General features: G+C 63.8%; 55 protein-coding genes. 25 read left to right on the forward strand and 30 right to left on the reverse strand.

Annotated elements, in window-relative coordinates:
* Both ACRCSW_RS07465 and ACRCSW_RS07470 read right to left on the reverse strand, forming a co-directional pair.
* Positions 1 to 1,261 (reverse strand): nitrite/sulfite reductase (locus ACRCSW_RS07465; protein WP_438703881.1); only part of this gene is annotated, 1,261 nt, incomplete at its 3' end.
* Between the two features lie 8 nt (positions 1,262 to 1,269).
* Positions 1,270 to 1,575, reverse strand: coding sequence for a DUF2849 domain-containing protein (locus ACRCSW_RS07470; protein WP_438703882.1), 306 nt, complete (start codon positions 1,573 to 1,575; stop codon positions 1,270 to 1,272).
* A 142-nt stretch (positions 1,576 to 1,717) separates the two neighbouring features.
* Between ACRCSW_RS07470 and ACRCSW_RS07475 the strand changes: the two genes are divergently transcribed.
* Positions 1,718 to 2,179 carry an Lrp/AsnC family transcriptional regulator gene (locus ACRCSW_RS07475; protein ID WP_438703884.1) on the forward strand — a complete coding sequence of 154 codons (462 nt, stop codon included), beginning with the start codon at positions 1,718 to 1,720 and terminating at the stop codon, positions 2,177 to 2,179.
* A gap of 122 nt (positions 2,180 to 2,301) precedes the next feature.
* On the opposite strand, the gene ACRCSW_RS07480 is transcribed toward ACRCSW_RS07475, so the two are convergent.
* The 8 genes from ACRCSW_RS07480 to ssb form a co-directional block, all read right to left on the reverse strand.
* The gene (locus tag ACRCSW_RS07480; RefSeq protein WP_438703885.1) at positions 2,302 to 3,477 is read right to left on the reverse strand and encodes a cytochrome P450; all 1,176 of its coding nucleotides are present in this window, start codon (positions 3,475 to 3,477) and stop codon (positions 2,302 to 2,304) included.
* Positions 3,477 to 4,394 carry a DMT family transporter gene (locus ACRCSW_RS07485; protein WP_438703886.1) on the reverse strand — a complete coding sequence of 306 codons (918 nt, stop codon included), beginning with the start codon at positions 4,392 to 4,394 and terminating at the stop codon, positions 3,477 to 3,479. The genes ACRCSW_RS07480 and ACRCSW_RS07485 overlap by 1 nt, the downstream gene beginning before the upstream one ends.
* Before the next feature lie 60 nt (positions 4,395 to 4,454).
* On the reverse strand, positions 4,455 to 5,198 hold the full coding sequence (gene tpiA / locus ACRCSW_RS07490; protein ID WP_438703888.1) for a triose-phosphate isomerase: 744 nt from the start codon (positions 5,196 to 5,198) through the stop codon (positions 4,455 to 4,457).
* A 110-nt stretch (positions 5,199 to 5,308) separates the two neighbouring features.
* Positions 5,309 to 5,668, reverse strand: coding sequence for a HesB/IscA family protein (locus ACRCSW_RS07495; protein ID WP_438703889.1), 360 nt, complete (start codon positions 5,666 to 5,668; stop codon positions 5,309 to 5,311).
* 24 nt (positions 5,669 to 5,692) lie between these two features.
* The gene (locus ACRCSW_RS07500; RefSeq protein WP_438703891.1) at positions 5,693 to 6,418 is read right to left on the reverse strand and encodes a DUF3307 domain-containing protein; all 726 of its coding nucleotides are present in this window, start codon (positions 6,416 to 6,418) and stop codon (positions 5,693 to 5,695) included.
* Positions 6,411 to 6,968 carry a hypothetical protein gene (locus ACRCSW_RS07505; RefSeq protein ID WP_438703893.1) on the reverse strand — a complete coding sequence of 186 codons (558 nt, stop codon included), beginning with the start codon at positions 6,966 to 6,968 and terminating at the stop codon, positions 6,411 to 6,413. Before ACRCSW_RS07505 ends, ACRCSW_RS07500 begins: the two co-directional genes overlap by 8 nt.
* A gap of 157 nt (positions 6,969 to 7,125) precedes the next feature.
* Entirely contained in the window at positions 7,126 to 7,479 is a 354-nt protein-coding gene (locus ACRCSW_RS07510; RefSeq protein ID WP_438703894.1) for an SUF system Fe-S cluster assembly protein, read from the reverse strand.
* 82 nt (positions 7,480 to 7,561) lie between these two features.
* Positions 7,562 to 8,074, reverse strand: a complete 513-nt coding sequence (gene ssb, locus ACRCSW_RS07515; RefSeq protein WP_438703896.1) for a single-stranded DNA-binding protein — start codon at positions 8,072 to 8,074, stop codon at positions 7,562 to 7,564.
* A 215-nt stretch (positions 8,075 to 8,289) separates the two neighbouring features.
* Between ssb and ACRCSW_RS07520 the strand changes: the two genes are divergently transcribed.
* Positions 8,290 to 8,904 (forward strand): lytic transglycosylase domain-containing protein, encoded by a 615-nt coding sequence (locus tag ACRCSW_RS07520; protein WP_438703898.1) that lies wholly within the window; start codon positions 8,290 to 8,292, stop codon positions 8,902 to 8,904.
* Positions 8,905 to 9,130: 226 nt separating this feature from the next.
* On the opposite strand, the gene ACRCSW_RS07525 is transcribed toward ACRCSW_RS07520, so the two are convergent.
* The 6 genes from ACRCSW_RS07525 to miaA form a co-directional block, all read right to left on the reverse strand.
* On the reverse strand, positions 9,131 to 11,230 hold the full coding sequence (locus ACRCSW_RS07525; RefSeq protein ID WP_438703900.1) for a dipeptide ABC transporter ATP-binding protein: 2,100 nt from the start codon (positions 11,228 to 11,230) through the stop codon (positions 9,131 to 9,133).
* A gap of 4 nt (positions 11,231 to 11,234) precedes the next feature.
* Positions 11,235 to 12,641 carry an ABC transporter permease gene (locus ACRCSW_RS07530; RefSeq protein WP_438703901.1) on the reverse strand — a complete coding sequence of 469 codons (1,407 nt, stop codon included), beginning with the start codon at positions 12,639 to 12,641 and terminating at the stop codon, positions 11,235 to 11,237.
* A 12-nt stretch (positions 12,642 to 12,653) separates the two neighbouring features.
* A complete protein-coding gene (locus ACRCSW_RS07535) occupies positions 12,654 to 13,742 on the reverse strand; it encodes an ABC transporter permease (protein ID WP_438703903.1) in 1,089 nt (362 codons plus the stop codon).
* A gap of 117 nt (positions 13,743 to 13,859) precedes the next feature.
* Positions 13,860 to 15,494, reverse strand: coding sequence for an ABC transporter substrate-binding protein (locus ACRCSW_RS07540; RefSeq protein ID WP_438703904.1), 1,635 nt, complete (start codon positions 15,492 to 15,494; stop codon positions 13,860 to 13,862).
* A 226-nt stretch (positions 15,495 to 15,720) separates the two neighbouring features.
* Entirely contained in the window at positions 15,721 to 16,521 is an 801-nt protein-coding gene (locus ACRCSW_RS07545) for a helix-turn-helix domain-containing protein (RefSeq protein ID WP_438703906.1), read from the reverse strand.
* A gap of 175 nt (positions 16,522 to 16,696) precedes the next feature.
* Complete coding sequence (gene miaA / locus ACRCSW_RS07550; RefSeq protein WP_438703907.1) at positions 16,697 to 17,563, reverse strand: tRNA (adenosine(37)-N6)-dimethylallyltransferase MiaA; 867 nt, start codon at positions 17,561 to 17,563, stop codon at positions 16,697 to 16,699.
* 92 nt (positions 17,564 to 17,655) lie between these two features.
* Here miaA and pyrH point away from each other — a divergent pair, with 92 nt between their 5' ends.
* The 13 genes from pyrH (at position 17,656) to ACRCSW_RS07615 (ending at position 31,327) form a co-directional block, all read left to right on the forward strand.
* Entirely contained in the window at positions 17,656 to 18,399 is a 744-nt protein-coding gene (gene pyrH / locus ACRCSW_RS07555; RefSeq protein ID WP_438703909.1) for a UMP kinase, read from the forward strand.
* A gap of 291 nt (positions 18,400 to 18,690) precedes the next feature.
* Entirely contained in the window at positions 18,691 to 19,254 is a 564-nt protein-coding gene (gene frr / locus ACRCSW_RS07560; RefSeq protein ID WP_438703911.1) for a ribosome recycling factor, read from the forward strand.
* A gap of 40 nt (positions 19,255 to 19,294) precedes the next feature.
* Positions 19,295 to 20,011: a polyprenyl diphosphate synthase gene (uppS, locus tag ACRCSW_RS07565; RefSeq protein WP_438703912.1), complete on the forward strand. Its 717-nt coding sequence runs from the start codon at positions 19,295 to 19,297 to the stop codon at positions 20,009 to 20,011.
* On the forward strand, positions 20,008 to 20,817 hold the full coding sequence (locus ACRCSW_RS07570; protein WP_438703913.1) for a phosphatidate cytidylyltransferase: 810 nt from the start codon (positions 20,008 to 20,010) through the stop codon (positions 20,815 to 20,817). Before uppS ends, ACRCSW_RS07570 begins: the two co-directional genes overlap by 4 nt.
* A 3-nt stretch (positions 20,818 to 20,820) precedes the next feature.
* A complete protein-coding gene (gene dxr, locus ACRCSW_RS07575; RefSeq protein WP_438703915.1) occupies positions 20,821 to 22,005 on the forward strand; it encodes a 1-deoxy-D-xylulose-5-phosphate reductoisomerase in 1,185 nt (394 codons plus the stop codon).
* Complete coding sequence (rseP, locus tag ACRCSW_RS07580; RefSeq protein ID WP_438703916.1) at positions 22,006 to 23,337, forward strand: RIP metalloprotease RseP; 1,332 nt, start codon at positions 22,006 to 22,008, stop codon at positions 23,335 to 23,337.
* A 165-nt stretch (positions 23,338 to 23,502) separates the two neighbouring features.
* Positions 23,503 to 25,833 (forward strand): outer membrane protein assembly factor BamA, encoded by a 2,331-nt coding sequence (gene bamA / locus ACRCSW_RS07585; protein ID WP_438703968.1) that lies wholly within the window; start codon positions 23,503 to 23,505, stop codon positions 25,831 to 25,833.
* Position 25,834: 1 nt separating this feature from the next.
* Positions 25,835 to 26,395 (forward strand): OmpH family outer membrane protein, encoded by a 561-nt coding sequence (locus tag ACRCSW_RS07590; protein WP_438703917.1) that lies wholly within the window; start codon positions 25,835 to 25,837, stop codon positions 26,393 to 26,395.
* Between the two features lie 99 nt (positions 26,396 to 26,494).
* The gene (gene fabZ, locus ACRCSW_RS07595; protein ID WP_438703918.1) at positions 26,495 to 26,944 is read left to right on the forward strand and encodes a 3-hydroxyacyl-ACP dehydratase FabZ; all 450 of its coding nucleotides are present in this window, start codon (positions 26,495 to 26,497) and stop codon (positions 26,942 to 26,944) included.
* Positions 26,941 to 27,747, forward strand: a complete 807-nt coding sequence (gene lpxA / locus ACRCSW_RS07600) for an acyl-ACP--UDP-N-acetylglucosamine O-acyltransferase (RefSeq protein WP_438703920.1) — start codon at positions 26,941 to 26,943, stop codon at positions 27,745 to 27,747. Before fabZ ends, lpxA begins: the two co-directional genes overlap by 4 nt.
* Positions 27,744 to 28,550, forward strand: coding sequence for an LpxI family protein (locus tag ACRCSW_RS07605; protein ID WP_438703922.1), 807 nt, complete (start codon positions 27,744 to 27,746; stop codon positions 28,548 to 28,550). Before lpxA ends, ACRCSW_RS07605 begins: the two co-directional genes overlap by 4 nt.
* Before the next feature lie 61 nt (positions 28,551 to 28,611).
* On the forward strand, positions 28,612 to 29,769 hold the full coding sequence (gene lpxB, locus ACRCSW_RS07610) for a lipid-A-disaccharide synthase (RefSeq protein WP_438703924.1): 1,158 nt from the start codon (positions 28,612 to 28,614) through the stop codon (positions 29,767 to 29,769).
* A gap of 121 nt (positions 29,770 to 29,890) precedes the next feature.
* Positions 29,891 to 31,327, forward strand: a complete 1,437-nt coding sequence (locus tag ACRCSW_RS07615; protein WP_438703926.1) for a peroxidase family protein — start codon at positions 29,891 to 29,893, stop codon at positions 31,325 to 31,327.
* A gap of 51 nt (positions 31,328 to 31,378) precedes the next feature.
* Here ACRCSW_RS07615 and ACRCSW_RS07620 read toward each other — a convergent pair whose 3' ends face one another.
* Both ACRCSW_RS07620 and mnmA read right to left on the reverse strand, forming a co-directional pair.
* Positions 31,379 to 31,876, reverse strand: a complete 498-nt coding sequence (locus tag ACRCSW_RS07620; RefSeq protein ID WP_438703928.1) for a DUF2059 domain-containing protein — start codon at positions 31,874 to 31,876, stop codon at positions 31,379 to 31,381.
* The gene (mnmA, locus tag ACRCSW_RS07625) at positions 31,873 to 33,018 is read right to left on the reverse strand and encodes a tRNA 2-thiouridine(34) synthase MnmA (protein WP_438703929.1); all 1,146 of its coding nucleotides are present in this window, start codon (positions 33,016 to 33,018) and stop codon (positions 31,873 to 31,875) included. Before mnmA ends, ACRCSW_RS07620 begins: the two co-directional genes overlap by 4 nt.
* Before the next feature lie 123 nt (positions 33,019 to 33,141).
* Here mnmA and sciP point away from each other — a divergent pair, with 123 nt between their 5' ends.
* The 5 genes from sciP to ACRCSW_RS07650 all read left to right on the forward strand — a co-directional run bounded on the left by sciP (position 33,142) and on the right by ACRCSW_RS07650 (position 38,743).
* Positions 33,142 to 33,420 (forward strand): CtrA inhibitor SciP, encoded by a 279-nt coding sequence (gene sciP / locus ACRCSW_RS07630; RefSeq protein WP_438703969.1) that lies wholly within the window; start codon positions 33,142 to 33,144, stop codon positions 33,418 to 33,420.
* 92 nt (positions 33,421 to 33,512) lie between these two features.
* A complete protein-coding gene (gene ctrA / locus ACRCSW_RS07635; protein WP_438703931.1) occupies positions 33,513 to 34,220 on the forward strand; it encodes a response regulator transcription factor CtrA in 708 nt (235 codons plus the stop codon).
* Between the two features lie 60 nt (positions 34,221 to 34,280).
* On the forward strand, positions 34,281 to 36,398 hold the full coding sequence (gene ligA / locus ACRCSW_RS07640) for an NAD-dependent DNA ligase LigA (RefSeq protein WP_438703933.1): 2,118 nt from the start codon (positions 34,281 to 34,283) through the stop codon (positions 36,396 to 36,398).
* Complete coding sequence (gene recG, locus ACRCSW_RS07645) at positions 36,395 to 38,479, forward strand: ATP-dependent DNA helicase RecG (RefSeq protein ID WP_438703935.1); 2,085 nt, start codon at positions 36,395 to 36,397, stop codon at positions 38,477 to 38,479. The genes ligA and recG overlap by 4 nt, the downstream gene beginning before the upstream one ends.
* Positions 38,480 to 38,620: 141 nt before the next feature.
* Positions 38,621 to 38,743 (forward strand): hypothetical protein, encoded by a 123-nt coding sequence (locus ACRCSW_RS07650; RefSeq protein ID WP_438703937.1) that lies wholly within the window; start codon positions 38,621 to 38,623, stop codon positions 38,741 to 38,743.
* Between the two features lie 121 nt (positions 38,744 to 38,864).
* Here ACRCSW_RS07650 and ACRCSW_RS07655 read toward each other — a convergent pair whose 3' ends face one another.
* On the reverse strand, positions 38,865 to 39,308 hold the full coding sequence (locus ACRCSW_RS07655) for an iron-sulfur cluster assembly scaffold protein (RefSeq protein WP_438703939.1): 444 nt from the start codon (positions 39,306 to 39,308) through the stop codon (positions 38,865 to 38,867).
* 61 nt (positions 39,309 to 39,369) lie between these two features.
* On the opposite strand from ACRCSW_RS07655, the gene hisI reads away from it, so the two are divergent.
* Positions 39,370 to 39,723 carry a phosphoribosyl-AMP cyclohydrolase gene (hisI, locus tag ACRCSW_RS07660; RefSeq protein ID WP_438703941.1) on the forward strand — a complete coding sequence of 118 codons (354 nt, stop codon included), beginning with the start codon at positions 39,370 to 39,372 and terminating at the stop codon, positions 39,721 to 39,723.
* Between the two features lie 54 nt (positions 39,724 to 39,777).
* Here the strand turns inward: hisI and gluQRS are convergent, their stop codons facing one another.
* The 6 genes from gluQRS to gyrA form a co-directional block, all read right to left on the reverse strand.
* Positions 39,778 to 40,626, reverse strand: coding sequence for a tRNA glutamyl-Q(34) synthetase GluQRS (gene gluQRS / locus ACRCSW_RS07665; RefSeq protein WP_438703942.1), 849 nt, complete (start codon positions 40,624 to 40,626; stop codon positions 39,778 to 39,780).
* Positions 40,614 to 41,945, reverse strand: a complete 1,332-nt coding sequence (gene trmFO / locus ACRCSW_RS07670) for a methylenetetrahydrofolate--tRNA-(uracil(54)-C(5))-methyltransferase (FADH(2)-oxidizing) TrmFO (RefSeq protein ID WP_438703944.1) — start codon at positions 41,943 to 41,945, stop codon at positions 40,614 to 40,616. Before trmFO ends, gluQRS begins: the two co-directional genes overlap by 13 nt.
* Positions 41,946 to 42,012: 67 nt before the next feature.
* Positions 42,013 to 42,390, reverse strand: coding sequence for a DoxX family protein (locus tag ACRCSW_RS07675; RefSeq protein ID WP_438703946.1), 378 nt, complete (start codon positions 42,388 to 42,390; stop codon positions 42,013 to 42,015).
* 105 nt (positions 42,391 to 42,495) lie between these two features.
* A complete protein-coding gene (locus ACRCSW_RS07680; RefSeq protein WP_438703948.1) occupies positions 42,496 to 42,804 on the reverse strand; it encodes a hypothetical protein in 309 nt (102 codons plus the stop codon).
* Entirely contained in the window at positions 42,785 to 42,994 is a 210-nt protein-coding gene (locus ACRCSW_RS07685) for a hypothetical protein (RefSeq protein ID WP_438703949.1), read from the reverse strand. Before ACRCSW_RS07685 ends, ACRCSW_RS07680 begins: the two co-directional genes overlap by 20 nt.
* Positions 42,991 to 45,708 carry a DNA gyrase subunit A gene (gyrA, locus tag ACRCSW_RS07690; protein ID WP_438703950.1) on the reverse strand — a complete coding sequence of 906 codons (2,718 nt, stop codon included), beginning with the start codon at positions 45,706 to 45,708 and terminating at the stop codon, positions 42,991 to 42,993. The genes ACRCSW_RS07685 and gyrA overlap by 4 nt, the downstream gene beginning before the upstream one ends.
* Positions 45,709 to 45,895: 187 nt before the next feature.
* Between gyrA and ACRCSW_RS07695 the strand changes: the two genes are divergently transcribed.
* Positions 45,896 to 46,165, forward strand: a complete 270-nt coding sequence (locus tag ACRCSW_RS07695) for an aspartate-semialdehyde dehydrogenase (RefSeq protein WP_438703952.1) — start codon at positions 45,896 to 45,898, stop codon at positions 46,163 to 46,165.
* 32 nt (positions 46,166 to 46,197) lie between these two features.
* Here ACRCSW_RS07695 and ACRCSW_RS07700 read toward each other — a convergent pair whose 3' ends face one another.
* The gene (locus ACRCSW_RS07700; protein ID WP_438703954.1) at positions 46,198 to 47,226 is read right to left on the reverse strand and encodes an ornithine cyclodeaminase; all 1,029 of its coding nucleotides are present in this window, start codon (positions 47,224 to 47,226) and stop codon (positions 46,198 to 46,200) included.
* Positions 47,223 to 48,146 (reverse strand): arginase, encoded by a 924-nt coding sequence (gene rocF / locus ACRCSW_RS07705; protein ID WP_438703955.1) that lies wholly within the window; start codon positions 48,144 to 48,146, stop codon positions 47,223 to 47,225. Before rocF ends, ACRCSW_RS07700 begins: the two co-directional genes overlap by 4 nt.
* 175 nt (positions 48,147 to 48,321) lie before the next feature.
* On the opposite strand from rocF, the gene ACRCSW_RS07710 reads away from it, so the two are divergent.
* From ACRCSW_RS07710 to ACRCSW_RS07720, 3 genes are all read left to right on the forward strand, one after another.
* On the forward strand, positions 48,322 to 50,292 hold the full coding sequence (locus tag ACRCSW_RS07710; protein WP_438703971.1) for a heme lyase CcmF/NrfE family subunit: 1,971 nt from the start codon (positions 48,322 to 48,324) through the stop codon (positions 50,290 to 50,292).
* Positions 50,289 to 50,765, forward strand: coding sequence for a cytochrome c-type biogenesis protein (locus tag ACRCSW_RS07715; RefSeq protein ID WP_438703957.1), 477 nt, complete (start codon positions 50,289 to 50,291; stop codon positions 50,763 to 50,765). Before ACRCSW_RS07710 ends, ACRCSW_RS07715 begins: the two co-directional genes overlap by 4 nt.
* 67 nt (positions 50,766 to 50,832) lie before the next feature.
* A complete protein-coding gene (locus tag ACRCSW_RS07720; RefSeq protein ID WP_438703958.1) occupies positions 50,833 to 51,603 on the forward strand; it encodes an enoyl-CoA hydratase-related protein in 771 nt (256 codons plus the stop codon).
* A gap of 45 nt (positions 51,604 to 51,648) precedes the next feature.
* Here ACRCSW_RS07720 and ilvN read toward each other — a convergent pair whose 3' ends face one another.
* From ilvN to ACRCSW_RS07735, 3 genes are all read right to left on the reverse strand, one after another.
* Entirely contained in the window at positions 51,649 to 52,209 is a 561-nt protein-coding gene (ilvN, locus tag ACRCSW_RS07725; protein WP_438703959.1) for an acetolactate synthase small subunit, read from the reverse strand.
* A gap of 69 nt (positions 52,210 to 52,278) precedes the next feature.
* A complete protein-coding gene (locus ACRCSW_RS07730) occupies positions 52,279 to 54,033 on the reverse strand; it encodes an acetolactate synthase 3 large subunit (RefSeq protein WP_438703961.1) in 1,755 nt (584 codons plus the stop codon).
* A gap of 273 nt (positions 54,034 to 54,306) precedes the next feature.
* Positions 54,307 to 55,251: a sodium:calcium antiporter gene (locus ACRCSW_RS07735; protein WP_438703963.1), complete on the reverse strand. Its 945-nt coding sequence runs from the start codon at positions 55,249 to 55,251 to the stop codon at positions 54,307 to 54,309.
* Positions 55,252 to 55,316 lie beyond the last annotated feature (65 nt).

Below are 55,316 nucleotides of genomic sequence, written 5' to 3' on the forward strand. Positions count from 1 at the left end.
GGGCGCAGTAGTCCATGCCGGGGCAGGCGATGATGTCGGAGAGGAGCCCGACGTTTGCTGTGCCTAGCCCGGCCTTTTGCAGGGCGGCGTGCAGCACTGGCAGGTCGGACTTGTGGACATGCGGCAGGATGACGTTCTGTTCGTGGCTGATCCTCAGGTCGGAATGTCCATATCTTTCAGCAAGATCAGCCATCAACCTCATCTGATCGGAAGTCGCGTCGCCGGGCGTTGCGCCGTGGGCCTTGAGGCTGACCGTCACGATCGCGTATTGGGCATTCCGGTGCGCGGTGAGGTTCGTGTCGGCCCATGCGCGGAAGACCGGGTCGGCCTTGTAGAAGGCGTCGTAGGCGTCGGTCGGCGCGTTCCGGAAGGCGGGGGGTGCGAAGGCTTCGGCGATTTCGGCCAGAAGCTTCTGGTCGTTCCCACCGAAAAGGGGGCGAAGCTCGGCGAAGCGGGCCTCGATCATCCGGGTGATTTCCTCGGCCCCGGTCTCGTGCACGGTGATCTTGATCCGCGCCTTGTACTTGTTATCGCGCCGGCCGAGCGTGTTGTAGACGCTGAGGATGGCCTCGACGTAAGGCAGGAGGTCGGCTTCGGGCAGGAATTGGCGCACGGTGACGCCGATCATCGGGGTCCGGCCGAGGCCGCCGCCGACCATGACCTCGAAACCGGGCTCACCTTTGTCGTTGCGGTGCATGCGAAGGCCGATGTCATGGGCTTTCGTCACCGCGCGGTCGTTCGGGCTGCCGGTGATGGCGATCTTGAACTTGCGGGGAAGGAACTGGAATTCCGGGTGGTCGGTGGACCACTGGCGGAGAAGTTCTGCGTAGGGGCGGGGGTCGGCGATCTCGTCAGCGGCAGCACCGGCGAAATGGTCGGCGGTGACGTTCCGGACGCAGTTGCCGGAGGTCTGGATCGCGTGCATCTCCACGTCCGCGAGAGCGCCAAGGATCGCGGGTACGTCCGGCAGTTTCGGCCAGTTGAACTGGATGTTCTGGCGGGTGGTGAAGTGGCCGTAGCCCTTGTCCCAGGTGTCGGCGATCATCGCCAGCTGCCGCATCTGGCGGGGGGAGACGGTGCCGTAGGGAATGGCGATCCGCAGCATGTAGGCGTGAAGCTGCAGGTAAAGGCCGTTCATCAGGCGGAGGGGACGGAATTCGTCTTCCGTCAGGCTGCCGTCAAGGCGGCGTTCGACCTGCTGGCTGAACTGCGCGACGCGGGCGCGGACAAAGGCTTCGTCGAAGTCGGAGTAGGAATACATCGCCCGCCTCAGTTCGCCAGGTCGGCTTGTTTGCCATGGTTGTAGTTCGACGGGCCGCGGGTGCGGAATTCCTCACGGAAGTGCGTAGGTTCCGGCCCGTTCGGCCCGGGTTTTGCATCGGCCAGATAGGCGCCCACGACGAAGAGCTTCTGTGCGGCGGCATGGAGAAGCCGCATTTGGGCATGAGCCTCATCCTCGATGAGCTCGGCCTCATGGTGAAACTGCGACCAGCGGTCGTCGGCGGTGAGGTAGACCACGTCCCCCTCACGCAGGAGGTTGGCGGTGACGATCTTGGGGGTGAAACGGCGGTTCATGATCTGCCCTCGGGTCGCGGGATAGCTGTCCGAATATAGGAGATTTTCCCATGTTTGGGCCAGATGGGCTTGCAGATAAGGACGTTTGTTCTGATACTGGACGGTGGTGGAACGTGGTTCCGGGAATTGGCGGAGGATGCGAATGGCGGCCCAACTGGACGATCTGGACCGGAAAATCCTGTCGGAGCTGCAGTCGGATGCTGAGCAGTCGCTGGACGAGATCGCGCGGAAAGTGGGTTCGTCGAAGACGCCGGTGTGGAACCGGATCCGGCGGATGCGGGAGCAGGGGGTGATCACCCGGACGACGGCGATCCTCGATGCCGAGGCGCTGGGGCTGGAGGCGTGCTTCTTCGTTCTGATCCGCACGTCGGAGCATGAGGCGGAATGGCAGCGCAAGTTTCTGAAGGCGCTGAGGGAGCGGCCCGAGGTGCTGGAGGCGCACCGGCTGGCGGGGGATATCGACTATATCCTGAAGGTCAGGGTGAAGAATGCGCGGGCTTATGACACGTTCTATCAGGCGCTGATTTCCGAGGTGCGTATCTACAATGTGACCGCACTTCTGAGCATGGAAGAGATCAAGTCGACCACTGTTCTGCCGTTGTGACCGGCGGTTTTCAAATTGAGCGCTGACGCGCGAAGACTCTTTGTCTCGCCTCTGCGCGTGAAGAACGCGCAGAGGCTCGGGCGGCCTCCGGCGGGGATACTTGGGCAAATGTGAAAGGCCCGTCAGGTCGTTACTTGCAGGGCGCCGAGGCCATGGAAGTGGAAGACGTCGGCATACTCCGGGGCCTGGGAGAGCTTGAGGTCGGGGCAGCGGCGGAAGAGGATGGGCAGGGCGATCTGCAGTTCCAGGCGGGCGAGGGGAGCGCCGACGCAGAAGTGGAGCCCCGCGCCGAAGGTGGCCGTCGGCTTGACCGGGCGGGCGGGGTTGAACCGGGCGGGGTCCTCCCAGACGCCGGGATCGCGGTTCGCCATGGCGAGGAGGAGCCCGACCTGATCGCCACGGTGGAAGGTGTGACCCATCACCTCGACGTCCTCATAGGCCCAGCGGGTGAACATGTGGAGCGCGGGGTCGTAGCGGAGGATTTCCTCGACAGTCGCCTCCGCTGCCTCCGGGTCCAGGGCCGAAAGGGGTGTGTGCGTCTCCAGGAGCGCCTTCACCCCGTTGCCGATCGTATGCACCGTGGCCTCGTGTCCGGCGTTCAGGAGGAGGATGCAGGTCGAGATCAGCTCATCGGTCGAGAGTTTCTCGCCCTCCATCTCGGCGGCGATCAGCTGCGAGATCAGGTCATCGGCGGGCCGTGCGCGGCGGTCGTTGACGTAGGCACGCAGGAAGGCCACGAAAGCCTCGGTCGCGGCGACGGCGCGGGTTTCCATCTCGCGGGTGCGGCCGGCCATGTACATGCCCACCATGGCATTCGACCAGCTGAGGAGGTCGGGGGCCATCTCTTCCGGTACGCCCAGAAGCCGGGCGATGATCCGGACGGGCAGGGGCTGGGCGAAGGCTTTCAGAAGGTCAAATTCGCCTGCGGGGAAGGCTGCGACAAGCTCTTCCGCCAGCGCCTCGATATCAGGCTGCAGCCCGGCGATCCGGCGCGAGGTGAAGGCGCGCAGCACCAGATTGCGGAGCCGGGTGTGGCGGGGAGGCTCCAGTTCCAGCATCGAATGCGCCTCGACCGCGTAGAAGGGCGCAAGATGCGGCGGGATCGGCAGGGGTTCGACCGGTTCGCGACCAAAGCGCCGGTCACGGAAGATCGCATTCACGGCGGCAGCGTTGCCGGTGCAGACAAGGCCATAGTCCTGCCAGCGAAAGAAGGGACCGGCCTCGCGGGCACGTTCGTAGAACGGGTAGGGGTTCTGCACGAACTCCGGCTCTTTCGGGGATTGCTGAAGCTCTTGCATCAGACCCGTTGCTTCCCGATCAGACCTTGGGCGACGAGTGCTCCGATGACGACGATGGCGGCGCCCAGGGTCTGCCACCAGTTCCAGGGGCCGCCGATCAGGAACACCATCAGCATGACATAGAACGGCACCGCATTCATGTGCATCGACGCCGCCCCGATCCCGATCCGGCCGACCGAGACGATCCAGAGCAGTTGGGAAACCGCCATCGATCCGATCCCGAAGATCGCCAGGCCCCCCAACTCTGGCAGGCCGATGGCCGACCACGCGGGCCAGGCGCCGCGCAAAAGCCCGTCAGCGATAGCGGCAAGGGTTGCGATCAGGGCGCAGCCCGCCACCGTAATGGCGCTCCGCCCAAGCGGGGTGAGCGCGGGCAGGGCGCGCACGGTTTCGCGTGAGCCCCACGTGTAGCAGAGGACCGACGCAAGTGCTGCGAGGACACCAAAACCGAAGTCGAGCTCACCCTCGGCGCCCCTTACGGCGATCAGGCCGCCCGCGACGGACAGGACCAGGCCAACGGCGAGGGCTTTGGTGAACGGTCGTTTGTCGGCAACGCATTCCAGAAGAATGCCCGCGACCGGCATGACCGCGGTGACGATCGCCACTGTGACCGGATCGTTGAGCTGCAGTGCGATGACGACGAAGAATGAGGCCATGCCCAGTGCGACAAAGCCGACCCAGGCGCCCGTCAACCAGTCGGCGCCAAGGACCGCCCGTTTGCCATCGACCATCCACCAGATCGGCACCAGCACCAGCGCCGCCAGAAGCGCGCGGGCGGCGGTGAGCGCGATGGGCGGCATATGCGGAATGATGAGGTCGGCAGCCGGAAGACCCGCCGCCCAGACGACCATCGAGGCAAGGCAGATCAGGTTTGCGGCGACGAGGGATCGGCGGGCCGTTGGTTCAAGGGCGGTCATGCGGGATGCATAGCCCGCGGGCTGTCTGCGGGCTGGCCCGTCAGCGACCAGCTTTGGTCGTCAGGCGGCTGAAAGCGCCTCGACGATGGCGCCGAAATCGGCGGCCTTGAGGCTAGCACCCCCGACGAGCGCCCCGTCTACGTGCGGGACAGCGAAGATCTCTGCCGCGTTCGAGGGTTTGACCGAGCCGCCATAAAGGATGCGCACGCCTTCCGCCTGGTCACCGATAAGGCCGCGGAGGCGACCGCGCAGGAAGCTGTGCACTTCGGCGATCTCGGAGAGCGTAGGTGTCCGGCCAGTGCCGATCGCCCAGACGGGTTCGTAAGCGATGACCAGATTGGCCGCTGTTGCCCCACCAGGGACCGAACCATCAAGCTGGGTGCCGATCACAGCAAGCGTCTTGCCGGAGTCACGCTCGGACTCCGTCTCGCCGATGCAGACGATGGCGATCAGCCCGGCATCCACCACCGCTTCGGCCTTTGCGCGGACCAGGGCATCGGTCTCGCCATGATCGGTGCGGCGTTCGGAATGGCCCAGAATCACGTGGGTTGCGCCCGCGTCCGTCAGCATGGCGGCAGAGATATCGCCGGTATGGGCGCCCTGGGGCTTTGGGTGGCAGTCCTGCGCGCCGACCTTGAGCGCAGTGCCCTTCGCGGCGGTGGCCATCTGGGCAATCAGCGTGGCAGGCGGGCAGAGGAGCATCTCGCAGACCGGATCAGGGTGGGCGGCAAGAAGCGCCGTTACCTCGACCAGCGAGGCGGCGGTGCCATTCATTTTCCAGTTTCCGGCGGCGAGTTTCTTCATGCTGCTGTCCCCCTTGCAGTCGGCACACGCCTAACGCGATTGAGCCGAAAGGAAAAGACTACAGATCGGGAACAATCTGTCGGCGCTTGGGGCCAGGTCTTGCTTTGCGATCAGGCGGCGGGTGCGTCGCGGAACTTGATCGATTCCCCGCAGCCGCAGGCTTCGGCCACATTCGGGTTGCGGAACTTGAACCCGGCTTCGAGAAGCCCGGTCTCATAGTCGATCTCGGTTCCGATCAGGAACATCTGGGCCATGGGGGCGATCATCACCCGGGCGCCGTCCTGTTCAACAACCTCGTCCAAGGGGTTGACAGAGCTGACATATTCCATCGTGTATTCCATGCCCGCACAGCCGCCCTTCTTGACGCCGATGCGAAGACCGCTTGATCCCTGACGCTCCATCAGCCGGGCGATCTGGCTGGTGGCGGCGGGGGTAAGGGTGACGGCGGCTTTGCCGGGAATGCCGAACATGGGTTTGCTCCTCTGGCCTTTAATCTAAGGTGTTGCAGGCAGAATTCCAAGCGGGGGAAGTGCTGCAAGCAGAGCAAGGCAGCAATAGCCGGTCAGCAAGGCCCAGCCGAACGACGCGAGCGTGCCGATTATGACGTATTCCGAGAACGCCCGGTCGTCTTTCAGGGCGCCGAAACGCAGGATCGACTTGGCGGCTATCAGGAAGCCCACGCCGCCAGTTTGCCCCAGAAGGACAAGGGCGAAGATGAGCCCGCGTTCCAGAAGGCCGATGAGGCGACCCGCGCCAGGAAGGCTTTCAGCACGGATGTCGGGGAGCAGCTTTTCCGCGAAGGGCTCCATCAGCAGGCCGATGGCAAAGCCGCCTGCGCGGGTGGCAAGGATTGCTCCGCTGGCAAGGGCCATCAGGCCGGGCAGGGGGGCGATATCGGCCCAGACGCCTTCGGTCCAGATCGTCGGCCGCGAGATTGCGAGGGCGGCCAGCACCGCGAGATGTGCGGCCTGATCAAGAAGGAAGGGTCCAACCCCGCGCGGCGCCCGCGCCTTCAGGGCATCGGTGGCGACGTGCAGTGCCGTCAGCCAGACGAGGCCCAGGTCAACACCTCCGGTCGCGATGATGGCTGTGACGAGGACGACCGCACCGTGAAGCCCAAGGCCTGCAGGGGTGCGCTTGTTCGCGACCATCCAGTTGGTTTGAAAGACAAAATCGGCAAGCACATGAGCGAAGAGCAGGGCGGCGAGGGTTTCAATCATCTGGATCGCCTTTGTGTCCGAAGTGATCAAGGAAGTCATTTGCCGCGCCGTTTATCTGGTCGAATCCGGCAGCTTGCAGGCGAGCGGCGACGGCCTGTCTGCTGATGCCAAGGCGTTCCGCCATTATCGATTGAGTTGGAGCGCCTTCAGGGGCCAGGGCCATCGCGATCACTTCAGCCTGCTCTGGGGACCAGGTTGCGGTCTGCCGGTCGATCATGGCAATCAAACGAAGGTGCAGCTTGTCGGTACCTTCGCCAGCGAGCACCAGGCGGCGGGGCGGTCTCAGGTCGTCCAGCGCGCGACCGGATGCGATGAAGGCGCTGCCACTGGCGGTCCCGAGGCTTTTCTCGTTTTCGACATATGCCGAGCCAAGGCCCAGCGCGATGCGGCTTTCAAGCCCGCCCCTGGCCCTTAGTTCAGACACGAAGAGCAGCGTGGTGGTCAGGCCAAGACCCGGATTTTGAAGATAGATCTGCCAACCATCCCCGCGATATCTGGTAAAGCGGGTCAAAGGATTGATGCGGTTTGCAGTGTGGGAGATGAGGTCCATCGCCGCCTCGACCGCCGCTGGTTCGGCGTCGGTCGAGCCGATCAGGTCTCCGGTCAGGACGGCGGCTTGGGGCTCCATAAGCAAGTCATACAGCTTGCTATCTTGAAATGCAACCGTATTGGCTTGCTTCTAGAAAATGCAAACTTCTGGGCTTGCCCTACATGAACCCCAGTTCCAGCCGGGCCTCGTCGGACATCATGTCCATGCCCCAGGGCGGATCGAAGGTCATCTGGACGTCGACATGCTTGACACCCGGCAAAGGTTCGACCGCATTGGCGACCCAGCCGGGCATTTCGCCGGCCACCGGGCAGCCCGGAGCGGTCAGCGTCATCGTGATGTCGACCTCGTTCTCTTCCCCGATCTCGATCGTGTAGACGAGGCCGAGGTCGTAGATGTTCACCGGAATTTCAGGATCATACACCGTCCGGCAGGCCTCGACGATCTGCGGATACAGCGGATGATCGGTGCTGGAGGGCTTGATGAGCGGCTTGCCCTCGATCTGGTCGTGCATCTTTCCTACCCGGCGCCAAAGTTTGTTGACCAATTATATAGGGATTATACCCGTCAAGGTCCAGTGGCGCGGGAGGCAGGTGTCAGAACGGGATCTCGTCATCCATGTCGGACCGGCTGCCGCCGCCACCCGACCCGCCGCCCGATCCGCCACGACCGCCCTGCGAGCCGCCGCCCGATTGCCCGCCCTCATCATAGCCGCCGCGGTCGTCATACCCGCCGCCACCGCCGCCCGAGCCGCCGTCGCGACCGCCAAGCAGCGTCAGTTCGCCCCGGAACTGCCGCAGCACGATCTCGGTCGTGTAGCGATCCGCGCCGGACTGGTCCTGCCATTTCCGGGTTTCAAGCTGCCCCTCGATATAGACGGTCGAGCCCTTGCGCAGGTACTGCTCGGCGATCTTGCCAAGCGCCTCGTTGAAGATCGCGACCGAATGCCATTCGGTACGCTCCTTACGCTCACCCGTCTGCTTGTCGCGCCAGGTTTCCGATGTGGCGATGCGAAGGTTCACGACCTTGCCGCCATTCGGAAAGCTCCGCACCTCCGGGTCGCGGCCGAGGTTGCCCACGATGATGACCTTGTTGACCGACCCCGCCATGCGATTCTCCTTATGGTGTCCGTGTCAGCTTCGACGCGGATGGTTAACAAACCTATACAGTGCCTGCGAGCCGCTGCAACTCGGCTTGCAGGCAAAGCTCTGCCGGGTCTTGGCAAGGTGAGGAAAGCCCATAAAATCCCGACTGGAAAACCGGGACAAACCGGCTATAGTCTCGCCGGTCGCACCGTAAGGTGTTTTGGGGGACAGGTGCAGGATTGTCGAACAAGCTCGTCCGTCTGGCCACCGTTGTTGTTGTGCTGACTGCGCTGCCGATCGGGGCGCTGGCAGAGGGTCTGAACATTTCGGGTTCGTCCAAATCGCGCAAGGCGATCTTTGAATCCCAGGCGGCCCTCATCGACAAGAAGCTGGCGAAGCAATACAGCGGTTCGGTCAAGCACACGCCCAACTATAAGAAAAACAAGGAAGAAGTCGCAAGCACCGAGGGCATCCCGGCCTATCGCGGGAGCTACAAGGGCCAGTACCTTGAGGTCGCCAAAGCCGCAGCGCGGAAGCATGGTGTGCCGGAAGACCTGTTCCTGCGACTGGTCCAGCAGGAGAGCGGTTGGAATGCAACTGCGGTCTCGCATAAGGGTGCCACGGGTCTTGCGCAGCTGATGCCGGGAACCGCCCAGAAGCTCGGGGTCGATATCGACAATCCGGAAGAAAATCTGGAGGGCGGCGCGCGGTATCTGCGGATGATGTTCGACAAGTTCGGAACCTGGGAGCTTGCGCTGGCCGCCTACAACGCCGGGCCGGGTGCTGTGGAACAGCATGACGGCGTGCCGCCCTATGCCGAGACCGAGGGTTATGTGAAGGCCATCCTGGGTTAGCGCCGACGATACGACCGCCTTCGGGGAAAGAAGTCCCAAGATTGCGAAACGAGGACGGCCGGAGGGTTAACCTTCGGAGCTTCTGCTGATTCCCGGTCCCTGGCTTCGGTCTGGAAGGCGTCTTGAAGCCGTTTTGCTTATGTATATACCCGCTGTATATACTGGCGCCATTAACCAAGGCCGCGAAGAAAGAGCCCTCCGTCCGACTATTTCTGCCGGACTCCACCTATTCGGCGGCGATCTTGATCACCGGCTCCATCTTCGAAAGCACCTCGACCGAGAGATGGCACTTGATCTGGTGACCCTCGGCCAGTACCTGCACCGGCGGCACTTCACGGTCGCAAAGGCCGTTGGGGACCTGCGACTTCCAGCGGCAGCGGGTCTGGAACGGGCAACCGGGGGGCGGGTTCATGGCCGAGGGGATGTCGCCTTCCAGGACAATGCGCTTGCGCGTGACCCTCGGGTCGGCAATCGGGACGGCGGACAGAAGCGCCTCGGTATAGGGGTGGTAGGGCGGTGAGAAGACCTGATCGGTCGAGCCCATTTCGACGACATGGCCGAGGTACATCACCATGACCCGGTCGCTGAGGTAGCGCACGATCGAAAGGTCATGGCTGATGAAGAGAAGCGTCGTGCCATTTTCGCGCTGGATGTCCATCAGAAGGTCGGTCACCGCGGCCTGAACGCTGACGTCCAATGCGCTGACGGGTTCGTCGGCGATGACCACCTTGGCGCCCCCTGCAAAGGCGCGGGCGATACCGACGCGCTGCTTCTGGCCGCCCGAAAGCTGGCGGGGCATCCGTTCGGCGAAGGCACGCGGAAGCTTCACCAGATCCAGAAGCTCAAGCATCCTTTGCTCGCGCTCGGAATCCGATTTGCCGTAGCCGAAGACCTCGAGCGCGCGGATGATCTGGCGGCCTACGGTCATGCTGGGGTTCAGCGTGTCGAAGGGGTTCTGGAACACCATCTGCAGGCTGGAGATCGTATCAGCGCCCCGCTTCTGGATCGGGGTCGACTGCACGTTTTCGTCGAAGAGCATGATGTTGCCGCTGGTCGCGGTCTCAAGCCCCATCAGCACCTTCGCAAAGGTGGATTTTCCGCAACCGGATTCGCCGACGATGGCCAGCGTTTCGCCGGCGTGCGCCTCGAAGCTGAGCGTTTCGTTGGCTTTCACCACTTTGCTCATCCCGCCGCCGAAGGCACCGGTGGAGACGCTGTAGTATTTCTTGAGGTCCTCCATCTTCAGCACGACTTCGCCGAGGGGGCGCTTTTCCTTGGCAACCCGCTTTGCCGGGGGGGCGTCCCAGTCGATTTCCGACCAGCGCAGGCAGCGGCTTGCGTGCCGGTCGCCAGTGGGGACGGTGGACATCGGGATATCGGCGTGGTCACAGCGCCCGGCCTGGAAGTAGTCGCAGCGCGGGCCGAAGTTGCAGCCCTTCGGGCGTTCATGCGGCAGGGGGAAGTTGCCGGGGATCGAAATCAGCGGGCGTGAGTTCTTGTCGGCGCCGGGCAGGGGGATCGAGCGGAAGAGGGCCTGCGTGTAGGGGTGGCGCATTTCGGTGAAGACTTCGGCGACGTTGCCGGTTTCCACCGCCTCACCTGAATACATGACGCAAAGCCGGTCGCAGACGTCGAGCACGAGGCCAAGGTTGTGGCTGATGAAGAGCATCGAGGTGCCGTATTTCTCGCCCAGCTCTTTGACGAGGTCCACGATCCCGGCTTCGACCGTCACATCAAGCGCGGTGGTGGGTTCGTCCAGGATCAGAAGCGCAGGCTTTGCCATCAGCGCCATCGCGATGACGATGCGCTGCTGCTGGCCGCCCGAAAGCTGGTGGGGATAGGCGTTCACGATGCGGTCGGGGTCGGGGAGGCGTACGTCGGCCACGATCTGCCGTGCCAGCTTCCAGGCATCGTCCCTGGCCATGCCCTGATGGATCATCGGAACCTCGGCCAGCTGCGCCCCGACCTTCATCGCAGGGTTCAGCGAGGCCATCGGTTCCTGATAGATCATGGCGATTTCCGACCCGCGGATGCGGCGCAGGTCTTCGTCGCCCATATGGGTCAGGTCGCGGCCCTTGAACTTGATCGTGCCATCGACGATCCGGCCGTTCTTGCCCAGTTCGCGCATGACGGCCAAAGCCACGGTCGACTTGCCGCAGCCGGATTCGCCAACCAGCCCCATCGCCTCGCCCGCCATCACGGTGCAGGAGAAATCCATCACCGCAGGAATCTCGCGGAGACGCGTGAAGAACGAGATCGAGAGGTTCTCGATTTCCAGGATGGGCTGGGACGGGTCCCACGGTTTGGTGGCTAGCGTTTCGGCCATGGCATTAATCCTTCAAGCTTTCTTCGCGCAGACCGTCGGCCAGAAGGTTGAGGCCGAGGACGAGGCTCATGAGAGCAAGGGCCGGCACGACCGCCGGGTGGGGGAAGAGGTTCAGAAGCTTCCGCCCGTCGTCGATGGTCGACCCCCAGTCGGGGCTGTCGGGCGAGACGCCAAGCCCGAAGAAGCCGAGCGTTCCAAGGAGGATCGTCGTATAGCCGATGCGCAGGCAGAAATCGACGATCAGGGGGCCGCGCGCGTTGGGCAGGATCTCCCAAAGCATGATGTACCACGGGCCTTCGCCGCGGGTCTGCCCGGCAGCCACATAGTCGCGCGCCTTGATGTCCATCACGAGGCCCCGCACGATCCGGAAGACACCCGGCGAGTTCACGAAGACGACCGAGACGAACACGTTCAGCATGTTCGGTTCCATCGACCAGACGCCCAGCGGGTCCATGTTGAAGGCCAACCCGGAATAGGCCCAGAGACCGAGGAGCAGCGTCAGCCCGACGTAAAGGTTCCGCTTGGTCTTGTCGGTGTGGTAGCGCGAGTTCCAGAGGATGCAGAGGAAGATGATAGGGAAGATGAAGAGGACCGCCGCCAGCACGATAGGGATGCCGGTGACCCGGATCTCGGGCGTGACGAGGAGGTAGAAGAGGAGGATCACGGGGAAGGCGAGGACGAGGTTGGCAAAGAACGAGATGATCGTGTCGAGTCGCCCGCCGAAGTAGCCGGCAGGCAGGCCGAGCGTGATGCCGACCATGAAGGCGAAGAGCGTGGCGGCGGGGGCGATCTTCAAAACCTCGCGCGCGCCCATCACCATGCGGCTGAACACGTCGCGTCCCAGATGGTCGCCGCCCAGGAGATACCAGGCATAGGCGCTGTCGGCGGCGCTGCCGGAGGGGTCGTTCTTCAGCCCGGCGATCTGCGCCAGCGGGTCATGGGTGATGATGACGTCGGCAAAGATGGCGGTGAAGACCCAGAACATCACGATGGCAAAGCCGATCATGCCGACGGTGGAATCGAAAAGCTTGCCGTAAAGCCCCAGCCTGCGTCTGAAGCGGATCGACAGCACGAAAGTCGCGATCAGCGCCAGCCAGATCGGCCAGAGGCGGACGGCCATGGCCCCGAAGATGCCCGCTTCGACGGGCGAGGGCATCACCGCGCCCGCTGCCAGCATTCCCACGATCGACAGGAGCGCCGCGAGGAAGCTGTACCGGATCGTAAGCCCGGCATACTCTCCGGGTGAGCGGCCCGTAATGGTGCCATCGGCGTCCGGCAAACCCGGACCGTTGGCGCCCGCGAGGGTCAGCAGCAGTTTGGCGATCAGTGCCAGGGCAAGGACGATGAGGGCGATCTGCAGCACCGGCAGAAGAACGTTGCCCGCAGTTCCAGTCCAGGTCAGAGCTTCCATGTTCTCAACTCCTCAGGACAGACGGATGCGGGGGTTCAGGTAGACATAGCCGATGTCCGAGATCAGCTGCGTTATCAGCACGACAAAGACGGCAACGACGGAACAGCCAAGCAGGAGCTGGATGTCGTTGTTGGAGGCGGCTTGCACCAGCGTCCAGCCGAAGCCCTTGTAGTTGAACAGCGTCTCGACAATCACGACGCCGTTCAGAAGCCAGGGGAACTGCAGCATGATGACGGTGAAAGGCGCTATGAGCGCGTTCCGCAGCGCATGCTTCATGACGACCGAGCGGAAGCCTACGCCTTTCAGCCGGGCGGTCCGGATGTACTGCTGGGTCATCACCTCGGTCATCGAGGCACGGGTCATGCGGGCGATGTAGCCGATGCCGTAAAGCGCGATCGTCAGGACCGGCAGCGTGAAGTTCCAGAACGTGATGTCGTCCATTGCCGAGGTGGCCGAGGCCAGGAACAGCGTCTTCTTTGGCTCGATGAGCCCGTATTCGGCGAGGATCGGCGAGATGCCCGTCGCCGCGGTGGCAAACAGGGCAACGAGGATGACGCCTGACACGTACTCTGGCGTGGCCGTGGTGGCGATCGAGAAGGTCGAAAGCGTGCGGTCGGTGACCGATCCTTCCTTCATGCCGGAAAGGACGCCGAGGATCAGCGCGGACGGCACCATCACGAGCATCACCGCGAGCATCAGCCAGCCCGTGGCGGCGAGCTTTTCGCCAAGCGATCCCGCGACGGGTTGCTTGAAGACAGTCGAAAAGCCCCAGTCGCCCTGAAGGATACCGCAGAAGGTTGGCGCGGCAGCCGGGTCTGCGCCGATCTCGAAACAGCGCCCGCGCGCCTGGCCCTTCTCGTCAGTGTAGGTCCAGCCCGGCACCACGCCCAGCCACTGGCCGTAGCGGGCGAAGATGTTGCCCGAATGGCCGTTCTGTTCGATCCATGCTGCCACAGCCTCGTCCGTCATGCGGACTGAGCCCTCGGTTCGCGCCAGTTTTTCAAGGTTTGGCGGAAGGTTCGTGAGGTAAAACACCACGAATGTCAGAGCGAGAGCGGTCAGGAGCATTACTCCCAGCCGCCGAAGGACGAATTTCGTCATCGGGACACCCTCCGCAGCGGGTTATGGTGGGGAAGGGACGCGGACGGGCCGCGCCCCATTTGCCTAGCGGGTCTTCGCGAGCGGGGGCGTTCGTTCCCCGCTCGCGGCTTCAGCATCTCAGGCCAAGGACCACTTGTAGTGGTGATGCTCGAACGACGGGTGCTGCTCGAGGCCGACCAGACCCTCTTTGTGGTGGCGGAACAGCGAGCGCGAGAACGGGTTGATGATGTAGCCTTCCTCCTGGAGGATAGCCCCCATCTTCGCCGCAAGTTCCCGCCGCGCATCTGCGTCTGCCAGCGCCAGCGCCTGGGCCATCAAAGCGTCGAAATCAGGGTTGGCCATCGCGGTTTCGTTCCACGAACCCGTGGATGTATAGGCCAGCGACATGTTCTGCACCGCAAGCGGGCGGTGGTTCCAGGTCGTCGACGAGAACGGGTACTTCTGCCAGTCATTCCAGAAGGTCGAGCCCGGCATCACAGTGTGCTTGATGTTCATGCCGGCGTCTTTCAACTGCGCCTGCACTGCCGCAGTCGTTGCTGCCTCCCAGCCGTCATCAAGAGAGATGAGCTCGAACTCGGCGTCTTTCAGGCCTGCCGCTTCGATCGCCGCGGCCAGACCTGCCGGGTTGACGGTTTGCGCGGGCAGCGTCGGATACTCCGGATGGATCGGGAACATGTGGTGGTTTTCGCCGGTCTTGCCGAGATTGTTGTACCCCAGTTCCAGCACCACCGCAGGGTCGACTGCGAGTTGCACGGCCGAGCGGAGCGCCTTGTCCTTGTAGAGGTCAGAACTGGAGTTCATCCGCGCGACGATCGTCGATGCGGTGACAACCTCCTGTTTGATCAGCCCCATGCCATCAAGGATATCGATGAACTCGCCCACCGATTCGTAGTTCGTGTCAACTTCGTCAGACGAGAAGAGCGCGACCATCGCGGCAGGGTCGGTGCCGTAGTCGATGTACTGGATCTCGTCCAGCGGTGCAGTGCCGCCCCACCAGGTGTGGTTCGGCGCGCGCACGAGTGTCGCTTTCTGACCAACCGAGACCTCGCCCGGCACATAAGGACCGGTACCGATCGGGTTGGCGGAAGGATCCTGGCCGTCCTGGAACGACGAGTGCACCACCGCCGCGGGATAGTCGGCGAGGTTCGGGACAACAGCGATGTCCGAGGCGCTCAGGTTCAGCTGCACGGTCGCATCGTCGACCTTGACCACCGCACCTTCGCGCAGCGTCTTGGTGGCTTCGTCCACCAGGCCCGGGAAGCGCGATGCCATCGCGTTGCCCTCGACGTTGCCGTCGGTCCAGCGCGCGAAGTTGCGCACCACGTCATCGGCGGTGAAAGGCTCGCCGTTGTTCCAGGTCACGCCCTGGCGGACCTTAAGCGTGTACTGGGTGGCGTCGGCATTGGTCTCCCAGCTTTCCAGGAGGCGGCCCTCAAAGCTGCCATCGGGGTTGTACTGGATCAAGTACTCCAGCCAGCCACGGTAGACGTTGGCGATCTGCGGCCAGTCTGCCAGGCGCGGATCCTTGGTGCCCCTCACCTCCATCGCCACGCGAAGGACGCCGCCGACCTTCGCTTCTTGTGCGACGGCGGGGGCGGGCAGCCCGACGAGGCTGTAGGCTGCGACCGCCGAAACGCCGAGCGCCGTGGTCCGGGTTAGAAACTCACGGCGGTCGATTTTGCCATCGGCAAAGTCAACCGCATGTATCTTGGCTGCCGGATGCAGATCGGCAGCCTGAATCATGTCTTTCATTGTCGTCTCCCTATCAGACTTTTCTCTTGGTTTTTGGCAACACAACAACTCATGTTCGCGAGCAGCACGACCCTTGTGCCGGTTGGCCGTCGCAATTGCGAGCTTTGCGCACCCCCCACCTATTGCGCATTTTTTTCGACGCTACGTCAACGACTGCTTTCGTCACATGGCATCGCGTTTGCGACATGGGGCGGTCGAAACTGAGCCCGCAATCCAGCTTTCCCGACTAGCCGGCGCGGCGGAAAGCCGAGGGCGACTTGCCGGTCAAGTGCTGAAAGGCGCGGGTGAAGTAGGCGGGCGAGTTGAAGCCAAGCTGCTCGGCGATCTTGCCAACCGGGATCCTAGTCTCGGCCAGAAGCTTGCGCGCCTCGAAAATCCGCCGATCCTGCAGAAGCGCCGAGGCCGGGCGGCCGCAGGCGGTGTTGCAGCAGCGTGTCAGGTGGGTTGGGGTGACACCCAGAGCGGCGGCAAAGTCAGCCACATTCATGCCCGTGCGGAAGTTCCGCTCCAGAAGTGCGGTGTAGCGGGCCACAAGGCGGCGCGTCGCATCCAGGCGCGGGCCTTCCAGCGGGTCTGCCTTGCGGGACTGGCGTTCAAGCCAGACGCCAAGAAGGCCGACATAGGCCTCGGTCGCGCGATCATGGGCGGGGGTGTCGCTTTCAAGCTCACGTAGAATCGAATCAAGCAGGATGTTGACTTCATGCTGGGCGTGGACTTCCCGGATGCGCAGGTGGAGCGGCGACTTCGGCAAGACGACCGTGGGATCGCGGCCGAAGAAGACGGCGGTACCGAAAACCTGAGAGCCTGCCTCGAAGCCATGCATGACGCCTGGCGGGATGAAGACCGCATTATGTGCCGTGTAGCCGCGCGTCACCCCCGATATCGTGATGCGGCCCTGGCCTTTGGTGAACCACAAGAGGCAAGGTTCCGAGAGCGAACGCATCGCCTCGACCCGCCAGCGGCCACCGGAGGCGAGGCGGGGAATCGCCACAAGACGCAACTGGGACACGGGCGCGGGCTTCAGCATGATGGGGCAGATCCTTTGGGAGAGGCGCTGGCTGACGAAGTAAAGCAGTGCCGGACCGGCAACCCAAGCGAAATTCGCGACGGTAGGGGTGAGTTACCCACGAATGTTGTGTTTTTCTGTGCATAAGTCTGTGGACAAGCGTGAATCTGCTGAAGCTTCGGGCCGCAACGTCCGGTTATGGAAGGGAAAGCTGTCTCCAGTCCTTCATGTTCGATCTGAACCAGGTTCGCTGGCGTTTGGCGTACTGGCGGCTGGCGAGTGTGGCGGCCGTTACCGCGTCATCCAGCGTCATTTCCCCCTTGAGATGGGCAATGAGTTCCGGCCCCCCGATTGCCTTGGCGGAAGGACGTTTCGGGTCCCATCCGGGAAGGTTCGCCCGGACCTCGTCCAGGGCGCCCGCCGCCATCATCGCGGCGAAGCGCTGGTCTATGCGGGCGTTGAGCCAGGCAACGTCGGGAACAAGAACAAGGGCTTCGCTGTCTTTGATCGAAAGGAGGGGAGGCGGGGTCAGGTCCTGCCAGGCGGCAAGGCCCCGGCCTGTCGCGCGCAGGACCTCCCAAGCGCGCTGGACGCGGACGGGGTTCTGTTGGTCGATACGGGTGGCGGTGGCGGGGTCAAGCTCGGCAAGAAGGGCCTCGCGTCCCCCGGTCTGCATGCGGGCGTCTGCCTCGGCGCGGATTTCGGGGGGGACATCGGGGACCTCGGCGAGGCCACGGGTCAAGGCGTTGAAATTCAAGCCGGTTCCGCCGACGATCACGACGGGCCGGGCCAGAAGCGGAGCTACTTCGCGGAGCCAGTGGCCGACCGAATAGGGCTGATCCCGCGCGACATGGCCGTAAAGGGCGTGCGGAGCGGCGGCTTCGTCTTCCAGCGAGGGGCGGGCAGTCAGGATGCGCCAGTTCGCATAGACCTGCAGCGCATCGGCGTTGACGATCAGCCGGTTGTCACGCGCGGCAAGCTCCATCGCCAGGGCGGATTTTCCACCAGCCGTGGGCCCGGCGATAAGCACCGGCGCTTCGCGCGAGATGCTGTCGAGTTTCATCGCCGCTACCGCCCGATCCCCGGTTGAACCTCCCGCGGTTTTGCGACATTTTGCGGCCTAGTCCAACGAGAAAACGAAATACAGGGGGTGTCATGTCCGACAAAGCCACCGAAGCCACGGCTGCGGTCACGAAGTACACCCGCGTCATGCTGAAGATATCGGGCGAAGCGCTCATGGGGGATCAGGGCTATGGCCTGCACCCCCCGACCGTCGCGCGGATCGCGCAGGAAGTGAAATCGGTCCACGAGCTGGGGGTCGAGATCTGCATGGTCATCGGGGGCGGCAATATCTTCCGGGGCTTGCAGGGCAGCGCCCAGGGGATGGAGCGGACGACTGCCGACTACATGGGGATGCTCGCAACCGTGATGAACGCGCTGGCGATGCAGTCGGCCCTGGAGACGATCGGGATTTATACCCGTGTCATCAGCGCAATCCCGATGGATCAGGTCTGCGAACCCTATATCCGTCGCCGGGCTGTCCGCCACCTGGAGAAGAAGCGGGTCTGCATTTTTGCAGCCGGGACTGGAAACCCGTACTTCACGACCGATACGGCGGCCACGCTGCGGGCCTCGGAGATGGCCTGCCAGGCGATCTTCAAGGGGACAAAGGTGGACGGGGTCTATGACAAGGACCCGAAAAAGCACGCGGATGCAAAGCGTTATGATCATGTGACCTATGACGAGGTCCTCGAGAAGCACCTGGGCGTGATGGACGCGACCGCAATTGCCTTGGCCCGCGACAACGATCTGCCGATCATTGTCTTCAGCCTGGATGAACCCGGCGGTTTCCGGGGGATCCTGGCGGGGCAGGGAACCTATACCCGCGTTCAGGGGTAAGGCTGCAAGCCGTTTCAACGCCGCGGTTTTTATGGAAGCCTGACGCAAGGCGACACCCGTCTTGGTGTATCATGCGCTTCGGGTCGGCAGGTTTTCTGCCGCAGGCCCGCTTTCTTTCAATGCATTTCAAGGAGCGACGGTCATGGGCAGTGCCTGACGCCGGGTGTGCGGTAGGCCGGCGCTGATCGTGGGGCGACAGGGGGCATTGGCACAGCCTGTACTTTCGCACAGTCTTGCGGCATAGGAAGCCTGGAAACGGGCAGTTTTGCCCCCGGGCTATGAAGCGAACGCATGTCTGACGATCTTGAAATCGACACTGATGCCATTCAGCGCCGCATGGATGGCGCGCTGTCTTCCTTGCGTGCCGAATTTGCCAGCCTTCGCACTGGCCGCGCCTCGGCCTCGATCGTTGAGCCGATTCAGGTGGAGGCTTACGGCCAGATGACGCCGATCAACCAGCTTGGCACAGTGAACGTGCCCGAGCCGCGGATGGTGGTGATCAATGTCTGGGACAAGGCGATGGTGGGCAAGGTCGAGAAGGCGATCCGCGAAAGCGGCATCGGGATCAATCCCGTTACCGACGGCCCGCTGATCCGGCTGCCGATCCCGGAGCTGAACGAAGAGCGCCGCCGCGAATTAACCAAAGTTGCGGCCCACTATGCCGAAAGCGCGAAAGTTGCGATTCGCAACGTGCGGCGCGACGGAATGGACCAGATCAAGCGGGCGAAGACGCAAGGCATGGGCGAAGACGATCAGAAGTTCTGGTCTGACGAAGTGCAGGAACTGACCGACAAGGCGATTGCCGCCGTCGACAGGGCGCTTGAGGCCAAACAGCAGGAGATCATGCAGGTCTGACCTGCTGGCGGGAGAGTAGCTTTTGTCGAAAGACCTGCGGATGGAACCTGCCCTTCGGTCGGTGAACCATCTGGCTATCATCATGGATGGCAATGGCCGGTGGGCGACGCAGCGCGGCTGGGCCAGGCTTGTGGGCCACCGCAAGGGCGTCGAGCGGGTGCGCGAGATCGTGCGCGCGGCCCCGGATCTTGGGATCAAGTGGCTGACGCTTTATGCGTTCTCGACCGAGAACTGGAAGCGGTCGACCGAGGAAGTACTTGGCCTGATGGCCATCTTTGCCCGCTACATCGAGCGTGAGGCAGACCGACTGGCCAAGGCGGGCGTGCGGATGCGCTTCATCGGCGACCGTTCGCGGCTGGACCCGAAGCTCCAGCGCCTGATGGCGGGAATCGAGGCGCGGACTGCGGGCCTTGATCTTCTCAACCTCACCGTGGCCGTCAACTATGGCGGGCGGGACGAAATCGTTCGGGCGGCGCGCCGAGTCGCTGAAGCAGCGGCCGAGGGTATCCTGGACCCGAAGCACGTGACCGAGGCGGCGTTCTCGGATCGGCTGGACACCGGCGGGCTGCCGGACCCGGATCTTGTCGTCCGGACAAGTGGCGAGACGCGGACCTCGAACTTCCTGCCCTGGCAGGCGGCCTACTCGGAATACGAATTCACCGAAACGCTCTGGCCCGATTTCACCCCGGAAGAGCTGGCCGCGATCCTCCAGCGCTTTTCCAACCGCGAGCGGCGGTTTGGCGGGGTCCTGCGGTGACGGATCCCGGGCCTGCTCCTGCAGGAAAGTGGGCGGACCTTCGGACGCGCATTCTGTCGGCGGCCGTCATGGTGGCGGTGGGCGCTCTGGAAATCTGGCTGGGCGGCACTGCGTTCGCGGCACTGGTTGTCGCGCTGACGGCGGTGATGATCTGGGAACTAGCAAGCATGACGGCTCCGAGCCGGCAACGGTCGCCCATGGTATTGGCGGCCGCGGCCGGGGTCGCGCTGATGCTGGCGCTGGTGCTGCGAACGGACATTGCCGCCCTTTTCCTGATGGCGCCGACGCTCATGCTTCTGGCGACGACAAGGCACGACCGGCGGCTGGCGGGGGCCTATGCGCTTGCGATCATGCTCGCGGGCTACGGGCTTGTCACCTTGCGCTTCGGGGCGGGGACGCCCGCGATCCTGTGGCTGGTGGCGGTGGTCGTGGCCTCGGACGTGCTGGGCTACTTCGCGGGCCGGATGCTTGGCGGGCCGAAGTTCTGGCCTGCGGTCAGCCCGAAGAAGACCTGGTCAGGTACCGTAGTTGGCTGGCTTGGCGCGGCTTTGGTGGGCGTTGGGTATGTGGTTTTCCAAGGTGCGGACTGGCTTTTGGTGCCTTTGTCCGCGCTGGTGGCCTTTGCCGGGCAGATGGGGGATATCGCGGAAAGCTGGGTCAAGCGGCGGGCGGGGGTGAAGGATGCCTCGAACCTCATCCCCGGCCATGGCGGCGTTCTGGACCGGTTCGATGCGCTGATCGGTGCTGTGGTTGCCGTCATGGCACTTGGCCTTGTGGCACCCGTGTCGACGTTGTTCGGAGGCTGAGGGGTGCGGAGCATCTCGATCTTCGGCGCGACCGGGTCGGTCGGCGAGCAGACGGTCGATCTTCTGCTGCGGGCCGGGGGTGCCAACGCGTTTCGCGTGGTGGCGCTGACCGGAGGCCGGAACGTGGCGCGGCTGGCCGAGATGGCGCGCGAGCTGCGGGCAGAGATCGCGATCTGCGCGGATGACGCCGGGCTTGCGGAACTGCGCGAGCGGTTGGCAGGATCGGGCGTTGCTGCGGCGGCAGGGGCGGGGGCGATTGCCGAAGCGGCGGATCGGCCCGCCGACTGGGTGATGAGCGCGATTGTCGGCGCCGCGGGTCTGGTGCCGGGGTTCCGGGCGCTGCGGCACGGGCGGACGCTGGCGCTGGCCAACAAGGAAAGCCTTGTCACGGCGGGGCCTTTGCTGATGACCGAGGCCGCGGCGCATGGCGCACGGATCCTGCCGGTCGACAGTGAGCATTCGGCGATCTTCCAGGCGCTGGTGGGCGAAGATATCGGGGCGGTCGAGCGGATCATCCTGACAGCTTCGGGCGGCGCGCTCAGGGACTGGCCGCTGGAGGCACTGGCGCGGGCGACAGTGCAGGAGGCGATGGCGCATCCGAACTGGGCGATGGGGCAGCGGATCACCATCGATTCGGCCAGCATGTTCAACAAGGCGCTGGAAGTCATTGAAACGCGTGAGTTCTTCGGGATCGCGCCAGAGCAGATCGAAGTGATCCTGCATCCCGAAAGCCTGATCCATTCGATGGTGGGGTTCCGTGACGGCGCGATCATGGCGCATATGGGGGCGCCCGACATGCGCCATTCCATCGGTTACGCCTTGAACTGGCCGGACCGTCAGGCGCTCCCGGTGGCGCGGCTGGACCTTGCGCAGATCGCCACGCTGACCTTCCGGGCTCCGGATCTTGCGCGCTATCCTGCCCTGCGGCTCGCGCGCGTCGTGATGGCTCGTCGGGGTCTTGCGGGCGCGGCGTTCAATGCGGCGAAGGAGGTGGCGCTGGACCATTTCCTGGCTGGGGGGATCGGCTTCATGGACATGTCCGGCGTGGTCGAAACGGCGCTTGAAGCCCTGGATGCGGAACTTGGCGACGAAAAGACAAACATCTGCCTTGAGGATGTGCTGGCAATGGACCATCTCGCACGGGTAAGAGCGGGCGAAGTCGCGCGCGGCATGGCAGGAGAGCGGTAGATGGAAGCCTTGGTTGCGGCATTGGGCGGTACGGCCTGGACTGTGCTTTTCTTCATCGTCGGGCTTTCGATCATCGTCTTCGTGCACGAATACGGGCACTACATCGTGGGCCGCTGGACTGGGATTCACTCGGAAGTGTTCTCCGTCGGCTTCGGTCCGGTCCTGTGGAGCCGCACCGACCGCCGCGGAACCCGCTGGCAGATCGCGGCGATTCCCTTCGGCGGTTATGTGAAATTCCTGGGCGATGCCGATGCGTCTTCGGTGCGGTCCACAGACGTCTCGGGCCTGTCCGCGGCAGAGCGGCGGCACACGATGGCGGGGGCACCGCTCTGGGCCCGCTCGGCCACGGTTTTTGCCGGGCCGCTGGCGAACTTCATCCTTTCTTTCGCGCTGTTTGCCGGTCTGACACTGGCAATGGGCGTCGTGAATGAAACCCCTTCCGTCGGCAAGATGCGGGCGCTGCCGGCCGTCGGCGAAAGCCTGAAGGAGGGGGATGTCATTCTCGCCCTAGACGGCCAAAAGACGCCGGATTGGGAGAGCTTTGGCTTGGTTTCCGAAGGCTTGTTGGGCAAGGCAACTGTTGTCTACACAGTGCGACGCGGAGCTGAAGAGGTGTCAGTGAGCGGGCCACATCCCCAAGCGGTGATCGTAGCCGAAGTGTCGATTCGATCGGCAGCGTTGGATGCCGGTATCATGATCGGTGACATCGTGCTCAAGGCCGGGGGGCAGGACATCAAGGATTTCGACCAGTTGGTACAGATCGTGACGTCAAGCGGGGGAAAACCGGTGCCTCTGACGATCTGGCGTGACGGGAAGACTTTTGACCTGTCGCTGACGCCCAGATTGCGCGTCGCGCCAGACAACAAAACCGGGGAACTGACCGAGCGTTACCTTTTGGGTCTGGGGAGCGGACTGGTTTTCGAGCCCGGGCTTCGTGCGGCGGGACCCTGGGATGCCGTTTCAGTTGCGGGCCAGAACATGTGGCGGACCGCCGAGGCAAGTTTCGAGGGTCTCAAGAAGATGATCCAGGGCCTCATCAGCACGTGCGGACTGTCGGGCGCGATCGGGATGGCAAAGACTATCGGCGATGCGGCGCGCATTGGCGTGGAGACGTTGATCGCTGTGCTTGCGGCGCTTTCGCTGGGCATCGGCATCATAAATCTGTTCCCTATCCCCGTTCTCGACGGTGGTCATCTGATGTTCCACGCATACGAAGCGGTGACGCGGCGCAAACCTTCCGAGCGTGTTTTGGGCGTGCTTATGACTGTCGGGCTTACAGTAGTCCTGTCGCTGATGATCTTTGCTTTAAGCCGCGATCTGATGTGCGCCTGAAAAGCCTGGACGGGCGCAAGGTCAGCAAAGCCTTACCTGCGGTCTTTGCCCTGTTACCACAACATGTTGGAAACTTATCCACAGGGACCGCAGGCTTTTGACAAAGCTTGCCTTTCCCGATAGTCAATCCGGTAACAAGAAATACGGCGAGGATGCAAAATGCGGATGACCCAAAGCGCGGCCAAGGGGCGGTCGTTCAGGGCAACATCAAGGGCTCGTCTCTTGGCCACCGCGATTTTCATCGGCGCCGCAACGGTTTCGCAACCGTTCCTGATGCCAGCCTATGCGCAGGTCTTTTCGTTTTCGAACGTGACCATCGAAGGCAATGAGCGCGTCGATAGCGCGACGATCCTCAACTATGCCGGAATCAGCCGGGGGGAAGAGGTCACGGCAGGCGCTCTGAACGACGCCTACCAGCGCATTCTGAACTCGGGTCTCTTCGAGACGGTTGAACTGATCCCGCAGGGTTCGACGCTGCTGATCCGGGTCGTCGAATACCCCATCGTCAATGTGATCAGCGTTGAAGGCAACAAGCGGCTGAAGGACGAACGGCTCCTGGAACTGATCCAGTCGCAGTCGCGCCGGATCTATTCGCCAAGCCTCGCGGAAGCGGATGCTGCGGCGATGGCCGAGGCGTACCGGGTTGCCGGACGGCTGGCAGCGACGGTGACGCCGAAGATCATCCGCCGCTCGGGCAACCGGGTAGATCTGGTGTTCGAAGTGACCGAGGGCCGCGTGGTCGAGATCGAGCGGCTGTCCTTCGTCGGCAACAAGGCGTTTTCCGACCGTCGTCTGCGGCAGGTGCTGGAGACGAAACAGGCTGGGTTCCTGCGCAACCTCATCCAGCGCGATACGTTCGTGGCCGAGCGGCTGGAAGTGGACAAGCAGGTTTTGACCGAGTTCTACCGGTCGCGCGGGTACATCGATTTTCAGGTGCTGGACGCGAGCGCCGAGGTCAGCCGCGAGCGCGATGCAACCTTCGTGACGTTCACCGTGCGCGAAGGCCTGCCCTTCACGATAGGCAAGATCACAACGGTTTCGGAAGTCGAGGGGCTGGACGCCGCCGAGTTCGAGGCGGTGCAGAAAATCCGCACCGGGCAGACCTATAACCCGCTTCTCATCGACAACAACATCACGCGGATGGAGAATCTGGCCCTGAGGAAAGGCCTGAACTTCATCCGGGTCGAGCCGCGGATCACCCGGGACGAACGGGGGCAGGCGGTCGACATCGAGTTTGCGATCGTCCGGGGCGAGAAGGTCTTTGTCGAAAGGATCGACATCGAGGGCAACACGACGACGCTCGACCAGGTGATCCGGCGCCAGTTCCGCACGGTCGAGGGCGACCCCTTCAACCCGCGCGAAATCCGCCAGTCCGCCGAGCGTATCCGTGCCCTTGGCTTCTTTGCCGACGCGCAGGTCAATGCCGATCAGGGCTCGGGTCCCGATCAGGTGGTCGTGAACGTCGATGTCGAAGAGCAGCCGACCGGGTCCTTGAGCTTTGGTTTGAGCTATTCGGTCGCCAGCGGCGCGGGGTTCAACATCGGGTTTTCCGAGACGAACTTCCTCGGCCGCGGGCAGAGGCTGTCTTTGGCGATCTCGACCGCTTCGTCGAACCAGAATTCCAGCTTCAGTTTCACCGAGCCTGCTCTGCTCGGTCGGGACCTCAGCTTCACGGTTGGTGGGTTCTATCGGACGTCCGAGTCCGACTTCTCGGTCTATGACACGCGCAACATCGGTTTTTCAACCGGGATTGGTTTCCCGTTGGGCGAGCAGTCCTCGCTCGACCTGCGGGTAGGGATCTCGGAAGACAAGCTTTTCAACTACACCGGCACTTCGGCGATCATCTCCTCCGAAGTCGCGCAGGGTGCGCTTACCACGGTGTCGCTTGGCTACACCTATGAGTATGACACGCGGATCACCGGCTTGAATCCGAAGGGCGGGATTTTGCTGCGCTTCGGTCAGGACTATGCGGGGCTGGGTGGCGACACCGAGTACATAAAGACCACGGCCCTTGCGCTGGCCGAGACGAAGGTCCTGAATGAGGAAGTCACGTTGCGGGCCATCTTCGAAGGCGGAGCGGTCACGTCGCTTGGCGGGAATGTCACCCGGGTGACCGACCGCTTCTTCGGCAACGGCAAGATTCGCGGCTTTGAGCCGAACGGGATCGGCCCGCGCGATCTTTCGACGCCTGAACAGGATGCGCTTGGCGGGAACCTCTTTGTGGTGGCGCGGTTTGAAGCCGACTTCCCGCTTGGCCTGCCCGAAGAGTACGGCATAACGGGCGGCGCTTTCCTCGACGTGGGTTCGGTCTGGAGCCTGGATAACGACGGTGGCGGCGCGGTCGACGACAGCTTCATCCCGCGCGCCTCGATCGGGTTGTCGGTGTTCTGGGATACTCCCATCGGGCCTTTGCGCTTCAACTTCAGCCATGCGCTGAAGAAGGAAGACTACGACAAGGATCAGAGCTTCGACCTGACCGTGTCGACCAGGTTCTGAGATGCGACCGGGGCGCACGCTCTGGCGCGCCGGTCAACTGGCCCTGTCAGCCGCCGCGATCGCGGTCTTTGCCACATCGTCCCTTGCCCAGGACGCGGCAACACCGATCCTGACTTTGGATCAGGATCGGTTCTTCGTGGAATCCGCCTTCGGACAAGCCGCTCTGGAGCGTCTGCGGGTGGCGACCGAAGCGCTGGAACAGGAAAACAAGCGGATCGAGGCCGAGCTTGTCGCAGAGGAGCTGTCGCTGACCGAGCTTCGCAAATCACTGCCGCCCGAGGAGTTCGCAGCGAAAGCCGACGAGTTCGATGCCAAGGTCGAGCGTATCCGGGCAGAGCAGGATGCAAAGACCCGTGCGGTTACCGAAGGCCGGGAAAAGGACCGCCAAGACTTCCTTAAGGTGGCCGTGCCGGTCCTGGGCGAGCTCATGAGCGAGAAGCAGGCCTTGGTCATTCTGAACAAGAGCACGGTCATTCTGTCGCTGTCTGCGATCGATATCACGGATGAGGCGATTGCCAAGGTCGATGCGGCGCTGGCCGATCCCGACCCGCCAACACCATAAGGCTCGTGCGCGAACTTGTCTCCCAGGGTACGACTTGCTAGCTAGACCGGAAAGTCGTGTGTCGTTTTGAGGGGAAGGGTCAGCACAATGGATACAGCCGTGACAAAAACCGCCGATCTGGAGCTGATCCAGCGGATCATCCCGCACCGCTATCCGTTCCTGCTGATCGACAAGGTGCGGGATGTCGTCATCAACGAATCCTGCGTTGGCATCAAATGCATCACCCTGAACGAGCCGCAGTTCCAGGGGCATTTCCCCGGAATGCCGATCTTTCCTGGCGTGATGATCATCGAGGCGATGGCGCAGACCTCGGGCGTGCTGGTCGGGCTGTCGATGGATCTGGTCGACAAGAACGCCAACGTGTTCTTCATGGGGGTCGATGGGGTGAAATTCCGCCGCAAGGTGGTGCCGGGCGATGTGCTGGAGCTTCACGTGCGTGCGCTTCGTGGCGGCGGTCGGGTCTGGAAGTTCGAGGGGCACGCAAAGGTCGACGGCGAGCTGGCCTGCGAGGCCACCTTCATGGCGATGTTCGACGTTCCGAAAGCATGAGCATTCACTCTACAGCCCAAGTGCATGCCTCGGCCGTGGTCGAACCCGGCGCGGTGATCGGCGAGGGCTGCAGGATCGGGCCGTTCTCGGTTGTAGGCGCCGAGGTCACGCTTGGTGCGCGCGTGGAGCTGAAAAGCCATGTGGTCGTGACCGGCTGGACCGAAGTCGGCGAGGATACGGTGATCTTTCCGTTCGCCACGGTCGGCGAGGTGCCGCAGGATCTGAAGTATGTGGGCGAACACACCCGGCTGATCGTGGGCAAGCGCTGCCGGATCCGCGAAGGCGCCACGCTCAACACCGGAACCGAAGGCGGCGGCGGCGTGACCCGGGTTGGCGACGATGTACTGATCATGACCGGGGCGCATGTGGGGCATGACGCGCAGATCGGGGACCGGGTGATCCTTGTAAACGACGTGGCCATTGCCGGGCATTGCGTCCTCGGCGACGATGTCATCGTGGGTGGTCTTTCGGGCGTCCATCAATGGGTGCGGATCGGGCAGGGCGCGATCATTGGCGCGGTCACGATGGTGACCAATGACGTCATTCCCTACGGGCTTGTGCAGGCGCCTCGGGGCGAGCTCGACGGGCTGAACCTTGTGGGGTTGAAGCGCCGGGGGGTCGACCGGGCCGGGATCACGGCGCTTCGGGCGGCCTACCAGACGCTGGCGCAGGAGGAGGGGAGTTTCCTCGACCGGGCGCGGAAGCTGGCAGAGGAAAGCGACAACCCTCTCGTCCGCGAGATTGCGGACTTTATCCTGTCGAAGTCGGACCGGAGCTTCCTGACCCCGAAGGGCGGGCGGTGAGGACGGCCCTTATCGCCGGGCAGGGTGGCTTGCCGCTGGCCCTGTCCGAAGCAATGCCAGAGCGGCCCCTGGTCGCGGCGATGGAGGGTTTCGCACCCGAAGGCCTTTCGGTTGACCTGAGCTTCCGGGTCGAGCGGCTGGTGCCGTTCCTGCGGGCACTGACGCGAGACGGCATCACCCAGGTGGTCTTTGCCGGGGCCGTCACCCGGCCAAGGCTTGATCCGGCGCTTCTCGATGAGGGCACCGCGGCGATGTTGCCCAGGCTGATGCAGGCAATGGCGGCCGGCGACGATGCAACGCTGCGCGCGGTTCTCGAGATTTTCGAAGAGGCCGGGTTTGCGGTCGCGGGGGTTGAGGACATCGCGCCCGACCTGATGCCCAAAGCCGGGGTGCTGGCCGGAACCGTGACCCCACAGGATACGGCGGATGCCGCAAGGGCTGCGGCGATTGTCGCGGCACTCGGGGCAGTTGATGTGGGGCAGGGGGCGGTGGTGGCCCAAGGCGCCTGCCTGGCCGTCGAGGCGTTGCCGGGAACGGATGCGATGCTGGCATCGGTTGCGGCGCTGCCTCCGGGTCTTCGGCCCGATCCCGCGCGGGGGCGGGGGGTCTTCTACAAGGCTGCGAAACCTGGGCAGGACCGGCGGATCGACCTGCCGACCTTGGGGCCGGACAGCATCCGCCATGTTGCGGCGGCGGGGCTTGGGGGCGTGGCATTTCAGGCGGGAGAGGTGATCTGTCTCGATCTGGCGAGGATGAAGGCCCTGGCTGGGGAACTGGGGCTTTTCCTTTGGGCACGCGGCTGATGCGAGCGTGGCGGCTCATCGTGTCGCTGCGCTCGCTCTTCGCGGATCGTGGGGTCCGACCGTGAAGCTCTTCCTGATCGCGGGTGAGCCGTCGGGCGATCGTTTGGGGGCCGCGCTGATGGCGGGGCTCAAGACACTTTCGCCGAACGTGGAGTTTGCAGGTGTCGGCGGGCCGCTGATGCAGGCCGAGGGAATGACCAGCCTTTTCCCCATGGAAGAGCTTTCGGTGATGGGGATCGCCGAGGTACTCCCCAAGTACCTGCACCTGAAGCGCCGCATCCGCGAGGCCGCCGAGGCGGCGCTGGCGAGCGGCGCCACCGCGCTTGTCACCATCGACTCGCCTGATTTCTGCCTGCGGGTCGCGAAGCTGGTAAAGGCCGCCCGACCGGGGTTCCGGACGATCCACTACGTTGCTCCGTCCGTCTGGGCCTGGCGACCGGGCCGGGCCGCGAAGATGGCCCGGGTCATCGATCATGTGCTGGCCCTTCTGCCGTTCGAGCCGCCCTACATGACCGCCACTGGCATGACGTGCGATTTCGTCGGTCACCCGGTCGTGGCCGAACCTTTGGCCTCGGCCGAGGAAGTGGCCGCATTTCGGGGCGAGGGACCGCTCATTCTGGTACTGCCGGGCTCGCGGCAAAGCGAAGTCCGCCGCCTCGCCCCAGTATTCGGTGATGTCGTCGGTCGCCTGCAGGCCGGTCATCCGGGGTTGCGGGTGGCTTTGCCAACCGTCCGGGGCGTGGCGGCGCTCGTCAACGACTTGACCAGAAGCTGGCCGGTCCGACCCGAGATCATCGAAGACGCGGGTCGGAAACGCGGAGCCTTTGCGGCTGCAGACCTGGCGCTCGCGGCATCCGGCACGGTGTCGCTGGAACTCGCGGCGGTTGGCTGCCCGATGGTGATCGCCTATGACATGCACCCCGTCAGCTGGTGGCTCATGCGGCGGGCGGCGCTGATCGATACGGTGACGCTGGTGAACCTTGTCAGCGAAACGCGCGTCGTGCCGGAGTTCCTGGGACCAGCCTGTCGGCCCGAGAACATCGCCCCCGCGCTCGAGGCGCTGCTGAAGGACAGTTCTGCGCAAAACCTGGCCATGGCACTGACGATGGAGCGGCTGGGACGGGGTGGAGAGCCACCAGGCCTCCGCGCGGCGCGGTCGGTTTTGGCGGCGCTGGAGCGGGAAAACACGCCCAAAGGGGACTCACGACCGCACCCGTAGCCGAAATTGACACAATTTTGACGGTGAGCGTGGTATTGTTGCGATGTCCCATTTTTCGGGGCGTGTTTCTAGACCCGTTTTTCGCAGCTTTTTCCATCACCCATTCAAATGGAGCTTTTCCATGCACGGATTCAACTATCGTGAACCGCAGATCCCCCGCAGTCGCTTCAACGAGCCCGGCCGGTTCGGTCGCATGTTCCCCTGGTTGCGCGGACTGAAGTCCTTCACGCCGGGGCCGGACGATCTTGGTGCGGTTGGGGGCCCGATGGACGGCGGCAACCCGCCCCCGAACGATACCACCCAGAACAACGCTCGCATCAGGGCGGGCTATACCTTCCTTGGCCAGTTCATCGACCACGACCTAACGCTCGACATCACCTCGATCCTTGAGCGTCAGGTCGATGTGGACGGAACGACGAACTTCCGCACGCCCGCGCTTGAACTCGATTCGATCTACGGGCTTGGCCCGGCCGTTCAGCCCTATCTTTACGACCAACCCCAGGGCGGCAAGCTTCTGATCTCGGCCGATGGCACCGATCTGCAGCGCAACGCGCAGGGCCGTGCGATCATCGGCGATCCGAGAAACGACGAGAACATCCTGATCTCGCAACTGCATCTTCTGTTCATCAAGTTCCACAACAAGGTCTACGATACCGAGTTCGCCGACATGCCGCATGGCCGGGCCCGGTTCGAGGCGGCACAGACCTTCGTGCGCTGGCATTATCAGTGGCTGGTGATGAACGAATTCCTGCCGCGGATCGTAGGCACCACGCGCGCCGAGGCAGAGATTGCCTCGCCGACTTACGAGTTTCCGACCGAACACGCGTTCATGCCGGTCGAATTCAGCGTTGCGGCCTATCGGTTCGGCCACAGCCAGGTGCGGCCAGGCTATCTGGTCGGGGCGGGACGTGGGGCGGCGCTCTTTCCCGGTGATGCGGACGCGGCCTTTGGCACAGGCGACCTGCGTGGCTTCCGTCCGGTCCCGCCGGAGCTTCTGGTCGACTGGGCCTTCTTCTTCGGTCCCGGCGGCCAAGGCCTTCCGGCGCAGGCCAGCAAGAAGGTCGACACGCTGATCTCGACAGTCCTTCTGCAATTGCCCACCGGGGTCATCCCCCAGGGCGACACTCTGGTCGGCAAGCGCCGCTCGCTCGCCTCGCGCAACCTGCAGCGCGGGATCGACATGAACCTGCCCTCGGGCCAGTCCCTCGCCTGCCACCTGCGCATCCCCGCCCTGACCGAAGCCCAGATCTGGACCACGAACGGCGCGAAGGTCGGCAGCGGGCCGGCGCCGCTCTGGTTCTACTGCCTGCGGGAAGGCGAAGTTCGGACCGGCGGCGCACGGCTTGCGGGCGTAGGCGCAGCCGTCGTGGCGCGCACGTTTGTGGCGCTGATGATGAAGGACAAGGCTTCGTACCTGGTGCAGGACCCGAGCTTCGTGCCGAAGCTTGGCTCGGGCGGGCGGTTCAGGATGACCGACCTCGTGAACTACACGCTGGGCGGCAATCTTGTCTCGGAGGACCTGTTCGCCCTGCCAGGCGACGAAGACCTCGTGGCCTGATCTGTATCTCTAAGGCGGGACGGCCGGGTCATGGCCGTCCCGGACTTCGGGTCAAGGTTGCGTCGTCGGCGCTGCGGGCGGTGCCTCGCCATTGATGATCGCAAGGACCTTCGGCATGAGCGTGCTCATGTTTTCGTTGATCAGGGCCATGATCCCCGGCTGCTGTGCGGCGGTCAGCTGGGGCAGCTTCGCCATCACCGAACGACCCTCGGGCGTCGCGTAGAAATCGCGCAGCGCGGTAAGCTCTGCAAGCGTCATCATGTCGGCCATGATCTGGGACTGATCACGCATGAGCTTGTTCATCGGCTCGGTGAAGGTGTCGAGGTAAAGCTGGCGGATTTGGCCAACCTGGTCTTCGCTAAGCGTCTGCCCACCCGCCGCGACCTGTTGCAGGACCGGCTGATACATCGTCTCGATCATCGCCGACATGTCGAAGCCTTGCAGCGCAAGCTCGACATATTCCTTGGCGACGGCCACCCTCTCCTCGCGCGTTTCGGCCAGCGCGGGAAGGGGAAGGGCGAGCAGGCCCGCCAGCATAAGAGCTTTCACGAGTAGGTTCCTTTCCAGATCCAGCCGCCACCGAAAATGCGCGAGCCGTCGGGGGCATAGAAGACGCAAGCTTGGCCCGCGCTCACCCCGTCTTCCGGGGCAAGCAGTTCCACTTCGGCGGTCGTGGCACCCGTCGGGCGGATGATCGCCTCGCGCGGCGGGCGGGTCGAGCGGACTTTGACCTTCAGATGCCATTCCGGCTGACTGTCAAAGGCGGCATCGCCCAGCCAGTTGATCTCTTTCACCGGGATGATCCGGGTCGACAGCGCCTCTTTCGGGCCGACGATGACCTGCCGTGTCGCCGGGTCAAGGCGGAGCACGTAAAGCGGCTCTTCAAGCCCCCCGATGCCCAAGCCTTTCCGCTGGCCGATGGTGTAGTGGATCACGCCCCGGTGCTCACCCAGGACGTTGCCGTCAAGGTCGACGATCTGGCCGGGGTCGGCAGCACCTGGGCGGAGCTTTTCGATCACAGCCGCATAGTTGCCGTTCGGAACGAAGCAGATGTCCTGGCTGTCGGGTTTGTCGGCGACAGGCAGCCCGTACTTCGCGGCCAGCGCGCGGGTCTCGGCTTTCGATGCAAGATGGCCAAGCGGGAAGCGCAGGTAGGACAGCTGATCCGGTGTCGTCGAGAACAGGAAATAGCTCTGGTCGCGCGCAGGGTCGGCGGCCTGATGCAGCTCGGGGCCATGGCTCCCAAGTTTCCGCTGGATGTAATGCCCGGTCGCCATGCAATCGGCCTCAAGGTCCTTGGCCGTGGCCAGAAGGTCCTTGAACTTCACCCGTTCGTTGCAGCGGATGCAGGGAACGGGCGTCGCACCCGCCAGATAGGCGTCGGCGAATTCCTCGATCACCGCCTCGCGGAAGGTGTTTTCGTAGTCGAGCACGTAATGCGGAAAGCCCATGGTTTCGGCCACACGGCGGGCGTCATGGATGTCGCGGCCCGCGCAGCAGGCACCTTTCTTGGCCAGCGCCGCCCCGTGATCGTACAGCTGCAGCGTGACGCCCACGACGTCATAGCCTTCCTCGGCCAGCATCGCGGCCACGACACTGGAATCGACACCCCCGGACATGGCGACGACGACCCGCGTTTCGGACGGGGGTTTCGGCAGGCCGAGTGAGTTCAGTGCGGCGTCGCGCGGCATCGGATTGTCCGGGTTACGGGAATGATGGGCAATATATGAAAATGCTGTGCACTCTCAATCCCCTGTTTCAGGATTGATTAAGCCTGATGGGACATTCTGCCCGAAATCAATGAGGGAACGATGATGTTTCTCAAACGTGTGGACGGGCCGCGGCAGGTAACCTTGCCGGATGGCAGCATTCTCAGCCGGGCGGATCTGCCGGCTGCCGACACGAGACGCTGGGTGGCCAGCCGCAAGGCGATCGTGGTCAAGGCGGTGGTCTATGGTCTGATCTCGGAGAAGGACGCGCTGGAGCGGTATGGCCTTTCGGATGAAGAGTTCGGGCTTTGGCGGACGGCGGTGGCAAAGCACGGCGATGATGGCCTGAAAGTCACAGCGATCCAGAAATACAGACAACTTTAAGTTGTTTCTCACTCCCGCATAGGCTTAGTAACATTCGGTTAACCATTGACCGGTTAAGTCGTTAACGATGAACACCGGAGTGGAGTTACTGAATGCGTATTCTGCTTGTTGAGGACGACCCGACGACCTCGCGCAGCATTGAACTGATGCTGACCCATGCGAACCTGAACGTCTACTGCACGGACATGGGCGAAGACGGGATCGATCTCGCTAAACTCTATGACTACGACCTGATCCTTCTGGACCTGAACCTGCCCGACATGAGCGGGCATGAGGTCCTGCGTCAGGTCCGCCAGGCGCGGGTGACGACGCCCATCCTGATCCTGTCGGGCGCCGACGACACCGAGAGCAAGCTCAAGGGCTTTGGCTTCGGGGCGGACGACTACCTGACAAAGCCTTTTCACCGGGAAGAACTGGTGGCGCGTATTCATGCGATCATCCGCCGCTCGAAAGGCCACAGCCAGTCGATCATCAAGACCGGTCGTGTTGCGGTGAACCTGGACGCGAAGACCGTCGATGTCGAAGGCAAGACGGTGCATCTGACCGGCAAGGAATACCAGATGCTGGAACTGCTTTCTCTCCGCAAGGGTACGACGCTGACCAAGGAGATGTTCCTGAACCATCTCTACGGCGGGATGGACGAGCCAGAGCTGAAGATCATCGATGTCTTCATCTGCAAGCTTCGCAAGAAACTTGCGGAAGCGACGGGCGGAGAGAACCATATCGAAACCGTGTGGGGCCGCGGCTACGTTCTGCGCGATCCGACCGCGGGCGTCCCACGGCTGGCAGTAAGTGCCTGATCTTTACCTTCGCGGGCCTGCCGCCTAACCTTTGGCACAGAGCTTTGGGGGGCGGCGGGAATGGCGGAGAAGCCGGTTGAGGCACTGACGGAAGCCGAGGCGAAAGCCGAACTTGCGCGGCTGGCCGAAGCGATTGCTGCGGCCAACACCGCCTATCACACGCTCGACGCGCCCGAGATTTCGGATGCCGACTACGACGCGCTGAAGCGGCGGAATGCGGCAATCGAGGCGCGGTTCCCTGGGTTGAAGCGGGCGGATTCGCCCTCGGATCAGGTGGGTGCGACGGTTGCCGATGGTTTCGGCAAGGTTGCCCACCGGGTGCGGATGCTGTCCCTGGAAAACGCCTTCGCGGCCGAGGAGATCACGGACTTCGATGACCGGGTCCGGAAGTTCCTGGGGCATGCCGGCGGAATCTCCTACACCGCCGAACCGAAGATCGACGGGCTCTCGCTGTCGCTCCGCTATGAGGGCGGCCAACTGGTCCAGGCCGCGACCAGGGGCGACGGAGAGGTTGGCGAAAACGTCACCGACAACGCCCGCACCATCACAGACATTCCCCAACGCCTGACCGGTGCGCCGGAAGTGCTGGAGGTCAGGGGCGAGGTCTACATGAGCCACGCCGACTTCGCGGCGCTGAACGCGCGTGCGGCGGCGGCCGAGGAAAAGACCTTCGCCAACCCACGGAACGCGGCGGCGGGGTCGCTCCGGCAGCTCGATGCCTCGATCACCGCCAGCCGACCGCTGCGCTTTTTCGCCTACGCCTGGGGTGAGGTGTCAAAACCGCTCGCTCACACGCAGTTCGAAGCAATCGGACGTCTCAAAGCCTTGGGATTTCACACAAATCCCCTGACCGCCCTCTGCGACGGGCCAGAGGCGCTTCTGGCGCGCTACCGCCAGATCGAAACCCAGCGGGCAACCCTTGGCTATGACATCGACGGGGTCGTCTACAAAGTGAACGACCTTGGCCTGCAGGCGCGGCTCGGCTTCCGCTCCTCCACCCCCCGCTGGGCGATTGCCCACAAATTCCCGGCCGAGCTCGCCTGGACCGAGCTTCTGGGGATCGACATCCAGGTCGGTCGGACCGGCGCGCTTTCGCCCGTCGCGCGGTTGCAACCGGTGACGGTGGGCGGTGTCGTCGTCAGCAATGCGACACTGCACAACGAAGACTATATCGCTGGACGCGACAGCCGCGGCGAGACGATCCGGGGCGGCAAGGACATCCGGGTTGGCGACTGGGTGCAGGTCTACCGGGCTGGTGACGTGATCCCGAAGGTCGCAGATGTTGACCTGTCGCGCCGCAAGCCCGGTGCGCAACCCTATGTTTTCCCTGAGCTATGCCCTGAATGCAGCAGCCCCGCCCACCGCGAGGAAGGCGACTCGGTCCGCCGCTGTACGGGGGGGCTCATCTGCCCGGCGCAGGCGGTAGAGCGGCTGAAGCACTTCGTCAGCCGGAACGCCTTCGACATCGAGGGGCTTGGCGCGAAACAGGTTGAACTGTTCTTCCGTGACGAAACCCTTCCGGTCAAAACCCCCGCAGACATCTTCACCCTTGCAGAAAGAGACGCCGCCAACCCATTGCAGAGGCTCAAGAATCGCGATGGCTTCGGCGAAGTGTCGGCAGGCAAGCTCTTTGCCGCGATCGAAGCGAAGCGGACCATTCCGCTTGACCGGCTGATCTTTTCGCTCGGGATACGGCACATCGGCGAGACGTCCTCAAGCCTTTTGGCCCGGCACTACGCCACCTGGGAGGCGTTCGTTCGCGCTGTCGATGAGGCACAGAACTTCCATGGCGACGCATGGGACGAGCTGACCGCAATCGACGGGATAGGCGAGGTCAGCGCACGGGCCCTGGTCGACGCGCTGCATCCCGCAAATGCCGAGCGCGCCGAAGTCAATCGGCTGATCAGTCACTTGACCGTATTGCCAGTAGCGGCGGCGGCAACGGATTCCCCGGTCGCGGGCAAGACCGTCGTCTTCACCGGAACGCTGGAAAAGATGACCAGGGCCGAGGCAAAAGCACGGGCCGAAGCGCTTGGCGCGAAAGTTGCTGGGTCGGTCAGCGCCAAGACCGATCTGGTCATCGCCGGCCCCGGAGCAGGCTCAAAGGCCAAGGATGCGGAACGGCTCGGTGTCCAGATGATCGACGAGGATGCCTGGCTCCGGCTGATCGGCGGATGAGCCGCCCCGAGGCCCTGTTCCCGCTTTATGCGGAGCTTGAGACGCTGCCGGGCGTCGGGCCGAAAGCCGCAAAGGCGTTCGAGGGGCTTGGCGTCACCAGGCCGAAGGACCTCCTGTACATCCTGCCGCACTCCGGCGTTGACCGCGAGCTCAGGGCGTCGGTCCGCGACGTCGTGCCACCCGCCACCCTGACGGTTGAGGTTGAGGTTGGCCAGCACGTGCCCCCACGCCGGAAAGGCGGGCCGTACCGCGTGCACGTCCGCGACAAACGGGTGGAGTTCCTGCTGGTCTATTTCCATGCCCGCGCCGAGGCTTTGCAGCGGCTTCTGCCGACCGGACAAAGGCGCATCGTCTCGGGCAAGGTCGAGCTTTTTGACGGCATCGCGCAGATGGTGCATCCCGATCACGTGCTCCGGCCCGAGGAAGCCGCAGAAATCCCCGCCTATGAGCCGGTCTATCCACTGACAGCGGGCCTGACGCAGCGGGTCGTGGGCAAAGCGGTGGCCGGGGCGCTGACGCGGCTTCCTGAGATGACAGAGTGGATCGACGCGGGCTTGAAGAAACGGGAAGGCTGGCCGGACTGGGCAGCAGCACTGAAGGCAGCCCATGCGCCCGACGGGGCGGGCGGCCTTGTCTTTACGCATCCAGCGCGGCAGCGCCTGGCCTATGATGAGCTTTTCGCGCATCAGCTGACCCTGTCGATTGCGCGGTCCCGCATCCGGCGCGGCAAGGGGATCGAGACGCGGGGCGATGGAGCTTTGCGCGCCAAGGTATTGGAAAGCCTGCCTTATCAGCCCACCGGCGCTCAGATCAGGGCAGTCGCGGAGATCGAGGCTGACATGGCCCAGCCCCTGCGGATGAACCGGCTTCTGCAGGGCGACGTGGGGGCCGGCAAGACGCTTGTCGCCTTTCAGGCGCTTCTCATCGCGGTCGAAAGCGGCGGGCAGGGCGTGATGATGGCGCCGACCGAAATCCTCGCCCGGCAGCATTTCGAGGGGCTGGCACCGCTCGCCCGGGCCGCAGGGGTGCGGCTGGAGCTGCTCACCGGCCGCGATCGGGGGGCGGACCGGGCAATGAAGCTGGAGGATCTGGCCATGGGGCGGATCCCGATCCTCGTCGGGACCCATGCGGTTTTCCAGAAAGACGTGGAATTCCAGGACCTTCGCCTTGCTGTCGTAGACGAACAGCACCGCTTCGGCGTGGCCCAGCGGATGGAGCTTGGCGCAAAGGGCGAGGCGGCAGATGTGCTGGTGATGACGGCCACGCCCATCCCCCGCAGCCTGGCCCTTGCGACCCATGGCGACATGGATGTCTCGATCCTTGACGAAAAGCCCGCCGGGCGAAAGCCGATCCGGACGGCGATGGTGTCGACCGAGCGGCTGGACGAGGTGGTAGACCATCTGCGGAAAGCCGTTGCTGAGGGGCGGCAGGCCTATTGGGTCTGCCCTCTGGTCGAGGAATCCGAAGTGGTGGACTACGCCAGCGCCGAAGAGCGGTTCCGGCATCTGCGCGCGGCTTTAGGCGACCGGGTAGGGCTTGTTCACGGTCAGCTCCCGCCCGCGGAAAAGGATGCGGCCATGGCGCGGTTCGTGGGCGGCGAGACCTCGGTCCTGGTCGCGACGACGGTGATCGAGGTCGGGGTGAACGTGCCCAATGCGACGATCATGGTGATCGAGCAGGCGGAGAGCTTCGGCCTTGCGCAGCTTCACCAGCTTCGGGGACGGGTTGGGCGGGGCGAGGCAGCCTCGACCTGCCTCCTGATGTACCAGCCGCCATTGAACGAGACGGGGGCCCGGCGGCTGACCACGATCCGCGACACTGAAGACGGGTTCCGCATCGCCGAGGAGGATTTGGCGATGCGGGGGGCGGGCGATCTGATCGGCACGGCGCAGTCCGGACTGCCGAAGTTCCGCGTGGCCGACTTGGAGCGGCAGGCTTCGCTGATGGCGCTGGCGCAGAGCGACGCGCGGAAGCTTCTGCATGATGATCCGGAGCTGCAGGGCCCACGGGGGCAGGCGGCGCGGGCGCTTCTTTGGCTGATGGATCAGGACCGCGCGATCCGATTGATGAACGTCGGTTGAGGCAAAGCTCATCCTTCCCTTCGGTCGGTCTTCGCGGGCCGATTCGCCGTTGGTCACTCTGTGTTCGCGAATGTTCTTAAAAAGTTCTTTACAAGGCTAATGAAGTATGAGAACAAATAAGCAACAAGCATGGAGGACGCGATGAAAGACGCCATGAAGACCCTGTTCTCGAACACCTCTCGCGGTGCGTTGGAGGATCTCGTCGGTCTTGCCGCGCTTTTCGTGCTGCTCTTTGCCGTGCTGGCTCTGCCCGGCTCCGTTTGAAGGTTCTGCCCCGCGCTCTGTCCCCCGAGGGTGACGGTCTTCCCGGCCTCTGGCCCACCGTCCGCCGTTCCCAGACGCGCCACTGCCGCCGCCATCCCCCCGGATGTGCGGCGGTTTTTTCTTAGGCAGCCGCCTGGGCGGCCTCAGTCGCCTCACAGATCGCCTCAAGCGCCAGCAGGATGGAGGCGTGGCGGTTCTTGAAGTCGCGGGCGGGGAGGAGGACTTCGTAAGCCTCGAAAGGGGCGGATGGGACGGGGCCGCCGTCTTTCAGCATCGCGCGCAGGGCGTCACGGGCGGACTGAAGTTCGGGGAGGGTGCGGCCGATGGCGGCGGCCCCAAGGACAGCGGCGGAGGCCTGACCAAGGGCGCAGGCCTTTACGTCCTGGGCGAAGTCGGAGATGCGGCCGTCTTTCACCACTACATCCGCAGTGACAGTCGACCCGCAAAGGGGGGACCGACGCCGTGCGGTGCCTTGCGGGGTGGCAAGCCGACCGTGATGCGGAATGTCGGCCGCAAGTGCCAGGATACGGGCGGAGTAGAGCTTGATGAGGTCGCTGTCGCTCATGGTATGTCCTTGATCAGGGTTGTATGTAGACCCGCCGAGCCCGACTGCCAAGGAGAGAGCCATGCCTTTCGACCCTGCGACCCTGAAGTATGACGCCCAGGGGCTGATCCCCTGCGTCGCGCAGGACCATGTTTCGGGCGAGGTGCTGATGGTGGCCTGGATGAATGCCGCCTCGGTCACACGGACCTTGGAGACGGGGAAGGTCACCTACTGGTCGCGGTCGCGGGGGGAGTTCTGGGTGAAGGGCGAGACCTCGGGGCACCATCAGCGGCTGGTCGAGTTGCGGGTGGATTGCGACCGGGATGTCCTCTTGGCCTTGGTCGAGCAGGAGGGGCCGGCCTGCCATACCGGGCGGCGGTCGTGTTTCTATACGGCGGTGCGGGGGGGCGAGGAGGTGGAGATCATCACCCCGTAACGCTGCGTTACGTCTTTCTAAGCCATTGAAATGGCGTGACATGGATTGCTGGCGTTAACCTTCCGGTAACCCGACCAGTCGACGGACATCGGCGGGCGTCGCGCCTTCGGCACGGTACTTCGAGATCGCGCGGGCGTCGTCGCGTTTGGCCAGGCGCTTCCCCTGATCGTCGCGGATCAAACGGTGATGGTGGTAGACTGGGGTCGGCAGGCCGAAGAGGCGCTGGAGGATCACCTGGACCGGGGTGAACTCGAAGAGATCCTCACCCCGGATGATATGGGTCACGCCGTGGTCGCCATCGTCGAGGGCGGCCGCGAGGAAATAGGCGACGATGTCCTCGCCTTTCCGGGAAAGGACCACGTCGCCGATGCGGTCTATCGCCTGTGGCGGATCGATCTGGTGGTGGCCAGCATGGGCGGGGCCGGTTTCGGTAAAGCTGAGGTCGGCGCCCGAGAGGGCATCCAGCGCAGCGGCGAGATTCAGACGCAGCGCATCGCCGGGCTTGCGGCTGTCCATCGACCGGTGGCGGCAAGTGCCGGGATAGACGTTGAAGACAACGCCCTCTTGCGGAGCGGACAGGGCGGAGCGGATATCCGAGCGGGTGCAGGAGCAGGGGTAGAGGAGGCCCCGCGCCGCGAGAGGTTCCAGCCGGACGTTGTAGCTGGCGATGTGTTCCGACTGGCGATGGACGGGGCCGTCGCAGGCAAGGCCAAGCCAGGCAAGGTCTTCGAGGATAAGGGATTCGTATTCGGATTTGCTGCGTTCAAGATCAGTATCCTCCATTCTCAGGAGGAACGCCCCGCCTTCCGCCCGCGCCATGTCATGCGCCAGGATCGCAGAATAGGCGTGGCCGAGGTGCAGGGGGCCGGTCGGCGACGGGGCGAAGCGGGTTACGAAAGCCATGCGGTAAAGGCGTCTTTGGCGCGGTCGGTATAGGCCTTGTAACGGTCTTTCCGACCCTTGCGGCCTCCCTTCGCTTCGATCGGGGGGAAGAGGCCGAAGTTCACGTTCATCGGCTGGAAGGTTTTCGCCTCGGCCCCGCCGGTGATGTGGGTGATAAGCGCGCCCATCGCGGTTTCGGGGGGTGGTGGAGCAAGTTCGCGGCCAAGGATCTCGGCGGCCGCCATCCGGCCCGCGAGGAGGCCCATGGCGGCGGATTCGACATAGCCTTCGACACCGGTGATCTGGCCGGCAAAGCGGATATGCGGGCGGGACTTGAGACGCATTTGCGCGTCCAGCAGCGTCGGTGAGTTGATGAAGGTGTTGCGGTGGATGCCGCCGAGCCTTGCGAAGCTCGCATCCTGCAGGCCGGGAATCAGCTTGAAAACAGCAGTTTGTGCGCCGTATTTCATCTTGGTCTGGAAACCGACGATGTTGTAGAGCGTGCCTAGCTTGTTGTCGCGTCTCAGTTGCACGACCGCATAGGCCTTTTGGTCCGGCTTGTGCGCGTTCGTGAGGCCGACCGGCTTCATCGGCCCGTGGCGGAGCGTCTCGCGACCGCGTTCGGCCATGACCTCGATGGGGAGGCAGCCGTCGAAGTAACCTGCGGTTTCGCCTTCGCGGAATTCGGTCTTTTCGGCGGCGAGAAGCGCGTCGATGAAGGCCTCGTATTCGTCGCGGGTCATCGGGCAGTTGATGTAGGCCTTCTGCTCGTCCTCGGTCTCGCCCTTGTCGTAGCGCGACTGCATCCAGGCGACCGACATGTCTATACTATCTGTATATACAATCGGCGCGATGGCGTCGAAGAAGGCGAGGGCTTCGGCCCCGGTCGCGGCGCGGATGGATTCGGCAAGCGCGGTCGAGGTCAGGGGGCCAGTGGCGACAATCCAGTGACCGTAGGAAGGGAGTTCGCTGAGTTCCTGATTTTCGACGAAAATCAGGGGATGCGAGCGCAAGCGCTCGGTCACGGCTTGCGCGAAGGGATCTCGGTCGACGGCCAAGGCTCCACCAGCGGGCAGGCGGTGCTTTTCCGCCATTTCCATGATCAGACCACCGGCGGCGCGCATTTCCCAGTGGAGGAGGCCAACGGCGTTCCGCTCATGGTCGTCGGACCGGAAGGAGTTCGAGCAGACCATTTCGGCGAAATCGCCGGTGCGGTGGGCGAAGGTCACGACTTTGGGACGCATCTCATGGATGACGACGGGGACGCCCATCTGGGCCGCAGCCCAGGCGGCTTCGGAGCCGGCCATGCCGCCGCCGATGATGTGAAGGGGTTCGCTCATGTCGCCGATTTAGGCGAGACCCAGGGAAAAGGGAAGCCGGGGGCTTGAGCGGCCGCCTTTGCGACGATCACGCCTTGTCGACCGCGGGTTTGCCGGGCCCGTGAGTGAAGATCATCAGGAACGCGGCGGCCACGCCAAGGTTCTTGAAGAAGGCCTGCATTTCCATCTGGTTGTCCGGTTGCAGGTGGTAAAGGAGCGCGGTCACGACGCAGAAGCCCGCGCCGAGAAGGGCCATGATCCGGGCCTGGAAGCCGATGAGCACGGAAAGGCCCAGGGCAATTTCAAAGGCGATCGCGGGCCAGGCGAGGAAGGCGGGCAGACCGCCGGAGGTGAGATAGCCGGTGAAGCCTGCGACATCGCCCATCTTGAAGAAGCCCGCCGGAATGAACATGGCGGCGAGGAAGATGCGTCCGAGAAGCGGCGCGTAGGTCTTGAGCTGTTCCATAAGTGGTCCCTTGTCCCGATCGGTTGCCGGTGGCGCATGATAAACGTGCGGGCCAATGCAAAAATTCGTCATGGATGCAGGCTGTCTTTGCGTCTGCGCACAGAGTTAGGGCGTTTTGCTCAGGCGGCGGCGCTGGTCGGCGGTGAAGGCGGCGGGGTCCTGGATGTCATGGCCAAGCTCGGCGGCTTTCTGGAAGAAACCGGGGGCGGGGAGCTGGTGGGGCGAGAGCCGCTGGCGGAGGAGGGCGGCGCGGAAGGGGCGGCCTTGGGCTGCGTCCTCCTCCATCAGGGTCTCAAGTTGGGCTGTGAGTTCGGCCATGCGGAGGCCGAGGTCGCGGGCGAGGTCGCCGTAGGTGATGGTCTCGCCCGCAGCCGCGAGGGCCGCGAGGCGGGACTCAAGGCTGGCGCTGTTCAAGGGCGGTGGCAATCCTACTCAACTGCTTCGCCATTTCTTCACTAGCATCAGCAGATCGCTTTGACTCAGAAAGTATGTCCTTCTGAAACGTCGAACCCCCGCCCATCCTTCGCATGAAGAAAATCCAGACACCAATCAGGATCAGAAAGGGCAGCCAGTTGATAATCATTTTTACGACGGATTCGCTCATTCTTCCTCTCCTTGATCCGCAACGCGCGCCACTGAAACCACTTCCTCATCCGCCGCCACGGCAAACACCCGGACACCCCCGGCACTTCGGGAGCGGAAGCTGATCTGCTCGACCGGCACGCGGATCGACTGGCCGGTGGAGGTGGCGAGCATGATCTGGTCGGAAAGCTCGACCGGGAAGGAGGCGATGATGCGGCCTCCCCTTGGGCCGGGGGAGATGGCCTTGACACCCATGCCGCCGCGGCCGCGGACGGGGTAGTCGTGGGAGGAGGAGAGCTTGCCGGACCCACCTTTGGTGACGGTAAGGATCAGGTCCTCGGCCGCCGACATCTGGGCCCAGCGTTCGGGGGAAAGCTGGCCAACGGCCACGGCTTCTTCCTCATCGTCCGAGGTGTCATCCTCGGTCACCCCGGCCATCAGGCGGCGCTGTTTGAGGTAGGCGGCGCGTTCCTCGGGGGTGGCCTCGAAGTGGCGGATGATCGACATTGAGACGACGTGGTCGTCGCTTCCGAGGCGGATGCCGCGGACGCCTGTCGAGCCGCGGGATTTGAAGACGCGGATCTCGGTCGTGGAGAAGCGGATGGCGCGGCCGGCTTCGGTCACGAGCATGACGTCGTCCTGGTCGTCGGCGATGGCGGCGTTCACCAGGAACACGCCCTCGGGCAGGTTCATCGCGATCTTGCCGTTGCGCTTGACGTTGGTGAAGTCGGAAAGGTCGTTCTGGCGGACGTCGCCGTCACTGGTCGCAAAGACGATCTGGAGGGTGGCCCAGTCTTCCTCCGGCACGTCGACGGGCATCAGGGCGGCGATGGAGACGCCGGCCTCGATCGGGAGGATGTTGACCAGCGCCTTGCCTTTGGCGGTGCGGCCAGCCAGCGGCAGGCGCCAGGTCTTCAGTTTGTAGACCATGCCGTCGGTGGTGAAGAAAAGAAGCCAGGTGTGGGTGTTGGCGACGAAAAGCGTGGTGACGACGTCGTCGTCCTTGGTCTGCATGCTGGCCAGGCCCTTGCCACCGCGGTTTTGCGAACGGAACTCGGCCAGGGGGGTGCGCTTGATGTAGCCGCCCGAGGTGATGGTCACGACCATATCCTCGCGCTCGATCAGGTCTTCGTCCTCCATGTCGCCGGACCAGTCGGTGATCTCGGTGCGGCGGGGGACGGCGAAGAGCGCTTTGACCTCACGGAGCTCGTCCGAGATGATGGACATGATCCGATCGCGGGAGCTGAGGATTTCCAGGTAATCCTTGATCTTCGCGGCCAGTTCTTCCAGCTCGTCGGTGATTTCCTTGACGCCAAGGGCGGTCAGGCGCTGCAGGCGCAGTTCCAGAATGGCGCGGGCCTGCACTTCCGACAGGTTGTAGGTGCCATCGTCGTTCACCGGATGCGACGGGTCGTCGATCAGTTTCAGGAACGGAATGATCTCGCCCGCGGGCCAGCGACGGGTCATCAGGCGGTCGCGCGCCTCGGTCGGATCGGCGGAGGTGCGGATGGTCGCGACCACCTCGTCGACGTTCGACACGGCCACGGCAAGACCGCAGAGGACATGGCTGCGCTCGCGGGCCTTGCGAAGCTCAAAGGCGGTTCGCTTTGCTACAACTTCCTCGCGGAAGCTTATGAAATAGGTCAGGAAATCGCGCAGCGTCAGTTGTTCCGGCCGACCGCCGTTCAGGGCCAGCATGTTGCAGCTGAAGCTGACCTGCATCGGCGTGAAGCGGAAAAGCTGGTTCAGGACCACGTCCGCCGTCGCGTCGCGCTTGAGCTCGATCACCACGCGCACGCCGATCCGGTCGGATTCGTCGGCGACGTTGGAAATGCCCTCGATCTTCTTCTCGCGCACCATTTCGGCGATGATCTCGATCATCCGGGCCTTGTTGACCTGATAGGGCACCTCGTCGATGATGATGGCCCAGCGGTCCTTGCGGACCTCTTCGATCCGGGTTTTCGCGCGGATGATGACGCTGCCGCGCCCTTCCAGATAGGCCTTCCGGGCGCCGGACCGGCCAAGGATCAGGGCACCGGTCGGGAAATCGGGCGCGGGGATGTATTCCATCAGCGCTTCGGTCGACAGGTCAGGATTTTCGATCAGCGCCAGCGTGCCGTCGATCACCTCACCCAGGTTGTGCGGCGGAATGCGGGTGGCCATGCCGACAGCGATGCCTTCCGCGCCGTTGACCAGCATATTCGGGTAGCGGGCGGGAAGAACCGTCGGCTCACGGTCTTTTCCGTCATAGTTGTCCTGAAAATCGACGGTTTCCTTGTCGATATCGGCCAGAAGGAAGGTCGCCGGTTTGCCCATGCGCACTTCGGTATAGCGGAAGGCCGCCGCCGGATCGCCGTCCATCGAGCCGAAGTTGCCCTGGCCGTCCAGAAGCACCAGCGACATCGAGAAGGGCTGCGCCATCCGGACCAGCGCGTCGTAGATCGCGGAATCGCCGTGCGGGTGGTATTTGCCCATCGTGTCGGCCACGGGGCGCGAGGATTTGCGGTAGGGTTTGTCGGGCGTGTTGCCGACCTCGTTCATCGCGTAAAGGATGCGGCGGTGGACGGGTTTCAGGCCATCGCGCAAGTCCGGAATGGCCCGCGAGACGATCACGCTCATCGCGTAGTCGAGGTAGGCGGTCTTCATTTCCGCCGCGATGTCGATCTGGGGGCCGTGATGCACCGGGCGTTCCGGCTTTTCTTCTGTATTTTCAGTATCTTCCGGAGTGTCGGCCAAGGTGCTTTGCGCCTTCTTTGCGGGATCAATATTTAGCAGTCCCAAGGATACACCAACCAAGCTGTGGGGTGCAATGGCGGCCAGTGCCAAGGCGCCGATCCGGACGATTTCGTTCAACTTCCGGTTTTAATGAAAAATTAACTCATGGCCGCCAAACCTGTGCAGAGCTTTGTGAAAGGTGTGCCGGATGATCGAAAAAGTACTGAAACCCGAAGGGACCGGATACGAGCCCACGCGCGCCGAAGTCAGGTTTCGGCTGCCCGGCAATCGCAGCGTCTTCAGCAGCATCGTCTGGGAGGGTGTCGATCGCGCGCCCGAATACCCGAAGCTCTTCGGTTTTCTGGCCGACTGGGATGAAAGCATCGACGGAACGCTGCAGTCGGTGACGGTTTCGCGCAAATGCGTGCGCCAACAGGGCACGTGGCGGAAGGCGGGGAAGCGAATCCTCTTGCACTGATCCGCCCTTGCGCGGCCCACCTGCCGCGACCTTCAGGCCGCGCGCAGGATCATCCCGAAAAGGTCGCGCGGATCGTCGGGGTCGGCAATCATGTCAAGATCGTCATAGAGCCCGGTCTCGGCCAGCTTGCCGCGGATGTAGCGGAGTGCCGAAAAGTCCTCGATCGCAAAGCCGACGCTGTCAAAGAGGGTGATTTCGGCAGCCGAAGTGCGGCCGGGGATTTCGCCCGCGATGACGCGCCAAAGCTCGATGACCGGATGATCCGGGTCGAGCTGCTGGATTTCGCCTTCGATGCGGGTCTGGGCCGGGTATTCGACGAAGATCGAGGAGCGGAGGAGGATGTCGCGGTGAAGCTCGGTCTTGCCGGGGCAATCGCCGCCAACGGCGTTCAGATGGACACCGGCGCCGACCATGTTGTCGGTCAGGATCGTCGCGTACTGCTTGTCGGCGGTGACAGTGGTGATGACGCCCGCACCCTGGATCGCCTCTTCCGCCGTCCGGCAGGAGGTGACTTTGAGCCCGCGGCCAGCCAGGTTCTTCGCGCACTTGGCCGTGGCGGCGGGGTCGAGGTCGTAAAGCCGGACCTCACGGATGCCGCAGACCTCACGGAACGCAAGCGCCTGGAATTCGGCCTGGGCACCGTTGCCGATCAGCGCCATCGTGTCGGTCTTGGGGCCGAGCCACTTGGCCGCCATGGCGCTGGTTGCGGCGGTACGAAGGGCGGTGAGGATGGTCATCTCGGACAATAGCACCGGGTAGCCTGTAGATACATCGGCCAGAAGTCCAAATGCTGTAACGGTTTGCAGGCCTTTCTTCATGTTCGAAGGGTGGCCGTTCACATACTTGAACCCGTAGGTCTCACCATCAGAGGTGGGCATCAGTTCGATGACGCCGACATCGGAATGCGACGCGATGCGGGGGGTCTTGTCGAACAGGGGCCAGCGGCGGAAGTCGGCTTCGATCTCGTCGACAAGGTCACGCATCACGCGCTCGATGCCAAGGTGAAGGACAAGCTTCATCATCCGGTCGACGGACACGAAGGGGACGAGGTTCAGCATCATTTGCTCCTTGTGGGCCGGTCGAAGACTTTTTTGCCCATGAGGGAGCCGACGAGGTCGACCATCAGGCGCGCGGTCATGCCGCGGTCATCGAGGAAGGGGTTGAGCTCAACAAGGTCAAGCGAGGTGACGAGGCTGGATTCGTGGAGAAGCTCCATGACGAGATGCGCCTCGCGGTGGGTGGTGCCGCCGGGAACAGTGGTGCCGACGGCGGGGGCGATGGTCGGGTCAAGAAAATCGACGTCGAGCGAGACGTGAAGCATCCCGCCTTCCTCGCGGCAAAGGGTCAGGAACTCGCGGAGGGGGGCGACGATCCCGCGTTCGTCGATGACCCGCATGTCGTTGATGGCGATGTCGCGTTCCAGCATCGCGGCCTGTTCGGCGGGGTCGACGGACCGGATGCCGAACATGCAGATCCGGTGGGCAGGGACTGGGGCGGGGAAGGGCGGGAAGGCGTCAAACCCGTCGCGACCGGCGATATAGGCGAGCGGCGTGCCGTGGAGGTTCCCGGAGGTGGTGGTCAGCGGCGTGTGAAAGTCGGAATGCGCGTCGAGCCAGAGGAGAAAGAGCGGGCGGCCCTGCCGTTTGGCGAAAGCGGCGGCCCCGGCGGCGGAACCAAGTGCCAGCGAGTGGTCGCCGCCCATGATGATCGGGAAGCCGTCCTGAGACAACGCATCATCGACGCGGTCCATCAGGATCTCGGCCCAGCCGATGGTTTCGGCAAGCGAATGGACCGCAGGGTTCGGGCAGCTGACCTCTCTCAACTCGGGAAGCACGAGGTCGCCCCAGTCCTCAACCCCATGCCCTTCCGAGGCAATTTCGCGCGCAAGGCCCGCGACGCGATAGGCGGCGGGACCCATCAGGCAGCCGGCACGTTTCTGGCCGGTGTCGATGGGGGCACCGATCAGGATGGTCTTGGGCATGGGTCACCTCCGTGTCTGGTGGGGTTTAGCGGGGGCCGTCTGGTGCTGGCAACGGGCATTTAGGCGGGTTTCAGGCGACTTTGTCGGCATTATGCCCGAATGGCGCGGCGGAAGGGCGCAGGCCTTTCGCCGCCGCGCCATCAGGCCTATCATGAATGAAACAGATGGGGGCGAGATGATCGTCGAGCTGGGGCATTTCGCGCTGATCCTTGCGCTGATGGTGGCGCTGGTGCAATCGACGCTGCCGCTTTGGGGGGCGCAGCGGGGCGATGCACGGCTGATGGCGCTGGCGGGGCCTGCGGCGGGGCTGCAGCTGATCCTGATCGGCACGTCCTTCGCGGCTCTGACCTGGGCCTTTGTCGCCTCGGACTTCTCGCTGGCGGTGGTCGTGTCGAACTCGCACACGCTTAAGCCGCTGCTTTACAAGATTTCGGGCGTCTGGGGAAACCATGAGGGGTCGCTGCTCCTCTGGGTTCTCATCCTTGCGGTCTATGGCGGGGCGGTGGCCGCGTTCGGCGGTGGGCTGCCTGCGCGGCTGAAAGCCAGAGTGCTGGCGGTGCAAGGGATGATCGGGGTCGCGTTCCTGCTGTTCCTTCTCCTCACCTCGAACCCCTTCTGGCGTCTGGAGCTGCCACCCCTGGACGGGCAGGACCTGAACCCGCTCTTGCAAGACCCCGGGCTCGCGTTTCATCCGCCGTTCCTCTACCTCGGCTATGTCGGCCTGAGCATGGCGTTTTCCTTTGCTGTGGCAGCACTTATCGAAGGCAAGGTCGATGCGGCCTGGGGGCGCTGGGTCCGGCCCTGGACGCTGGCGGCCTGGATTTTCCTGACCATCGGCATCGCCTTGGGGTCGTGGTGGGCCTACTATGAGCTTGGCTGGGGCGGGTTCTGGTTCTGGGACCCAGTCGAGAACGCAAGCTTCATGCCATGGCTGCTGGCGGCGGCGCTGCTGCATTCGGCAATTGTCGTAGAGAAGCGGGAAAGCCTGAAAGCCTGGACCATCCTTCTGGCCATCATGGCCTTCGGTTTCAGCCTGATCGGCACGTTCATCGTGCGGTCGGGCGTCATCACCTCCGTCCACGCCTTTGCCAATGACCCGGAGCGCGGGGTCTTCATCCTGATGATCCTTGGGGTCTTCACCGGGGGTGCGCTGGTGCTGTTCGCACTCCGCGCCGGAACGATGGAGGCGCGGGGCGTCTTTGGCTTTGTCAGCCGGGAAAGCGCCATCATCACGAACAACATCCTGCTCAGCGTGGCGTGCTTTGTCGTGTTTATCGGAACAATCTGGCCGCTGATCGCCGAATTGTTCATGGGTCGCAGCGTGAGCGTCGGGCAACCCTTCTTCAATGCGGCCTTCACGCCCTTCATGGTCGCACTCGCGACGATCCTGCCGGTGGGCGCGATGCTGGCCTGGAAGCGCGGCACTGTGAGGCGGACTTTGCAGGGCCTGATCCCGGCGCTGGTGTTGGCCTTGGCGCTTGGGGCGCTTGCCGTTGCAATGCAGACGGGCCGGACGGCGCTTGGGCCGATCGGTCTGATGCTGGGGGCCTGGGTGCTGTTCGGGACTTTGACCGACCTCTGGGCACGAACCGGACGCGAGGGCTTTGGAGCCCGCCTTACCCGGCTTGGCCGCCTGCCGCGCGCGGACTGGGGCAAGGCCGTGGCGCATGGCGGCCTCGGCGTCACGATCTTTGCGGTGGCAGCGATGATGTCCTGGAAGATCGAGGATATCCGGGTTGTCCAGGTCGGCGAGACCTTTCCTCTGGGCCGCTACGACGTGCGGCTGGACGATGTCCGCGAGGTCGAGGGGCCGAATTACCAGTCGACCATGGCCGAGATGACGGTCAGCCGGAATGGCGCAGTCGTCACGGTTCTGCGGCCGGAAAAGCGCATCTATCCAGTGGCAGCGATGCCGACGACAGAGGCCGCGATCGACTATGGGTTTCTGCGCGACATCTATCTGGTGCTGGGCGACCGGCAGCAATCGGGCGGCTGGGCGGTCAGGAGCTACATCGAGCCCTTTGCGAACTGGCTTTGGGCGGGCTGCATCCTTATGGCGCTTGGCGGGGCCTTGAGCCTTTCGGACCGGCGCTACCGTGTGGCTGCGGGTGCACGGAAGGTGCCTGCAGGGGTGCCGGCGGAATGAGAGGGTGGTTAAGAAATGGTGCGTGCAAGCACACACCCTACGTGTTGGCGCTTCTGCTTGCCGTTGCCTCGCCGGTGTTTGCCGTGCAGCCGGACGAGATGCTGGACGACCCGGCACTTGAGGCCCGCGCCCGCGACATCAGCCGCGACATCCGCTGCCCGGTCTGCCAGGGCGAGTCCATCGACGATTCCAGCGCGCCGATCAGCCGGGCCCTGCGGATCATCATCCGCGAGCGGCTGGTGGCGGGGGATACGGACGAGGAAGTCGTCGACTACATCGTCGCCCGCTATGGCGAGTTCGTTCTCTTCAACCCCCGGCCGACGGGGTCGAACCTGATCCTGTGGCTGGCGGGACCGGCGCTTCTGCTCGGCGGGATCGCGGTGGCGGTGGCCGCAGCGCGGCGGCGGGTTCAGCCAGAGGCGGCGCTGTCCGCCGATGAAGAGGCGCGGTTGAAGGAAATCCTGAAAGAGTGACGCGGCGTTTGCCTTTTGGTCACCGTTCCGCCCCGGCTAGGTTTGGGCGGGAAGGGGAGGGCTTCGCATGTCGGATGTACTGAAGATCGAGGTCGAGGGCGGCATCTGCCGGATCACGATGAACCGCCCCGAAACGATGAACGCGCTGAACCGCGCGCTGCGGCGCGAGCTCACGGCGGCCTTGCTGGCGGGGCATTCGGCCCGGGTGATCGTGCTGACCGGCACAGGGCGCGGTTTCTGCTCGGGGCAGGACTTGTCGGATGTCGAGGGGCTGAATGAGGCCGGGTTCGAAGGCATCCTGAACAACGAATATGTGCCGATGATCCGGGCGATCACCGAGGCGCCGGTGCCGGTCATCGCGGCAGTGAACGGGGCGGCGGTGGGGGCGGGGGCGAACCTGGCTTTGGCCTGCGACCTGGTGATCGCCTGCGAAAGCGCGGTCTTCATCCAGGCCTTCACCCGGATCGGGCTGATCCCGGATGCCGGGGGGACCTCGTTCCTACCCCGGCGGGTTGGGCTGCAGCGGGCGATGGGGGCGGCGTTGCTGGCCGAGCCGGTTCCGGCGCGCCAGGCGGCGGAGTGGGGGATGATCTGGGAGGCGGTGCCGGACGACCGTTTCGCCGAGGTGGTGGCCCAGCGGGCCCTGAAGCTTGCCGCCGGGCCGACGGGTGCCTACGCGGCGCTGAAACAGGCGCTGCGCGGGGCGTTTGACCAGTCGCTGGAGGAACAGCTGGCGGTCGAGGCGCGTTTGCAGGGGGTCTGCGGGGCTTCGAGGGACTTCGGGGAAGGTGTGGCGGCGTTTCTTGGGAAACGCGCGCCGAGGTTTACGGGGAAGTAGGGCGGGCTTCAGCCCGCCGATGAAAGAGTCGGGCTGAAGCCCGACCTACGCCCCGCGCGAAAGCGCCGCGACGCCGGTGCGGGCGATCTCGATCAGACCCAACGGGCGCATCAGTTCGGCGAAAGCGTCGATCTTTTCCGGCGTTCCGGTCATCTCGAAGACGAAGCTCTCCAGCGTCGAATCCACCACATTTGCCCGGAAGATCTCGGCCAGCTGCAGCGCCTCGACCCGCGCGGCACCTTTGCCTGCGACCTTGAAAAGCGCCAGTTCCCGCTGGACGCTTGGCCCTTCCGCAGTCAGGTCGTGGACATCATGCACCGGCACCATCCGGCGGAGCTGCGCCTCGATCTGGTCGATCACGGCAGGCGTGCCGCGGGTGACGATGGTGATCCGGCTGCGGTGGCCGGTGTGGTCCACTTCCGCTACAGTAAGGCTGTCGATGTTGTAGCCCCGGCCGGAGAAAAGCCCGATGACCCGCGCCAGGACGCCGGGCTCGTTCTCGACAATCACCGCGAGGGTGTGGCTTTCCTCGACCTCGCTCAGGCCCGAGCGGAGGTCGTAGGCGGAGTGGCTGGTCGAGCCCTTCTTGATATTCAGAGCAGACATCTTCTGCCTTTCATCTTTGTACAAATATCCTGCGGGGGTGCGGGGGTGCAAAACCCCCGCTCCAACGGTTCACACCAGCACCGCCCCCTTGGCCCCGATCACCCCTTGCGTGTCGGCGTCGCCCAGCAGCATCTCGTTGTGCGGCTTGCCGGAGGGGATCATCGGGAAGCAGTTTTCGTGCTTTTCGACCAGGCAGTCGAAGATCACCGGGCCGTCGTAGGCCAGCATCTCCATGATCGCGTCGTCGAGGTCCTGCGGGCGGTCGCACTTGATGCCCTTGCAGCCGAAAGCCTCGGCCAGTTTCACGAAATCGGGCAGGCTTTCGGACCAGGACGACGAATAGCGCTCGCCATGCAGAAGTTCCTGCCACTGGCGGACCATGCCGAGGCGTTCGTTGTTCAGGATGAACTGCTTTACCGGCGTGCGGAACTGCATCGCGGTGCCCATTTCCTGCATGTTCATCAGCCACGACGCCTCACCCGCGACGTTGATCACCAGCGCCTCGGGGTGGGCGATCTGGACGCCGATGCTGGCGGGGAGGCCGTAGCCCATGGTGCCGAGGCCGCCGGAGGTCATCCAGCGGTTGGGGTCCTCGAAGCCAAGGTACTGCGCGGCCCACATCTGGTGCTGGCCGACCTCGGTCGTGATATAACGGTCGCGGCCTTTGGTCAGCGCCTCAAGCCGTTCAAGCGCGTATTGCGGTTTGATGGTCTTGTCGGACGGCTTGTAGGACAGGCACTTCACCGACCGCCATTCCTCGATCTGCTTCCACCAGCTGGCGAGGCCGCGCTTGTCGGTCTTCGACCCCCGTGCGCGCCATTGGCGGAGGAGTTCCTCCAGCACGCGTGTCACGTCGCCGACGATCGGCACATCGACATGGATGACCTTGTTGATCGACGAGGGGTCGATGTCGATGTGGGCCTTCTTCGACCGGGGCGAGAAGTCCTTGATCCGCCCGGTGATCCGGTCATCGAACCGCGCGCCGATGTTGATCATCACATCGCAGCCGTGCATCGCGAGGTTGGCCTCGTAAAGCCCGTGCATCCCGAGCATCCCGACCCAGTTCTTGCCGCTCGCCGGATAGGCGCCAAGGCCCATCAGGGTCGAGGTCACGGGAAAGCCGGTCTCGGCCGCCAGTTCGCGCAAGAGCTGGCTTGCGCGGGGGCCGGAGTTGATGACGCCGCCGCCGGTATAAAGGATCGGGCGCTCGGCTTGTTCCATCAGTTCGACCAGCTGGGCGATGCGGGCAGGGTCGCCTTCGGTGCGGGGCTGGTAGTGCGAGACCCTGGCCTTTTCGGCGGGCACATAATCGGCGGTGGCGAACTGCACGTCCTTCGGGATGTCGATCAGCACCGGACCGGGGCGGCCGTGGGTGGCGACGTGGAAGGCCTGGTGGATGGTATCCGCCAGCTTGGCGGTGTCCTTTACCAGCCAGTTCATCTTGGTGCAGGGGCGGGTGATGCCGACGGTGTCAGCTTCCTGGAAGCCATCGGTGCCGATCATGAAGGTCGGGACCTGGCCGGTGAGGACGATGATCGGGATCGAGTCCATCAGCGCATCCGTCAGGCCGGTGACGGCATTCGTGGCACCTGGGCCCGAGGTCACCAGTGCGACGCCCGGCTTGCCGGTGGACCTTGCATACCCCTCGGCCATGTGGACCGCGCCCTGTTCGTGGCGGACAAGGACATGGCGGATGTCGTTTTGCAGGAACATCTCGTCATAGATCGGAAGCACGGCCCCGCCGGGATAGCCGAAGACAACCTCGACACCCTGGTCCTTCAGGGCCTGGATCACCATCTTCGCACCGGTCATCTGCTTCGACATCTGTCTCTCCTTCAGCGCAACAAAAAGCCCCCGGAAGTTTCCTTCGGGGGCGCATGGGAACCTGGATGGGTCAACCGTTACCGGCCCATGCGCATCCTTCCTACGAGTACAAGAATTGCAGCCATTGGCGCATCCCTTCAGGTTCGGTCGGAAGAGTAGGGCGCGGTATGCCGGGCGTCAACGGGATTTGCAATACGAAAATGTCGCAATGACGGTAACATCTTTGCATTCGTTGCGCGGAACCGGCCGCTCCGCGCAACTTTTGTCGCCAGCTTACCCGGCCACGGCCGTCGCCGGTGCCATCAAGAGCCATACGTAGACCACATAGGCCGCCAGCAGCACGGCCCCCGCAATCCGCGGGATGCCCTTGAAGATAAAGGCGAGGACGGTCAGCCCGACGGCGGTACCAAGCACCCAGGGCATGTCTCCGGCCAGGAAGCGCGGGTCCATCTCGTCGCCGATGATCGGGGCCACCAGGCTGGTCAGGCCCAGGATGCCAAGGATGTTATAGATGTTCGACCCCACGATGTTGCCCACCGCGATCTCGCGCTGGCCACGGATCGCGGCGATGATCGAGGTCGCCATTTCCGGGAGGCTCGTGCCGACGGCCACGATGGTCAGGCCGATCACCGCCTCGGAGACGCCAAACATCGTCGCGATCTCGACCGCGCTGTCAACCAGAAGCCGCGCGCCCACGATCAGGACCAGAAGCCCGCCGATGATCATCAGCCAGGCTTGCCACTGCGGGGGCAGGGGCGAGGTATCGCCGTCCTCGTGCCCGCTGCCGGACCAGATCGAGAACCAGACATAGGCGCCGAGCAGCAGCACCATGACGATGCCCTCAAGCCGCGACAGATCGCCGTCCATCATGATCGCCCAGAGGCCCGCCGAGACGAGGACCATGATCACAAGGTCATTCCGCAGCCGACCAAAAGGGATGATCAGCGGTGCAATCAGCGCGGATATGCCAAGGATCAGCAGAATGTTGGCGATGTTCGAGCCCAGAATATTGCCGATGGCGATACCAGGGCGGTCTTCCAGCGCCGCTTCCAATGAGACGATCAGCTCTGGCGTCGAGGTGCCAAAGCCCACGATCGTCAGGCCGATGAGCATTGGCGAAAGCTTGAAGCTGCGGGCGACGGCGGTCGAGCCCTTCACCAGATACTCGGCCCCGAAGTAGAGCGCGACAAGGCCGATCAGGAAAAGCAGATAGGTCAAGGCGTTCCTCTGTCTTGTGTTTGGGGGGAGGTTTGTCCGCTGATGAAAGATTGCAAGAGGCCGGG

It is taken from the genome of Tabrizicola sp., from assembly GCF_051645465.1.
In the GTDB taxonomy this organism is placed as follows: domain Bacteria; phylum Pseudomonadota; class Alphaproteobacteria; order Rhodobacterales; family Rhodobacteraceae; genus Tabrizicola.

Excerpts from the sequence above, each read along its gene's own strand:
- ACRCSW_RS07540 (WP_438703904.1), bottom strand. The coding sequence starts at position 15,494 with ATGAAAGACATGATTCAGGCTGCCGATCTGCATCCGGCAGCCAAGATA.
- ACRCSW_RS07545 (WP_438703906.1), bottom strand. The coding sequence starts at position 16,521 with ATGCTGAAGCCCGCGCCCGTGTCCCAGTTGCGTCTTGTGGCGATTCCC.
- frr (WP_438703911.1), top strand. The coding sequence starts at position 18,691 with ATGTCTGACGATCTTGAAATCGACACTGATGCCATTCAGCGCCGCATG.
- ACRCSW_RS07655 (WP_438703939.1), bottom strand. The coding sequence starts at position 39,308 with ATGAGCGACAGCGACCTCATCAAGCTCTACTCCGCCCGTATCCTGGCA.
- uppS (WP_438703912.1), top strand. The coding sequence starts at position 19,295 with ATGGAACCTGCCCTTCGGTCGGTGAACCATCTGGCTATCATCATGGAT.
- recG (WP_438703935.1), top strand. The coding sequence starts at position 36,395 with ATGAGCCGCCCCGAGGCCCTGTTCCCGCTTTATGCGGAGCTTGAGACG.
- ACRCSW_RS07475 (WP_438703884.1), top strand. The coding sequence starts at position 1,718 with ATGGCGGCCCAACTGGACGATCTGGACCGGAAAATCCTGTCGGAGCTG.
- ACRCSW_RS07500 (WP_438703891.1), bottom strand. The coding sequence starts at position 6,418 with ATGATTGAAACCCTCGCCGCCCTGCTCTTCGCTCATGTGCTTGCCGAT.
- ACRCSW_RS07720 (WP_438703958.1), top strand. The coding sequence starts at position 50,833 with ATGTCGGATGTACTGAAGATCGAGGTCGAGGGCGGCATCTGCCGGATC.
- ACRCSW_RS07700 (WP_438703954.1), bottom strand. The coding sequence starts at position 47,226 with ATGATGCTGAACCTCGTCCCCTTCGTGTCCGTCGACCGGATGATGAAG.
- rseP (WP_438703916.1), top strand. The coding sequence starts at position 22,006 with ATGGAAGCCTTGGTTGCGGCATTGGGCGGTACGGCCTGGACTGTGCTT.
- ssb (WP_438703896.1), bottom strand. The coding sequence starts at position 8,074 with ATGGCGGGGTCGGTCAACAAGGTCATCATCGTGGGCAACCTCGGCCGC.
- tpiA (WP_438703888.1), bottom strand. The coding sequence starts at position 5,198 with ATGAAGAAACTCGCCGCCGGAAACTGGAAAATGAATGGCACCGCCGCC.
- ACRCSW_RS07730 (WP_438703961.1), bottom strand. The coding sequence starts at position 54,033 with ATGTCGAAGCAGATGACCGGTGCGAAGATGGTGATCCAGGCCCTGAAG.
- miaA (WP_438703907.1), bottom strand. The coding sequence starts at position 17,563 with ATGAAACTCGACAGCATCTCGCGCGAAGCGCCGGTGCTTATCGCCGGG.
- rocF (WP_438703955.1), bottom strand. The coding sequence starts at position 48,146 with ATGCCCAAGACCATCCTGATCGGTGCCCCCATCGACACCGGCCAGAAA.
- pyrH (WP_438703909.1), top strand. The coding sequence starts at position 17,656 with ATGTCCGACAAAGCCACCGAAGCCACGGCTGCGGTCACGAAGTACACC.
- ACRCSW_RS07530 (WP_438703901.1), bottom strand. The coding sequence starts at position 12,641 with ATGGAAGCTCTGACCTGGACTGGAACTGCGGGCAACGTTCTTCTGCCG.
- ACRCSW_RS07505 (WP_438703893.1), bottom strand. The coding sequence starts at position 6,968 with ATGGACCTCATCTCCCACACTGCAAACCGCATCAATCCTTTGACCCGC.
- gluQRS (WP_438703942.1), bottom strand. The coding sequence starts at position 40,626 with ATGGCTTTCGTAACCCGCTTCGCCCCGTCGCCGACCGGCCCCCTGCAC.
- ACRCSW_RS07715 (WP_438703957.1), top strand. The coding sequence starts at position 50,289 with ATGAGAGGGTGGTTAAGAAATGGTGCGTGCAAGCACACACCCTACGTG.
- ACRCSW_RS07685 (WP_438703949.1), bottom strand. The coding sequence starts at position 42,994 with ATGAGCGAATCCGTCGTAAAAATGATTATCAACTGGCTGCCCTTTCTG.
- ACRCSW_RS07650 (WP_438703937.1), top strand. The coding sequence starts at position 38,621 with ATGAAAGACGCCATGAAGACCCTGTTCTCGAACACCTCTCGCGGTGCG.
- ctrA (WP_438703931.1), top strand. The coding sequence starts at position 33,513 with ATGCGTATTCTGCTTGTTGAGGACGACCCGACGACCTCGCGCAGCATT.
- lpxA (WP_438703920.1), top strand. The coding sequence starts at position 26,941 with ATGAGCATTCACTCTACAGCCCAAGTGCATGCCTCGGCCGTGGTCGAA.
- ACRCSW_RS07710 (WP_438703971.1), top strand. The coding sequence starts at position 48,322 with ATGATCGTCGAGCTGGGGCATTTCGCGCTGATCCTTGCGCTGATGGTG.
- ACRCSW_RS07535 (WP_438703903.1), bottom strand. The coding sequence starts at position 13,742 with ATGACGAAATTCGTCCTTCGGCGGCTGGGAGTAATGCTCCTGACCGCT.
- mnmA (WP_438703929.1), bottom strand. The coding sequence starts at position 33,018 with ATGCCGCGCGACGCCGCACTGAACTCACTCGGCCTGCCGAAACCCCCG.
- ACRCSW_RS07480 (WP_438703885.1), bottom strand. The coding sequence starts at position 3,477 with ATGCAAGAGCTTCAGCAATCCCCGAAAGAGCCGGAGTTCGTGCAGAAC.
- sciP (WP_438703969.1), top strand. The coding sequence starts at position 33,142 with ATGTTTCTCAAACGTGTGGACGGGCCGCGGCAGGTAACCTTGCCGGAT.
- ACRCSW_RS07590 (WP_438703917.1), top strand. The coding sequence starts at position 25,835 with ATGCGACCGGGGCGCACGCTCTGGCGCGCCGGTCAACTGGCCCTGTCA.
- ilvN (WP_438703959.1), bottom strand. The coding sequence starts at position 52,209 with ATGTCTGCTCTGAATATCAAGAAGGGCTCGACCAGCCACTCCGCCTAC.
- ACRCSW_RS07525 (WP_438703900.1), bottom strand. The coding sequence starts at position 11,230 with ATGGCCGAAACGCTAGCCACCAAACCGTGGGACCCGTCCCAGCCCATC.
- ligA (WP_438703933.1), top strand. The coding sequence starts at position 34,281 with ATGGCGGAGAAGCCGGTTGAGGCACTGACGGAAGCCGAGGCGAAAGCC.
- ACRCSW_RS07675 (WP_438703946.1), bottom strand. The coding sequence starts at position 42,390 with ATGGAACAGCTCAAGACCTACGCGCCGCTTCTCGGACGCATCTTCCTC.
- ACRCSW_RS07495 (WP_438703889.1), bottom strand. The coding sequence starts at position 5,668 with ATGTTCGGCATTCCCGGCAAAGCCGCCGTCACCCTTACCCCCGCCGCC.
- ACRCSW_RS07510 (WP_438703894.1), bottom strand. The coding sequence starts at position 7,479 with ATGCACGACCAGATCGAGGGCAAGCCGCTCATCAAGCCCTCCAGCACC.
- ACRCSW_RS07485 (WP_438703886.1), bottom strand. The coding sequence starts at position 4,394 with ATGACCGCCCTTGAACCAACGGCCCGCCGATCCCTCGTCGCCGCAAAC.
- hisI (WP_438703941.1), top strand. The coding sequence starts at position 39,370 with ATGCCTTTCGACCCTGCGACCCTGAAGTATGACGCCCAGGGGCTGATC.
- ACRCSW_RS07470 (WP_438703882.1), bottom strand. The coding sequence starts at position 1,575 with ATGAACCGCCGTTTCACCCCCAAGATCGTCACCGCCAACCTCCTGCGT.
- bamA (WP_438703968.1), top strand. The coding sequence starts at position 23,503 with ATGACCCAAAGCGCGGCCAAGGGGCGGTCGTTCAGGGCAACATCAAGG.
- ACRCSW_RS07695 (WP_438703952.1), top strand. The coding sequence starts at position 45,896 with ATGATCGAAAAAGTACTGAAACCCGAAGGGACCGGATACGAGCCCACG.
- ACRCSW_RS07615 (WP_438703926.1), top strand. The coding sequence starts at position 29,891 with ATGCACGGATTCAACTATCGTGAACCGCAGATCCCCCGCAGTCGCTTC.
- trmFO (WP_438703944.1), bottom strand. The coding sequence starts at position 41,945 with ATGAGCGAACCCCTTCACATCATCGGCGGCGGCATGGCCGGCTCCGAA.